Here is a 57,671-nt window from a genome sequence, read left to right as displayed (position 1 = left end):
ATTCCTTTAGCAGAGATCAAAGACTTAGTAACAAGACGAAAGGACTGTTCCTTATCATCCTTGGAATGCCTGATGATTGGAAATTTCGTGCGAGACAACTTTGTGTCTATTCTTCAGACGAAGAAAGTGCGGTTCTCTCTGGATTAAAAGAGTTAGCTCACTTCGGATACGCGGAACTCGTTCGGATCAGAAACCCGAAAACGGGGCATTTGTCACAGTATTGGTGCTTTTCTGAGGTTTCTAAAAAGCCGGAAGAGAAATCGCCGTTCGTCAGAAGTACGAAAAAGAAAAAGCAAGATACGAAAAATCTTTTACTTTTTGAAGATACAAAAGAGAACTCCGAACCCGCACAGGAAATTTTAAAAAACCTGGATTTTCCGGTCCCGGTGAATCCGGTTTCGGAAGATCCGAACTCGGTAAGCCGCAACCTACTAAATACTAAGAAAGAAATACTGAATCACGAAGTACTTTCAAACGAAGAAAAAAAGAAACAAATTCAAACTTCTAGAGAGAGTAGGGGAGACAATCCGCACAAAACGGATCTTCGCGATTCGGAAAAACAGCAAACAGAATGTTACCCTGAAACTTGGCTTGAGAACTTCAAAAAAATCTATTTCGAAAATCACAAGAGCATCCTCGGGGAATCCCCGATCGAGAAGAATAGTCTTGAGACTCTATTCCAAATGACAGAAGGATCTTGGGAATTGGTACAAGAAAAGATTGAAGTCCTGATCGAATATCGAAAGGGATATGAACTTTTTTGGAGAAGACAATGTGTGAGTCCCGAGACAGTCCTAAAATTTTGGTCTCGGTTGATAAAAGTTGAAGAAGTAAAATACGAAAAACCAAAAGCGAACTATCAAAAAAAGAAAAAGGAGTACGTAACGAAACCACCCCAAAAGCAAGAGTTCCAAAACAAAAAAAACGAAGTAAAAAATATAGAAGCAGTACCGAATTCACCTCATGAGTGTTTTCTCAAGTGGGCGATCGAATTGTTGCCATTCACCTCTTTCGAATATTACAGAGACAATAGAAATCCTTCCCTCTACGAAGAATCAAAACAACTGATGTACAACAAATATTTCGCAGAAGTTGCTCCACCGCAGTTTCGAACTGCTAAAGGAGTCAAAGCTTGCGAATTGTATGCCTACACAGCAAATGCAGAGGAAAAAACAGCATGAACCAGATCTCAGAAAAAGAAATCGAAGAATTAAGAAACAAAGTGACCAATTTAAGAAAGATATTGAATCGCTTTGTAGAACCGAAATTCTCAAAAGCTCCAAAGCCCTTTGACGGGAACTATTTTGTTCAAGATGCGGACGGAATGCTTTTGGAATTAAGCCACAGGGATGCGCTTCGAATCATGGACTTGCGAAGAAGCCAGAAGATTCTTTGCGGTGACGCAGCGTAACAAAGACGAGGACAATAGAATGTTGGATAAAGAAAGAATCGAGTTTCATATTTACAAGCACTTTAAACCAGAATCCGGCCAAAGAAGGCTTTGGGGTTCAACGGGTCAGTGCTTTATAGGAGAGGACGGCGACAAGGTAGCTATTTTGGAAGCTGAGAAACTTCAAAGGCTGGCGCCCCTTGGCATTGAGTATTCCGTTCAAAAATACGTTTACTCGATCACACGAAAGAACAGACCCTCTAAAACCAAAATTTGGAGAAATGGAATTCTCTTAAAAGTCGCATAGTGAACATCCCTGGATTCTATATGTGAAAATGTTAAAAGTCCAGGGATTCTTTTTTAACCGATTCGAAGAAGTTAAATACTCTTCACGGTATTGAATCAAAATTTCAAAAACGAAATTTCTTTAAACCCATCTTACAAACTTCGAACGGCAGTGCCGCCTGATACTTCAGTTAGGTATTCTGAAGGAATTCTTTCTTTCAAAGGGATAAAAGTTTCTGAATGAGCTGGCACTTTTCGCGGGTGCTGGAGGAGGCTTACTCGGCGGCGCGTTGCTCGGATGGAAAACCGTCTGTGCCGTGGAACTCAACTCATACTGTGCCAGACGACTACTCCAGCGACAAAATGAAGGACACCTGCCACCGTTCCCCGTTTGGGATAATGTTTGTACCTTTGATGGACGACCTTGGAAAGGACTTATTGATGTGGTGGCGGGAGGTTTTCCTTGCCAGGACATTTCAATTGCCGGAAAGGGAGGAGGAATTGACAGCGAACGTTCCGGTCTTTGGAAAGAAATGTTCCGAATCATTTGCGAAGTTCGACCACGCTACGCTTTCGTGGAAAATTCCCCATTGCTTACCAGGCGTGGAATCGATCGAGTTCTTGGAAACTTGGCCTCGATGGGGTTTGATGCAATCTGGGGAGTGTTGGGAGCTGATAACGTTGGGGCTCCGCATATCCGAAAACGAATCTGGATACTGGCGTACACCCGATACGGGCACCGGAGGAGCGTTGAATCAGGAACAACTGGATTTGATTGTCGAAAAAAAAGTAAGACCTTCGGGACACCGAAGACAATTACGGCTTCAAGATCAAGTAAGAGATCAAAGGTTGTGGCCCACGCCTACCGTATGCGGAAATTACAATCGAAAGGGAGTAAGCAAAACTTCAGGAGAAGGACTTGCAACCGCAGTGAAGAAATATCCCACTCCAACGACTTCGATGATAACGGAAGGAGATTTATTTCAAGCCAAGTTTCATTCGAGCAAGCGACCCGAATACAGCGAGGTGAATGGTGGGCAGTTGAACCCCCGGTGGGTCGAGTGGTTAATGGGATGGCCGCTCGGTTGGACCAGCTCCGAGCAATTGGAAACGGACAAGTACCGGCAGTGGTATGTCTTGCATGGAGAGCTCTATTGAAACTAAAATCGGAAAACCTTATGTGAATTGAATGTAACAAAAATTAAGGACCGCACAAAATTCCATCCCTTAACTTTTTCCTAATCACAAAGCCAAATTAAAGGACTCTCTCGGTAAAAATAAATATTCGTGAGATGTGTTTGAAACAAATTCCAGTAACGTAATAGAGTCAGTAACCAATCAAGACGAGATAAAACTCGAACGTGTAAAGGTTCTTTTGGAGAAGATTCAATTTCATCCAAAGAATGAAAAAATATTCCGTCCTAAAACGGAAGAGTTCATCCGGCGATTAGCGGAGAATATAAAACGAAACGGATTACACGAACCAATATCACTTCAAAAGATCCCCGATTCAGATCTGTATCTTTGTCTCTCCGGCGAGCATAGAATCAAAGCGGTCAAACTCCTAGGATGGGTGGCTATCGATGCGTATATCGTTTCCCCTGATGATCCAGTTTCCTATATTGCCGAAAAAAATTACGGAAAAGGTCAGTATCATTTTAAAGACAGGCTCTTAACGTATCGCGAGTTTTGTCCGGAGTTTTTTACCGGAACAAAAATTTTCCTAGAAAAACTCAATGAAATCAGTAAGAAAACGGGAATCCTTGTCTCTACACTGAAAGGCGATCTAAAGAAAATCAGAAAGGGTTCAAACAAAGAGGATTCGATTGAAATCCTGCACGAACTTTGGGCTAAGAAAAAGATTCGAAATCTTCGGATAAACTTAGCGGATCAAGGAAACGGAAAATTCCTTCTAAAAGTCCACGGTAAGAACTTGAATTATGAATGGCGCGGAGCGTTTAAAGAAGTGGTTTGCGAGTGCGCGAAGGCGGCCCGTTCCAAATACTTTGACAAAAACTTTAAATCCGAAAACGAAGAGACGGCCTCTCGAATAAAGGCGTTACGAAAAGAGGCGGGACTAACTCAGTTCCAGCTCGCTCAAGGACTCGGTTACTCGCAAAGCTATTTCGCGGAACTTGAAGGCGGGAAATGGGAGTGTTCGGAAGCACTGTTTGAACAGATCGCTCTTTTTTGTCAGGAGAGAATCGCTTGAGTTTTGAAATTATTTGCGGTTCCGCTGATACGGTTCTAAAGGACTACAGAGAAAAAAATCTGATCTATCCGAAGTTCGATTGCCTCGTGACCTCGCCGCCGTATTTCCAAAAACGAAAATACTTAGATGTAACTCATCCGTCAGTAGGACTTGAGATAGGGCGAGAGAGAAAAACAAAACAGTATTTTTCTCACCTCGCATTGGTATTCAGGGAGGCCGCGAAACACTTAAAAGATTCCGCGACGGTGTTCGTAAACATCGGTGATACCTTCCAACACGGACAAGCGATCCGAATCCCTTCCGGGTTCGTTGACTTTATGAAAGAAGAGGGATACCACTTTGTTCAGGAAATCGTCTGGGCGAAATCTATTTCAACGGACTCCGGTAACGTTGGATCGTGTAAGCCGGAATCGGCGAAGAGAAGATTCACAAACTCACACGAATACGTTTTGTTCTTTGTTCGTGATATGGATCTTTACTATTTTAACGCTGAAAGTGTTTCGGTTCCGATCTCTCAAATCCATCACGATCAAATTCACAGCTTTTTAAAAATAAAGGAAACCACAGCTTGCGAACATTTAAAAGAGGAAACATTCCCACTAAAAGAATATAAATCTTACTTGGCCGAAACTCCTACCTCCGTTCGTGACCGGATCTTAGAAAATAAAATCAAGTCAGGAAATTTCACCGCAAGACGACGATCGGTTTGGCAGATACCAACCCCGAATTCAAGAAATAGACACACGGCAGTCGGGCCGGAACGTCTTTTTGAGATTTGTGTACTCGCGGGTTGTCCGGAAGGAGGAACCGTTCTAGATCCGTTTGCTGGAGAGGGAACTGTCGGTAAAACTGCACTCAAAAACAAACGAAGATTTGTGGGTATCGATCTGGACGAAAGATCCTGTTCGGAAGCAAAAAGAAATTTGGATTCAGTTCTTCCAAAGGCGTCTTGAATTTTTCATTCACCTCTACTACGATACCGCGCTGGACTTTAAGATTCTCATCACTCGATGAAAAAGAAAACGAAACCTCCCCCAAAGAAGAAAACAAAGAGTAGTGGAGGGAGGAAAACACATTCCGTAAAGAAAGGCTACGATGTTCTTTCGGAGGAAATCAAAGAAGAGATTCGAGTCCATTATCTCCGGGGTGTTGGACGAGAGACAATTTGTAAGAAATTCAAAGTTTCGTATAAGAAGTTAGATAACCTTATCCAAGTAAATGACTGGAATGTCGAGCGTAAGGAAATTTCAGGAAATTTAAGGAAGGAATTGAGGGGTAAGATTGTAGCCGATTTAGCCCAAACACTCGCAAGACTGAATGAAGAAGCGGTTGAATTCATGGATTTTCTTAGATCACGCATCCTTGACGAAGAGGTTTCCAACCTTGACCTTTCATTTCTTTTTAAATCCCGCAACACTATTATCAAAGAACTTCTCCGATCTCTTGGACAACCGGATACTATCAGGCACGAATCCGGTAACTCGGAAGAAAGAAGCCAGGTAAACATTCAAATTGTAACGGGGGTCGGTGAACGTCCCGGAGCGGTTGAGAAGTTAATCGGCGGGAAACGGGTAGTTGTCGAAGAAATCTCTTCTAAAGATCGATCCGAAGAAAACTAACGCAACAAATGTCCAACGAAATCAAGTCTTCTCCGAAAAACAACCCCGCGCCTTAGACGAGGATTGGTCTGCGCCTTATGTGCAGGAAATCTGCTACGACGGCGGAGCGCGTAGCGGCAAAACTTATCTGATTATAAAGGCTATCATATCAAGGGCTTGGATTTCTCCGAACTCTCGTCACCTCATTGCACGCTACAGACTCAATCATCTTAAAATCTCCGTATGGAAACAGACTCTCATTCCTTGCCTCAAAGAAATGGGATTCGTCGAGGACCGTGATTTTACAATCAACGAATCACTCCACATTCTGACATTCACAAACGGTTCCGAGATATACGGCGCGGGTCTTGACGATGCCGATCGCGTGGAAAAGATCATGGGGACTGAGTTTTGTACGATCTTTATCAATGAAGCGACTCAAATCTCGTACGCGACTTACCAGAAAATCAAAACCCGTCTCTCTCTTGTTCGTGAAGAACTATTAAACAAACTGATCGTAGACTGTAACCCCAGAAACCGCTTCCATTGGATCTTTAAGTATTTTGTTTTAAGACAAGATCCCGAAACAGGAAACGCGTTATCCGCATCAAGACTTCAAAGGATGTCGAGACGTTCATGGACTCCTTTAGACAATCCTTTTCTTTCGAAAGAGTACGTCCAGATGCTTGAGGAGCTTACCGGTGCTGAACGCGAACGGCTCTTTCTTGGTCAGTGGATCGATGTAGAGGGACTTGTTTATCCCAAATTTGAAGAGGCGATTGTCGAACCTTTCACAATTCCTGAAACCTGGGACTGTGCTGGTGCTGTGGATTTTGGTTACACGAATCCATTTGTTTTTCTTTGGCTCTACTTCGACAAATCAAACGAAACCTGGTATTTGGCGGATGAACACTACGAACGCGAAAAAACAGTTCGCACACACTGTGAAGAGATAAAGAAAAACCGAAAACCAAACCTCTTTATAGTCGCCGATCACGATGCGGAAGACCGCGCGACAATGGCCGAGTGCGGACTTGCGACAATCGCCGCGGACAAAGACATTTCCACGGGTATTCAAGCCCTAATGAAACTCCTCGACGCGAAACAAGGCGTCAAGCTTCGAATCTTTAGAACCTGTGTTCACACGATCGAAGAATTTTCAATTTACTCTTGGGTTCCTGCAAAAGACGGAAAGAATGCAAAGGAAGTCCCCGGCAAGGACCACGATCATTCTATGGACTGTCTCAGATACTTCGCGCTAAAGATTGTCGGAAGAAAGAATTCGATTATTACTCGGGAAAAAGAAACCGTAAAAAAAGAAATTGAGGACCGACCTGTAAGGCTTTCCGACATTCAAAATCAAAGACTTGCAAGGCTTGGACTTCAACCCGGTTTTCAGCATTCAAGAAACTAACCTTCTCCGATTCTCTCAAATATTTCAAAGTGATTTCATAAACCTGGAAAGGATGAAATCTTGGAAGCAGAAATACAATCTCAAGAAACCGAAAACTTAACATTAGAAGATTCGCAAAACTCGAATCTGACCGCGCAAAGTGAAGAACAATCAAAAGAACAAGAAACGATAGAATTCTTAGATAAAGACGAAGAGAAAAACGACAACGAAACGGATACCTTTCTTTCGAATCTAATATTGAAACTTGAATCCGACAAAATTCAAAATCTATTCGACAGCCTAGTATCCTCGGTCGTAAACAAACAAGCCCGCGATACAGTTCTTCATTTACTTTTTACTAAAGGGATTCGCGTTCTTAGGGAATCGGGACTTCTCGAAGGATCTCCTGAAAAAGATACCAGTTTCGCGATTGCGATTGGAAAACTTCCTGAGAACGAAAGGCAGGTACTTTTTGATAGCGTATGTTCCTCGATCGAGAATCACAAAGGGCGCGAGACAGTTCTTCATATTCTTTTTTGGAAAGCCTCAAAGCTTGTTCGTGAATTCCAAAACCAAAAAAGAAAATAACCCCTCCTCGATATGCAGAGAGAATCAAGATTTTCAGAATATAGAGTCGTACGAGAACTAACTTACGCTTGGCTTTATTATTTTCTTTCTCTTCAATCCGCTCTTCTCGGGAATAATCGGGATCAAAAGCAATTTGAGATTCGAAAATCCGTTTGGTCGGATGCAATGGATTCGCTAAGAAAGAAATTCTATGGCGAACTTCTCATAAGACCAACGTTTTTCCCGAAAACGATTCAGGTAACTCCCGATCCTTCCAAAGACTATTCACCGCTTCGAAGACAAACTAAAATAGAATTCCCGGAAGGGGTTGTATACCGCGAAGACCTAAACGAGAAGGATCAGGAAATCTTCGATTTTCTTGCCCGCGACTGGAACGAAGTGTATTTAAAGGAAAGAGACAAAGCGACAATTCTAGGATACGTCGCCGAATACATGATAGGAGAGGGAGAAGACCCGGACGAATTAAAACGTCTGTCCTTACCCGAATTCTCAGAAAAAGCGATCGCGCACAATCTCCCCGGTCTTGAAGATATTGACGTCTTACGAGAAGAGGTAGGTCTCACAAAAGAACAAACATACGCGCTTCTTTACACTGAGTCAAAAGGAGCCGAGTGGCTTGCGATATATGACAACCGGGGAGAAAGAAAAGGGAAAGCGTTTGAACTCATAACGAACATGTATCGCCGCCAAATCGTCGAGGCATTGGCGAGGAATGCAACCGAGGAAGAAATCGAATCCTTGATGATCTCGCCGGATGATACGGAGATCAAAGATGCCCTTGGAATGTTTGAAGAGGGGATTTCCGAGGAAGAGAGATCCCTCCGGGAAAAAGAATACGAAGAACTTGTAACCGATCATCTGAATAGAGACATGGCTCGTTTCGCGTTTACCGAGTGCGCGATCAATTTCAATAACGGAAAACTTCTCATGCTCGCAAACGAAAGCGAGACCGCGACGTATGTTCGAATGTCCGGCGGGAATTACGGAAACCCGCACAGCCACACAAATCCGGTCCGGTGTAACGAGTGTAAGCGGTTTCGAAACGAAATTGCAAGAGTCTTCCCTTCCAAAGAAAGCCTTAAAGACAAACGATACATGAAAAGTCTTGGTCTTGTCTATCTCGGACAAGATCAGTTCTATGGAGACCCGAAAACTACAATAGCGGTCTGGCCCGGAAAATCAAACGCGGAAAGAAAATATGGTGAATACTGGTTCTGTTGTCCCATGCACCCGAATTGCAGTTGCGAATACGAAGTCGTCGAAGAAGAGAAAGAAGAAAGAGAAGAGAACGAGATTGACGAAATATTTCGAGAGGGTCGCATCCGTGACGCAAAAGAAAGGTTAAGGACCGACGCAAGATATGAAGAAGAGGTGAAGGCGAACGAGGAACGGATTCGATTAGAAAGAATTTTTGGACCGATTCGGAAGAGTGATGTATACCGAAGTGGGATCTGGGAGGAACCCATGTGCAGCCATGAAGAAGAATCGGAATGGCTCTCAGAATTTATCACTTGGAAACAAAATCAAAACTTTTAAGCGGAACAATCAGACGTTACATTCCTTGGAACCAATCCATCAATAAAGGCGGATACGGATTCATCGAAACAGAGAATCAAAGATGTTTTTTCTTCAATGCGAAGTATTCCAGTCTCAGAGAGGATGAAATCCAAAACGGAACACCCGTTGAATTCGAAACAAGACGCGGCTTTGACAAAGTAAAAGGTGTTTTCGAAACGCAAGCGACAAGGGTTCGTAGGATTTGAGGAAATCCGGCCAGGGCGGTCAAACGCCCTTTTCCATTCCTACAAAACCAAACGTTTTAACACCGCTCACAAACGAGGAGCTTCTTGATCGTAGAGGTGAATCGGCACTCTGGTACAGACTTACACCTTGTCCTTGCCCACAAGAGGAAAGACTTCCGGATTGTAAGTATTGTTTAGACGGGCTTATCCGAACCTTTCAAGAAACCCTTACCATCCAAGAAGAGTTTGCCTACAAAATCCAAGGAAGTAAGGTATATACGAGGTTTGCACCGATTACGGAAATCGTTAGCGCGGTTCTTCAATCCCAAGGCAAACAAACTCCCCTTACGGTAACACATACAAATGAGGATTCTTTTGAGGTTTTAGAAAATCTCAAATACTGGAACGCGGTTCTTTTAAAATACAATGTAAGCCTAATCGAAGAGAAATTCTTTGAGGTCATCGGGCGTAACGAATACGAACTTTTCCCGGAACTAAACAAAGAGGCGATCGTCGGAGTCGTAGAAGTTTTTAAGGTTCCGGAGGATGAAAACGAATCTCCCTTTGAAGTTGAAATCAGCGGTCATTCCCTAAACTCAATCGTTTTCCCGAAACGAGTAAGCGGACGATACCGGGTCAAGGTTCAAACCTTTAACCCGGTAAAAATTGCATACAAGACATTTAGAAACGATCCCGATTCAAGAAAACTATTCGAGAGAAGCCAGATCACGTTTCAAGAAGGCGAACTCATGGCTGTTATGGGTGGAGGTTACAAAATGGGGGAAGGAGATATTATAACCCTTCTTGTCACGACTCTAAGACACTCCGAATTCGTATCCTTCCAAAATTCAAAATACGACACTGTATCTTATTCCCCGATCGCATCTGTCGATCAGATCCTTTCTAAAGAACGAAACGGAATCAAAACGCACAAACGCGGCGAGGACTATATCGTTTACGGAGGATCAAAAATCCAGTGGTTGTCCGATAAACCGAAAAACGGTTACACCATAATCTACGATTATCATCCAACATTTCGAATAACGGGATTTGTAGAGGGTGGAAGTGGAGAAGACCGCGAAAAACCAAGGATCTTCAAAATGAAACCACTTTCAAACTTCAACGGAAGAGGATCGTTAAACTAACAATCAGGAAGACCAATGAGTTCAGCTTTAAATTTTTTTCTAAAAGGAATCGTTAAGGAATTCTTTTTTCCAAAACGATTCAGAGAAGCGTTTTTGCGTATCGAAAGAACAATCACCTACAAATACATTTATCATTATTCGGCTCTTTACAAAAATAGAATCAGGCTCATTCTAATTTTTGTTTCGTATCATCTTCAAATGCTTGCTCTTGCGTTCGCTACATGGAAGCTAAATTTCAGTTTTAGCGCGAAAGCTCCCGGTCAAATTATGGTTCTACACTACGACCCCCGAACCAATAAGAATCCCGAAGGTCTTGCAAGTAAGATGGCCCGTTACGTTGCAATTCCGTTCAAAACACTTTACAAATTTGAACCGATTATTCTCATCCTTCCAAACGATGAGATTTTACAAACCGGATCGATCCAAGGTATGTTAAGATCCCTAAACCGCGATCAGCTAAAAACTTTCTGGGAAGAATACTGTAAGTTCAGAGAAAAACAAAATTCAATAGAAATCGTAGGTTCATAAAACCCTTTGACCCTTCTTCAAAAAGAAGATATTACGTTCGAACTCGCAGAATCCATCCTCGACAAGATTCATCTTTCTATGACCAAACAAAACCCACTCTGGCAAGAGTGGGCAATGGACGAAGAGGGAGAGCCTTGGATGGAAGCGCAACTAAACGAGCTTTCCAGAAAAGCACTGCTCGCTGTTTTTAAGTCTTCTAATAAGGAGATTTCAAAAGAGGGATGTGTCTCTTTGTCCAAGGAATTCAAAACGCTGGGAGCCGAATTCCTGAGTGAGTTTTTAAAAGCGAAGGCTCTTTTTTGGGAAGAGGAAGGAGAAGAAGAGGAATTAAAAATACAGACAGAAAAGTCTGTCTGTATTGGGTTCGTTTCGAACGTTTTGAAATCAAATCCATCACCCGCACAGTTAAAAGCGGGGAATTACAAAAAGAATCATGTTCGAATCCAAGGATTCGATATTGCGATCGAGAACAAAAAAGGAACCTATCGTTCGGGTGAAGACAGAGACGGCAAGAAGTGGAAAATAAAGATTCGAAACGATTACGGGTATCTTAAAAGAACTTCCGGTGCCGACGGGGATCATGTTGACGTTTTCCTTGGTCCTGACACCGAATCCGAAATCGTATTCGTTATCAATCAAAAAAACAAAGACCATTCCTTTGATGAACACAAAGTTATGTTCGGTTTTCACGATCAAAAAGCCGCAAAACAAGCGTATCTTTCCAATTACGAAAAAGGTTGGAAGGGTTTTGGAAGTATTATTTCCTTAACAATAGATCAGTTTAAAGAGTGGCTTAAAACCGGTTCCACAAAGAAGGAATTAAAAAATCCAAAGATCGAATTTCTCAAATCAAAACTTTCTCTTCTAAAAAAACAGAATTCAGAACAGTCGGATTTTTTAGAAGATACTCCACTCTTCGAAGTTCGCAAAACAGCGATCTTTAATAACAAAATTCAAGATCCGAATCAAAGATTATCAAAAGAACAAAACCCGTATGAAATTTTAAATTCCTCGCTTACCCTTATCAAAGATTCGATCCCGCGTTTAGAAAAAATTCTGAAAGCGCAAATTGGTGTAGGAAGACCGCCGGCACCACTGAACTCGCCTTCGGTTTGGAGTGACGGGAAAACTCGAATTAAAACGGAAAAAGGTTGGAGACTTCGACCGAGCGGTCGCGAAAGAAAGGAGCGAAAACCGGAAACTGAAAAGAATGAAAAAAAAGAAGAAACTCCGAAAACAGGAAATCCAGTTCCGACAAAACTCCCTTTTAACAAACTTCGAGTCATAAAACAATACACAGCAAAAGAGAATTACGATCGAGATCAAATCGATTCACTGAAAGCCCTTATAAAACAAAACGGATATGATCCTCAGTATCCGATGGCGGTGGATCTAAAAGAAAACCAGTGGACTGTCGTCGCAGGACACCACCGCTACGAAGCAATCAAAGAACTCGTAGAAGAAGGAAAGCTTCCGAATAGTTTTGAGATTCACGTAGTTCCGAAATCTTTTCAATCCACGAACGAAAGACTCGTCGCTCAAGTTAGCGAAAATCACAGGCGATCAGTGAATCCAACCGACGAATCAAACGCATATTTCGAAATGGTAGAGAACGGATGGGATTCGAAAACGATCGCGGAAAAGTTAGGAAAAAAAGTCGGAGAAATCGAAAAGCGTCTAGCTTTAAAAAATCTTAGCCCGGATCTATTTGCTCTCATTTCAAAAAAGGATAAATCGTTACCTCTCGGTGTTGCCGAGGTGATCGGAATGTTTGGAAAAGACAAAAACGAGAAACCAAACCATACGATTCAGATTAGAGCGTTTAAATGGTATGTTGAGAACAAAGCAAAGTATCCGGGAAAAGGTCCGGCAGTAGTTCAAAACTATATCAAAGAACTCCAAAGCGGGGAATTCGATAATTTTGATTTTGATTCGGTAGCGACAAACATTCAAAAAGAAGCTCTGCGGTCCGTCGGTTCAATGGAGAAGGCCGCGACGAATAGAAAAATGCTGGATACAATGCTTGACGGAATCCAAAAAACATATAACCGAATTTTAGGGGATAATGTAAACGCACTTTCCCAAGAATTTTCAAAGGAGCTTGCGGCTTCGATCGCCATAGCCGCAGACAAAGGTGTCGGTTCTGCTTCCGTAATCGGAAGACTTGGGGCGATTATTCAGGATCTTAATATAATCAAGGATTCGATACAATCAAAACTGAAAGAAATCGAAGACGATTCAAGTATAGGAATGCTTTTTTCGAAATCATACATGTTCGAAATGGAAGAAGCGATTACAAAATTGAACGAACTAAAACAGGAATATTCAAACCCGATAGCCACATAGAATTTTAGAATGCGGAATGCAAAACAAACCATTCCGACATCACCCCGATGTTTTACGAATCCGTGCGCTTCTTACCGAGGGACTTTACTTTCAAGCTCTCACTCAAAAAGCATTTGATGATCTTTTTATCGCGATCGATTTTACGTTTGTAGAAAGAGACGCGCTCAAACTTGAAAGAGATGTTCTTTTAGAGTTTTTAAAAAAGCGCGATCTTTTAGGGGATTACGAAAGGGAACTTCAACACCCCGAACTTGGAGATTTGGAATAGAAAAGAAAAACAAAAGAGATTCCAAAGATTCCGAAAATCCAGGATACGTAGTGTCCGTTTTTCTCCCTTCCTTCATAGGTCAGGGAGAAGACTGGGAACGCCGTTACGGAAAGCCAAGGTGAGAAGTGGTTTCGTAATATGAGATTCCAGCCGGAACGGTTTATAAGAACCTTTGATGAAAGTCTCGGAAACGTGAGTGAAAAGAGAAGGGATTTCAGTTTCTTTTTTAGCTTCATAGGTTTTATTTCTTAAACTCTTCCGCTAATTTTTTTGCTTCGCTAAGGCTTAGAAAAATCTTTTCACTTACCATTTCTAAAAGGGAACTTACATCTTGATTGGTATAGAATGCGGTAAGTGCTTTTTGGGAAAGGCTGTGAAAGATATGTTCCTCACTATTTTCTTTAAATTCTTCATGCAGTTCTTTTGCTTTTTGAAGAAGGGCGCGGACAATCTTAGTCGCAACGCTATCTTTTAGTTTTAAGTTCGTTTCGATATTCGAAAACTGTTCGATTTGATTGAATATCAGTTCTTGATTCATAGTTTTTCCTCCACTACAACAACTCATATTAGGATTCTCTTTTCCATCGCCCTATCGGACAAGCCTCGGATTTTAGTTTTGTTTTGAGGCGAACAAAGCAGTAACAAACGCTGCATTGTTCTGAGAAAATTCGTTTTACGACGAATGGACAGGAGAGACAAACCTCAAGTCTGGATTCAGAAAAAGTTAAGGACTCTTCTTTCATGGATTAAGACCAGAATCTTCCGGGGATAGAATAGGTTGTGACGAGAGTCCATTGAAGAAATTCATATTTATAGACTCGGTATCTCGTATACCAATTCGGAATATGGCACGTATTGCAGTTGTTTATACAACAAGTCGTCGTGCAACACGGAACGAATACGGTGCCACCGGTCCAACAAAGCCCGACATTTATGGATCTTGAATAACCGCCCGGACACGGTAAGCAGTCAAACCACGGCCCTTTTTGAAAACATTCGTTTTGACCTCCACACTGTCCGCAGTCAGTAACGGGAACACCGTAATCAAGATGCGCGTCGACGACATGCCAAAAGTCCCCGATTGAATAGGAACCTTGAGGAAACACGTCGTAACGATTCGAACCGTAATTCCCCACCCAATGACCACCCGCTCCGGGAACCGGAGACGAAGGACCGCTCGGTGGGGTTATGCGAAAGGGTGCCAGCTACCCCCGTTGTCTATACTCCAAAAGGAAAGGTTTCCTTGTGTTCGTACCCTCCAGTTCGCGGAATTAAATCCGGGTGAGGGAGTCGTTCTTATAAATTCCTTTTCTTCGATGAAATCAAAAAGCCAGTTTATCGCAGACGCAAGCGAATCGTTATCTTCAATCCCAGGATTCAATTCCACATCGATTCCGATCAGTGCAGGATCATAGACAGGAAGTGTACGAACCAGATTTGTAATCGGTCCGGTAGGTGAACTTTTTTCATACGACAGGAGTGAAAATCTTCCGGGAGTAGAAGAGGGAAGGGGAGTCGTCGGACTCCACTGTTCAAAAAGATTTGTTTGAAACGTTTTTCGCGTCGGTCTTACCTGCGGTTGAAATCTTTCCGATTCAATATTCCAAACCTGAACCGCGGAGTTATCGGAAAGAAGAGAATCAAGTGAGAATTCGTAAATCCCGCAAAGCGCACCCAAGGAGGGTGTAAGCGTTATAGAAGGAAAAAGATGAACTGCATCGGGTCGAATTACAAGTCCGGGTCCGACAAGAATTGTATGATTTTCGGGTGAACTTACCTCGAATCCGATCGCGGTATCCGTTGTTCTTCCTATCGTTGCAAGTATTGAAGTAAGAATCGCGGGGATACTAGAGTTTTGCGGTTCCGCGCCGGAGAGACGGTTAAGATCTGTGGAAGAAAGTTTTTGAAATTGATTGTGATAATAAATTTTAACTTCGTTGTTTGTTAAAGGAATTTGAACCTCAGACATTGGTTTCTCCCGCGAACACCGCAGTTCCAGCGGCGAGAATCCTTGTCGCTTCTGTAAGTTGAAGATTTGTTAAACGACTCATATCATCTACGACGATATAACTTGCGCCGCGATCGGGGGTTATAATTCCTGAAACGGCTTTTGTTCCCGGACCGGGAATGTTAAGTCCTAGATCACTCGCGGAAATGTCGGTTGCAAATCCTAGCTCGTCACACCGAAGAACTACAAAATCGGGTGCAGGAAAGACCTCGCCGAGTTTTGGAATTGTAGGTTCATTAGAGAGAACATATCCGATAATGTATCCGACAAACTCCTCGTCTGACATTCCAACAGGTCTTTCGATTCCTAAAAACTCTGCCCAAAGTTTTAAAAAATATCCTTCCGCGTTAGAAAGCTCCGCCGAACGCGCGGCTAAGGCTTGGTATCTCAAATGCCACTCAACCGAATTAAAAAGCGCACCCTTGTTAATGTCGTTTATATTCGTAACCGGACTAAGCTCCGGTCTCTCCTCATTTCCGAAGAGTTCTCGAAACACAGGATCGGTTGCGTTTATCTGCGGAATCAATTCTAAGAGTTTGTTAAAAGACATTTAGGTTGGCTCCACTCGTTCAAGCGTTCCAGAGATGGAACCGCCGGAGGTTCCACCTGTGCGCGGTAGATACGTCGATGGAACCACGACATCAGAGTTTAGCGGGACTGGATTTGGAACAGGATCACTTGCAAGTTTTCCGTAGAATTCTTCGATAATGACCCGATAAAAGTCAGGGTGCGCTTTAAGGATAGTTCCCTCGACTTGTTTTAAAAGAACATCGTAACCAACAGGAAGCGTATTCAGGTAAACGGTGATTTGATTTTGCGCGATATTTAACGCGTCTTCATCTTTTAGCTGAGATTCTTTTTGGATTTGAAGCTTGAACTTTACCGTGATACCAAAGACCGGAATTCGGAAAACGGCAACTTGGGTACCTGCGGCGGAAAATCCGGGATAATTCTCTGGATCTTTTAGGTCTCCTTCGATCGTTTTTTGAACCAAATCCAAAAGACTTTGTGGAGGGTTTGAGGTTCCGTCGCTTACATACAAATTGATCCAACCGATTTCGAACGCACCCGAATATGGATTGCAGTTTGTTGTTAGTTGAACCCCTGCTATTCCGGGGATCGATGTGGCCGCAGTATAGATTCCAAGCTTTGTCGAACGACCTAATGAAATGATAAAGTTTCTGAATCTTTTTAACCTGTTTTCTTCGGATTCAAGATTTGTTCCACCAGCGAAGTCTGCCGGATTCCATATTCGAATGTTTGGCGGAAGTTCGATATTTACCGAACCAAGTCCTTCCAGTGTATTGATCGAAAGCCTACGGATATTGTAATCGACTCCTGGCTTTTTTGCCCGGATTTCAATCTCGCTAAAGGTTTGTCCAACCGGTATAGTAACGGATGCGATCGATTCATACTCAAGACCGAAAAGGTCGAGTTTGAAAACGGGAATTGTGATCGGTTCGGTATGACCTAAATGTTCGATACGAACGAGTCCAACGGATACAAGTCCGGGGAGTCTTTTAAAACCGAAGGCGTTGTATACGCCTTCTTTGATCGCGTAGTAAAAACCGTTAAGGGTTCGTAGATCCCCTTCTGCGAGGACTGTTGCGATCGCGGCAATCCATGTTGAGATTCTTGAACCTGGATTAAAATTTGAAAGACGTGAACCGGAAGCAAGAAGCGAGTTCTGTATCGCGGTAACATATTCTAAGAAAATTTTTGGAACATACGGAGCGGCCACAAAGAAGATCCGTATTCGAAAATTTGAAATCGGAAAACTCCGATTAAAAAGCCTCCCCTACTCTCTCTTTCGTGCTTTCCAGTGTCGTCAGTGGAGTAACGTCGGGATTTAATTCAGTTACGGGAGGAGCGTTTAGCGGGTCTCTTGCGCCGACTTATGAGCCTCAAAATGTTTTCTCGTTTGCTTTCTATGAAAAGAAATCAAACGGAACGTATTCTATTTTTCAAAATGAATCAGAATACTTTTTTGTAAACGGCCCTCTTAGCTACACTGAAAATTTTAAAAACAGAACTTCAGTCGAGAAAACCTTTGGAAGTTGTATCGTTGTCGATTACGGACAAGATAACAACGATATAAAACTCGAAGGGGAGTTTCACATCTATCATTTGGGTCTTCCTTCAAAACCTAAAATTTCCATACCAGGAGACTCAGGGAGTGGATTTGTTCAGTCCGCATTTTCCGCCGGGAAGTCGATCGTAAAAAACAAAGTTGGGAGTTACTACGACAAGATTCGAAGCAGTTACTTGAGTCTTGGGGGAGGGGAGTTTCGTTCCGGGCTTCAAGAGTTTCAAGACTTTATGTATTTTCTTCACTACGCAAGGAGTCTTGACGCGGTTGAGTATTCTTCAAACGATCCACAAGCACAAAAGATCACAAAACTATTTTCAGAGAATCGACTCACATGGAAAACGCATGCGTTTGTTTTTCGGGATTACGATCGAAATCGTACTGTCGAGGTTGTGATTCCGCAGAATGGATTTACGATTTCCCGGTCAGTCAGCGACACAAACACTTACAAGTATTCGCTAAACCTTGTCGTCGTAAAGGAACTGAATTCTAAAATCGCGAGCCAGCTTGTAAGGAGTAACTTCAACGCGTTTCGAACCATTTCCGGTCTTATGAACGAGCTCGAGAATCTTGTAAATGTACCCTTACAACTTTCCGGTGCATTACTTGGTGCCGCTCGCGGAGTACAAGTTTTTACAAGTTCCGCAAAAAGACTTCTTTCTTCTTGGGACCGGATGAAAGATCAGTTTACCGCGCAAGGAAAGCTCGCTCGCGTTACGTTTGAGTCCGCAAAATCCGATTTGGGAATATCTAAAAAAAGAAGAGGATTTCACGCAGAGGAATTATCAGACAAAATCGACGAAGCTTACAAAAAGTCGAGAGCGAACGAAGCTGAATTTAGACAAAACATTGACCAAACTCGACACAACTGCTCTGCGCTTTTTGCGCTGATAGGTCAGTTCGTGATCCCAGTGGATAACTCGGGATCGTATGAAGCCATGAGCCTACAACCCGGTGCGGATTTTACTGTATGGGTCGACAACGACGTTTACAGGTTCGCCTTATCCGCCGATGAGATACTACTTGAAACCCTTGCCGCGCTTAACGTAGCAAGTATTGACAACGAATTTTCCATACTTCATACTTCGGCAAATGATACTTGGGAGAATATCGCAGAAACAAAGCTCGGAGACGCAAGCCTTGGACAAGCCCTTGCATCTTTTAACGGTAAAAGAGATACAACCCTCGATCGACTTGCAATCAAGATCCCGTATGGAACAAGAACGAATATTTTCACAAGTCTTCCCGAGAATCCTTCTCCGAAAGATTTAGAGGTCGCACTCATCGGTTGCGATATAAAGCTCACGCCGAACAGAGGAATTGAAGTGTCTCCGACCGGCGATCTTGCACTTGTCGAGGGAGACGATGCACTATTTAACGAAACGTTAGATCACATTGACATTATTCAAGGATCAATTCCCGGTTCTCCTGAAATTGGAAATCCGATTCCTCCGGGAGAATTGCCCGACGAAATTCAAAGAAAAAAATATATCCCTCAATTCCTAAGACTGATTAAATCCAATCCACGTATTCTTGATGCGAAGTTCTTCGGAACTGTTCAAGACGCAGACACCCTTCACTTTCTATTTTATATCGAATCGTTGAGCGGAGGGAGCGCGATAATTTCCGTATGAGGTCTGGATTTTCAAACGACGCATTTGACTTTCAAGAACGACCTCAGTCCCCGGACTCAAGGTTTGCCTCCGCGCTACTTGCGACAGTTACCGAGGTTCTACCGCGGTTTCGCGTAAACGTGATAACAACCTTTGGAGAACCGTTTAAAAAGGTTCGAACCATCGGACCTTTTTTAAAACAAAATGGGAATGCACACGGACGAGCGTTTGGAATCAAAAAAGACCAGTTAGTCCTTTTGGAGTTTATCGCAGGTTCCTACCGCGCACCTGTAATCACACAAGTTTTTCCATTCGCTACAAAGGATTCTGATCTTTCCAATCTTCAAAGTTTTTGGTCTAAGTTTAGTTTTATCGATCCTGAAAAAGACATTATCGACTTTCACGAATCCGGTTACTGCATACGAAAAACCACACACAAAATCGAAATCTATAACGAAAATCAAGTTCTTGTATTCTCACTCGACTTCGAAAACAAAAAAGCAAAACTCAAAGTCGAAACTCTGGAAATTGAGGGTGAGACTACATTCAAAGGAAACACAAAATTCGAAGGGGATTTAACGATAGAAGGAGATACGGACCAGACCGGAAAAATCACGGTTAGCGAGGATGTAATCATCGACGGAATTCCTGCCAAAAACCACGGACATACGTATTCACCGGGTCCGTCACCACCTACAAAAACCGGACCGCCGATTTAGAAAAATAAGAAATAGTTTTGGAATGCCGTCTGCCGGTGATACGAAACAAAAAGAATTCAAATCGGTTCGTAACTCTTTCTTTTTACCCCCAAAGGGCTTCGCGCTAGAGATCCGTCTTCCTGGAAAAGATTCGAAACATTTCTTTCCGGTTGAATATGTTACGAGTATTAAGTCTCACCGCTCTATCTCCGCCGGAAAAGGTGGAATCTTTCTAACAATTCCCTATCAAGAAAAATACTTCGTTCAAACAAGCGGAGATACCGCGCTTCCGTTAGACCAAATTGAAGAAGGAGAGGAGATTCCATTTCGAGAGGTCTTTTCGATCAGGAGTATCGTTTTTCTTTACATCGATGTAGGGGAGGGGAAAGAAAAAAATCCAGTATTTCGAAAGCTCAATGTCGGGAAGGTGAAAAACGCTGCGCGAGAGTATTCGGCGGACGGAAAAAGTTTTGTAAACGTTACGATTTCACCGATCGAGACAATTCTTTCCGATACCGACTTTTTTATCGACTATCAAAAACAAGACGGCGAACCGGCGGCGCGTTCCGAAGATTCGTACGCCGGTGTTATCACGAAGGCCGCGCAGGTTTTTTTACAAGGCCAGCTTTCCGATTTGATACGGAACTTTTGGGACGAGTTCTTTTGTAAACTTATGAACGTTTCTCGGTACGCCGACAAAAACGTCCTTTCACCGACAACTTCCCAAAACACAGATGCGATACTTTCGATCCTACTACCGAAGAAGGCGTATACGGAGTTTTTTGCGTACGAATCGCAAGTCCTATCCTCCTTTACGATCGGTTCCTATGTAAATTTTTGGGAGATCCTTCGTTCGTATGTATCCGAACCGCTTTATGAATTGTTTGTCGATCCGTTAGAAACTTTCGACCTCGACGGTGTTTATGGAAAAGGTGTTTCCTTTGGCGAGGTCGGTTCTTCGGTCGTCGAAGAATACGAGGTAGGGAATACGGAAGCAAAAGTTATTTTTAGACCGACTCCGTTTTATATGTTTGGACCTGATGGAAGGTTCAGAGACTTAGAGAGTTTCGGAATCGATGCGTATTATCTTTTTGACCTGGACGATCTAAAAAATTACAGAATTGAGGACTCCGAAGAATCCGTAGTCGTCGGTGTTCACGTTATCCAAAACACATTTCAAAGTTTTGGAACCATTCTTTCCGAACCAAAGTATGATGACAAATTGCGCGCAGTCTTTGGGCCTAAACTTTTACATGTTAAAGTCGCTGGACTTGTTTTTAAAGAAGAGAACCTAACGGCTTCGAAAAAGGAAAACTACAAAGGTGAACTTTCGAGAATCCGGGATACTCTCTTTCAAATATTTTGCAACCGCGATGAATTAAAAGTTTCGTCAGGCACCTTTGAGACCGGTTTTGTTCCTCTGAGACCCGGCATGCCTTTTAAAATTTTTATCGATCCGTCAAAGACCTATCCAATTCCAATCGAAGACGTTTCCGAATTCGGATATATCACGGATGTAATCGACGATTTTATTCCCGGTCAAGCGAAGGCGTCTACGAATCTTAATTTCAAATGGAGTCCATCGAAAAGTGTTCACCGGGAAAAGTCTTAATTACATTTCTATGATTTCGGTTATTTCAAACTGCTCTGCCTTTTTATCACCTTTGTCAGGTCCGATTCCGATATACCATGCCCTTAAATTTATTTCTTGGAAGGGTGAATGGAAACCGTTTGTCGTTATCATAAAATGGATCGGGTAGGAAACTTTAAGGTCATACAGTTCTGACCTTTGAAGCGTTATTGAGAGCGATTCCGTTAATACTTTGCATTTTATCGGTTGTCCATTGTCCGCTTGGATTATCGCATCATTTGTTTCTTCACTCACTTCAAAATCTCCTTAACTAAAAAAATCGCATCACTGTAGATGAATTCTCATTTCTTTGTCAAGAAACTATAAATTGACTTTCCAGGAATTATTGACTTAACCAAAAAAAGCTCTGTACCTCCGATTATTCGATCCGCACTAAACTTTTTCAAAATGACTGAAATTCGAGAAGTTGTGCGCGATACTCTCCTGATTCTTAAAGGAAAAAAATATTACAACTTTGATATATCCACACACAAAGACTTATCTATTTGGAGAAAATTTCCAAACCTCAAACACCCTTGGAGACAAATCAAAGCCCCGCCAAAGCCCCCGTTTCACCGAGTAAAAAATGAGAATCAAAAACATACCGCGACTCATAACCCGCAAACTAACGAACATGTTTTGCAGGGGAAAGAGAACGGTGATTTCCGTTTAGAATCAGAACAGGTAAAATCGAAAAAAGAATCCGATCCGCGCCAACCGTCTCTTTTTACAAACCTTCCTCATCTAAAAAACCAATCGAAAGCAATTTTCAGACCAGTATATACTCCGGGGAAAATCCAAGATTTAGGATCCCTAATTACCGAGGTCAAAAACGCACTTCTCGATGCGGGGTTAGAATCTAGGGCAAAAGAATACTTGGATCTTGCTTACAAAGGAGAGAATGATCTAAATAAAATCCTCAATCTTTCATATCGATATATTCGAGTCACTTCCGAAAACGTAAATAAAATCTTACGGTCCTTAGTTTCCGAAAAAGTTAAAGATACGAAACGATCGCGTTCGGAAGCGATGCTTGGGAATGACAACGCATCGGGCGAACATGATGTTAAGGCGAGCGGACCGAAAACTCTTCAAAGTAACTTTTTACAAGATATTGTAAAAGAACTGAGTAACGAGGGTCTCTCTCTATCGGATAAAAATTACATTGAACGAGTGAAAACCTCCCTCGAAAGAAAACAGATACCTCTTGCGATTAAATCGAAGATAAACGAAGAGGTCTCGCGGCTTGAAATAAAAGAATCATCCATCGTCTTAAAAATATTAAGAACCTATGTAAGCGATTCTCTTCTTACATATAACGAAAAAAACAATCCTAAACCGATCGATGACGACTCACCCATAAAAAGATCAGTAATCTCTTCTAAATTTAGACTTCTCGCCGACAACATGGAAGAGGCAATTCAGCACAGAGAAAACCCTCCGATTTCTAAACAAAACCCGACGCGACGAAGGGCGGGAATCGCTTCCGCAATGAGAGACGACGCCGTAAAGATGAGAAACATTCAAGCTGCCCTCTATGGTCTCGCAAACGAGGTCGAAGACGCAAGACTTCCAGAGTATCTTAAAAGTATCAAAAGTAAAAAAGATATTGAGGGTATTTTATCGGCTTCAAAGTATCTGGACAGATATAGACAAATACCTGATTCGAATGAATTGAAAGCCTTAGATGAAAAAGTTTCTGTGAGTTTTCGTAAATTTTATAGGAATTCTTTTTTATCCGAATCATCGAATGATATAAAAATAGGATCAAAAGGCAGAGTATATAATCATAGTTTAGACTGGGCTTTGAAAAATAGACTCCTTTCGAAATCAGATTATGAAACAATTCTTAAATTCACTCTAAGAGATAGAAATTCGAATCATGAAACAATCCATATAAACAATCTTGAAAAAATAGAAGAGTTAAAACGGATCTTTGATTTAAAAGAAAATCTCGAAGAAAATCTGTATGTGAAACCCGCCGACAAAAAATCAAAGAATACGGTTCAAATTGGAGAAGTTAAATACGAAATCTTTATTAAGGGAAAACCAGATGTAAATCAATACAACACAGAAACATTAAGTATGCTCCGCCTCGGTCTTGATACGTATAAAAAGATCGAGGATGCGGGAAAACATTTACGCGGTCTTATTGAAAAGAATCAAGGTAGAGGACCGGATCCAAAATTACGGGAAATCCAAAAATTAGAAGAAAATCTCATTGGTGCCAAGATCCCAGGTTTCTTCCCGACCCCAAAACCGTTAGCACAAAGACTTGTAAATGAAGCTCAAATTACTCTCGGCATGGATGTACTGGAGCCCTCCGCAGGGAAAGGAGATCTTTCCGAAGAAATATTAAGCTCAACGGGTATCAAGCCCGATACGATCGAGTATTTCGGTTCCTTACGAGAAATTCTCCAAAAAAAAGAATTCAACTTAGTTGGTAGCGACTTCTTAGAGTTTAAAGACAAACTTTACGATCGAATTATAATGAATCCTCCGTTTGAAAAGGGTCAAGATATGGCTCACATTCAACACGCGTATTCGTTGTTGAAACCGGGCGGACGACTCGTAAGTATCATGTCCGAAGGTCCATTTTACCGAGAGGATTCGAAATCAAAAAATTTTAGAAGTTGGTTAGATGAGATCGGCGGCGAAGCGGAACAACTTCCTTCGGGATCATTTCAAGGTAACGACTCTTTTAGACAAACAGGGGTTAGTACAAGAATCGTAGTCATTGATAAACCTAAAGAGACATCTGCAAATAAAGAAAGTAATTTCGAAACCAAGGTTACGAATCTTCCTTTGGAAACTTCCGCTCTTTCCGAAGCGATGCGCGGTAACAAAAATGCAGAGGGTAAACACGACACACATGGAAATGAATGGATTGAACAAAACCAAGCCGCTCAAGTCTCAAACGATACCGATAGAGAGGAAATTAAAAAAGAGGAATCGGACGTAAATATCGACATTGAACATAATGTAGTTCAAAGCATACTTGATGTTAAAGAAAAAAACAAAGAATTCAAAGATTTTAATGATCGGGTGCCGGGATCTCGAAAAGAGATGGCCGCGATCGCAAAATTACTCAAGAATGCAGATTTAGAAAAACTGGATTCTGCAACAGCCGAAAGAGTCGTAAAAAAAGATCGAGTTCTTCCGCAGTTTGATTATACGGAGTACAAAAATAAAGGAGAGAATGGTGGTTTAGTTTTTCTCAAATCGAAGCTTTATGAAGCGATCGCTTCGAAACCTGCGGATTCTGATTATGCACGAAAGGAGTATGTTCAAAACTTAAAAGAAATCCTCGATCCGATCTTGAATGCGAAAACAATTTCCGAAATTACTGATTACGCGAATTCCTTTTCGAGAAGAACACTCCGAGATTTTATGAGTAAAATTCGCTCTGAGATTTCAGAATTCCAATCTGAATGTTCAAATTCGGACCAAACAAAAGATTCTATAAATGCAATTGCCGAAAAATACAAAAAGATCATCGGAAATACGGTTCCTGGTACAGAAACGATCATTGAAAAGTTAGTAAGCGGTGAAATAAATCAAACCTACGAAATAGATCGAGAACTTTATTCGTTATTGAACAAATATTATTATGTGAATGATTCTAAGCCTGGTCTACGACTCATTCCTTCGGTTATGGGGGATCGATTTGCAAACCTCTTATTCACAAAAACAGATCCCGCGATAATGGTTTGGAGGGATGCTTTAAGATACAATCCACTCAGCGAAGAAACAGCCTCCAAAAAATACAAAGATTATGTTGAGAAATTAGAATTAAACTCTGAACTTCAAAGAAATTCGTTTTTAAAAATGTATCCAAATGCAAAAGAATTACAAAGGAAAAATCCGCAGTTTAGCGAAGAGTATGCGAAAAAAATCTTCCTCGAAAGAACGAAAGAGAAAGATATTCCCACAAGAGAAGAATGGTCAAAATATCCCCTTAATAATGTTCGAGATTCAGATTGGTCTTGGGCTGAGAAAAAGAAGTCTACAAAACAATTAAATCCAAATCAAAAAAATCTTAAACGTTTACCATTAGGAGTGATATTAAGAAAAAACGGGCGAGCAATACAATCGAGTGAAATTTCTTCAAAAGCACTTTCCGAAGATTGGGGCTTTAGGTCCGTCCAGTTTGGAAATTACATGGATGATAAGTCATCCAAAGACCATATAACGCGATTTGTTGCTTCCATGAAGGATTTAGAAGACGCGTTAGAGATTGATTTAAAAAAAGTAAATATTCAAGGACGACTGAATATGGCTTTCGGTGCGCGGGGTAAACCGGGACAATCCGCGAGTTACAGTTCCAATTTTAGAATCATCAATGTAACGAAAACAAATGGGGACGGGTCAGTGGCGCACGAATTCGGACATTTCTTTGACCATTTCTGCACCGGAAAAGATTCTAAACGGGATCGAAGTCACTTTATTTCTATGAATCCCAAAGGTGAATTTGTAAAACCAATTCGAGAATTGATTTCTGCGATCTATAAAAATCCTGATGGCACAAATACGAAATTCTATAATAACGCGCTCGCAACGAGGAGCAAAGATCTCACTGAAAGAGTGGAGTTTTTCGCGCGCGGTTTTGAAGCATTTGTCGAGGACAAACTCGCAGAGAAAGGAATGCAAAATACTTATCTGGTTGCGCCGAATAGGGTAACGGAAGATATGCACCCGCTTCTAGCGTATCAAAATGAGATGAAATACCCTCAAGGAGAAGAAAGAAAACGAATAGTCAAAGCGTTCGACGAATTCATAAAGGTCTTTAAATCAGAATTTCAACTTGAAAAGCCGTTTGATAAAGCTGCACCGCGAATTTCCAGCCAAGAAGAAAATTATAAAACAATCAGCGATATTGTGAAAGAAAGTAAAAAAGAAAACCCGATTTCATTCTATAAGGAAGAAACTTGAAGATATGAATAATTATGAAATCTTCGAAGGAATTTTTCTTTATACACTTTTTTCAAGTCTACTCTTCTGGTTTGCTATCGGTTTTTTCTCTCGATTGATTTATGACACTGTACGATTTTTTCGATCGATGTTTTTTAATTCTGATCGATGTGAAAATCGTAACCAAGTTTCTAAAACCTAAATGCCGAGTTTCCTCGGTCCATATACGTTCGATGACTTCCTTGAGGATTCTTTATTGAAAAATTTATTCGTCGCCGAATCAGAGATCGATTTTTCAAGCCCTCTCGGGAGTTACAACCTGGGGGACGTCCTCGCGATCAATTCTTTAATCTCACATTTATTCGTAAAAGTCGTGATTCCGTTTGATGGGAATCCGACCCTTACGATCGGGGATTCGATAACCGTGGATAAGTGGTTTGATGCGAGCGGTTTGGATTTATCCGAATCCGGAATATATTCGGGAATCGTTTTGGAGAAAATTCAATCGACAACTCAGGCGAAAGTTTATTGGAATCCGAAAATTTGTTCGAAAGGGAAAGTAAAAATATTCTTTTATTCGAGCGCAGTCTAAGAAAATAGATCCCTTTTAAATATTTGAAAAATTACAACGTTCAACTGTTTTATAATGTACTCGCGCAATGGATTTGAAAGAGAAAAAAATTCACAAGATATTTTATATGGGTCTTCCTATGCGCGGATGGATTGGAGACGACGGGATTTGGGTTCTCGACGGTTTTTTTGCTAAATATTTGGAATATCTGAAAGTTTCGCAGGAAGGCTGGATGATAATCATATATGAATGCAGTTATTTCCGCGTCCTTTTTCGATTTTTAAGAGGCGATTATGTTGTTAAAAAAGAAGTAGAAAAGGCTGTGGAATCCGAGAACAAGTTTCTATTTTTGTTTAATTTTGATTTTCAACTTCAAACCGAACTTATCAGTATTTTATTTTTGATTCACACATTTCTGAACTAACCAGTTCACCGATTCCATAATATAGAATAGGCGTAGTCTCCATGAATGAGACTACGTTTTTACATCCATTTCAGATTTTAAAAGCCAGTCCTGAAGACAGGACCGGTGCGATCAAAATCTTAGTCAGAGCTTCTTCCGAACGCGAAGATAAACAAGGCGAGGTTATTCTTAAATCTGCGTATGCAGATAAAGAAATGCGAAGCGAATTCACTTCGCAAGGATATTTCGACTACAACCATCTTACAGACCTAATCGATAAAGAGATTCGTGACCTTAAATCCGAAGGTAAACTTACAGGAACGACCCTTGTCTCTCTTCAAGACGCGAAGACAAAAGCAATCATCGGCGCACCGGAACAGATCGGAACGAAAGACGATTTTCCTACCAGTCTTGGAATCAAAAACGACGGACTCTATATCCAAGGACGTCTTTTTCCCGGTAACAGTTTTGCCGAAGAAATCAAAAAAGGGTTACAAGCTGGATTCAACGGCTGGGGAGCATCGGTCAGCGGATACGCAAAACCGCAAGACTATCAAGGAAAAACGATACGCAAGATCCAACTTAAAAAATGTGCCTTAGCTCCGCTTCAAGAGGTTATCAATCCAGATACAAGCGTTCAGCTTATTAAAGGAGCCGTATTTCTTAGAGACATTGAAAAGTCGGAATTAGGTGTCGCTTCTTTACCCAGTACATCTTCTATCCAAGAAAACATTGAAATCGATAGGCTTTCTCGCATTGAACGAAAGCTTGCATTCCTTACAAAACTTTTTCAATCGGACCCGGTCGCGCAAGACCGCTTCGTCGATTTAATTTTCACCGATATTGACGACCGCATAGTAAATCAGGGGATGGAGTGTCGCTCATCCTTGATTCGTTCCATTTTATCTTTGGAATACAGCATTGAAGGAGAAGACTTAGAAAATCTCACCGACGCTCTTTTTCTAAAATTAAACGGAGAAAGAATATGCTAGTCGATGCGATTGATAGGCTTCGTTCGCGCCTAACTTCGAAACCAATACGGAAGTCCGAAAATCCGGGTTCACCGGATCTTCAGTCCTTAGCTTCCAAAGTCACTACCCTTCTCGATTCGGGAAGTGTTCTTCCAGAAACGGACAAAGTAAAAGAGTGGGCGGTCGCTCAAGGAGTCTCCGATTCCGACGCTGGATCTTTTGCTGAGGATGTAATCAGCGCGTATTTCGACGATTCCGAGGATGAGGATTCGGAGGTGAATAAATCCGAATTAGGATCGGAGGTTGAAAGAGAAAACGAAGATGAGGAGGAAGGCGAGGGCGAGAAAAAAAAGAATAAAGAAAAGGAAAAGAAGAAAGAGGAAGCAGAAAAAGAGAAAGAAATCGAAAAAGCAAAACTCGCTTTCTTTCAAGAGTTTAAAAGTACTTTAGAGATTCTTAAATCCGGTCAAGAGACACTTGCGGCCGCAATCGAACTTTTACTCGATCGCGCGGAAGAAACCGAAGAACTATCAGCAACGGTTCAAAAGCTTAAATCCGAAATTGGATCAATTTCCGAAAAACCGAATTCAGAAAAAAATCCCGTTACCAGATCACAAAATGGAAAAAACGGCGTTATAGCTGGCGTGATCGCCGGTCCTGACCGCGAAAGAGTTAGTAATCATATCATTAAAGGCGTTGAACTTGGGAAATGCCAACTCGAAGACGTAGCGTACTTCGAGTCTACATGGAGACTGTCAGATCGCGCTCAAGCATTTCTTAACGAGTATAAGGAAGTGCTAAAATAGTGGGACCACACACATTTGAACAACTTGTAGAAATTAAAAAAGCTTTTGAAGCAAACACCGCACAAAACGGAGCCTCACCTTTCATCGACTTCAATTCGTCGGGTGCGGTTCTCTCGATGCAATCGCTTGACAAGGTGTTTGTCGCAACCGTTTCCACGGACAAAGACTTTAAGTTTTTGAAAGAAACTCCTCGCCGAAATATCAATCAGGTCATCGCTGAATACAACAGAAACAAATCGCATGGCGGCGGTTGGTACAACTCTTCGTATATTGGTCAGTCAGACGAACCAACCTACAGAGACGCAGTATTCGAACGTCTTTACAACGAAGTGAACTATATCGCTGAGGGTTTTAGTTATAACAAAGTTGTAGATACGGTTAATAACTCGCAAGATCCAGAACTCGCACAATCAAACGCTGCACTCAAGCGGGGAATGGAATCCCAAATGAGACGGATTTGGTTTGGGAAAAAGGATCTAAACAAACTCGAACAAGACGGTTTCGAAACTCAAATCAAAGCGTTAGGAAGTGATTTCTATACCGATTGTCGCGGATCTCTTCCGGCGGTCGATCAGATGAAGTTTTATTCTTCGCAAATCCGAACCAGACACTTCGGACTTACGAATTACGCGAAGATGCACCCGGCGACCAAGGCTCTGTATGACCAGACTTATGATCGTTCCGGCAATGGAATTGTTATCCAAAATAACAATCAGTCTCCTGGTTCAACAACAATGTCTAACGTTGTCAGCGGAGTTGCGGATTCTAACGCAAAAGATGGCGTAATCGTTTTTGACGACGATATTTGGATGGATCGTCACGAGTGGGGAGTTCCACTTCGAAGAGATCAAAACGGACATTGGGTAGAAGGACCGACCTCCGATACACATTCTCCGGCGATGCCTTCCTTTACCGTTTCCACTTTGAATTCCGTACCGGGATCTTTGTTTACGGGTTCGTATGTCGGGGACTACAAATACCGTGTTTGTGCCGGTGATCTAAAGAACTGGTCTAAGGCTTCCTCCGCTCAAACCATTTCGGTTCCACTAAACGGTGCCTCCGAACTCACGATTACTCCGGGAACGGGTGGTGTACCTGAGACACGTTACGCGATCTTTAGAGAAACAGGACCAAATTCGAATCTTATCCGCTATATGCGGGAGGTGAGAAAAAACACCGCCGGACCTACGACGATCGTTCAAGATCTTAACGAAGATTTGCCTGGAACAACCATTATGGTCATGGGAGATTTTAACAGTAAATCTTCTTCGGATGATACAAGAACTCTGATTCTTTCCGAACTTCTCGGATATACAAAAACGCTATTTCCTTACGGAGCCGGGGGAGTGGTTCGTTCAAGACTTGGAATCGTTGAGAACTATAGCGTTCTACAGATTTTAGCGGAAGAAAAATTCAGAGTCTTTACGAACGTTCCGGTTCGAATCTAAACTAAATTTCAAATTCTTATAAAGGTTAAGGGGTGAGGAATCGCCCCTTTTTTTATGAACTTCGAACAGCTTTATAATAAAGGGAAATTCCCGGATACCGAAAGAGTCCTTCACCAAATCGCAACGGCGGCCAGAGATTCCTTAATCGCAAGCACACTTTCCGCAAAACCGAGTTGGTGGGGACGGATGGCGATGTCGAACAAAGCCGGAGGCGGGGGAGGGATCTTACTTAGAAAGATTCCGGGTGGGTTTCAAGTATATCATCCGAACAAAGGAAAATACAATTATCTTGCGGTTCTTGAGAAGGGGAGGGGACGTTACGACATGAGACCGGCACTCCTCGGAGGAAGCCGCGCGCGTCAGGGAGAGAATGGACCGTATGTGATTGTACCGATTAAGAAAAACGAAAATGGTACACCTGTAAGTCCGAAACACAATTCAATCAATTCTGCGATTATAAAGATAGGAACCTTTAAGGAAGAGAACGCACACGGTCAAATGGTGACAAGGAACAAGTATAAATACCGCGTAGATCCTGGAATGAGCGGTAAGGGAAATGCGTTTGTCGCGGAACAAAAATACAAAAACGGCAATGTGAAACGTTCCTATTTAAAGTTTGTTGTCGTGAATGAAAAAAGTAGAAACTTTTTTCAACCGGCGATTCCCGCTCAAAAAATATTCGCAGGTGTAAGAGAGGACGTGAGCAAAGCGTTAAAATCCAAAATTCTAAAACAAGCTGTCGCATCGGATACGAAAAGTCTGATCCTCGAACTTTTAAAAAAAAGAAAAAAACCGATTTGAATATTTGAGTGTTATCTTCACTTTTTAAATGGACCAAAGTCTTAGAGAAGAAAGCATTCGCCGCGAGGACGGAAGAGACAAAGGATCGATTCTTATAACGTATCCCGCTCCCCCGGAGGATGCGGTCGTGAATTTTTTTCGCGAATGTCTTCCTTTGACCGGGATTTCAAAAAGAAATCTGGATGTTCCGGTTGTTCATGGTCATCCGCTCTATCAAGAAGGTATCTCCGTAACGGGTCCGAATTCAAAATTTCCAAAAATCGGAATCGAATGCGCTTCCGAGCGTCATACTCAATTTTTAGGACTAAACGATCTTCACTTTCAAAACTCAGAACAGTTTTTGAGATATTTAGAAGAGATTTCGCAGTTACCCGAAAGTCAAAGACTTGCTACAAAAGCTTTTATCGATGAATTTTCCAGAAACAAAAATTTCCAACAGATTCAGTTAAGCGTTGAGTCCGATGTCTATATAACCGGATTTTCTACAGGAAACGCAGGAAGAAACACAAACAAATTTTTGTATGACGCATCACTCGCCGTAACTCTACTTCTTGCAAATGATCTTCCAATTCTTTTTCCGGGACTAACCGTCTTCCTACCCGAGGACACAGAACCAAACTTAACTACTACAGATTTTTCAGAACCTTTCTGGGGATTTGAAATCAAAGTAAAACTTGTTCAAACAAAATCGATTTTTCGAATAAAACCGTCTTGGTTATTTCCCGATACGAAGTCGTTCGATGTATTCCTAAAGAAAAGCCGAACTCGTTTTGAAGGCTTTGATTTAGGTGATACGAAACATTGAAAGACGAAGAACTTCAGTTTCAAAAATTAAAAGCGGATCCAAAAAATAATTCTAAACCGACGGTAATTCAAACCGCAAACGAGTTTCTTTTACAAAAAGAAAAGGAACTCGGGAAAGCAATTACTCCCCGCTTCCGGGAGAGATTCAAATCGGAACTAAAAGCAATCGCTAACAGACCTTTTGAAGAGGTCTGGAGGGGGTTGTTTGGGAACAAGAGACGTTGAATTTCTTGGTAGAGGATTTATTCAACCGGGCGCAAGAGGCGCATTTCGTACAAAATCACAAAGCGCGGGAATTTCTCCCGATCTTAATACTCTCGTTTTAATCGGACCGGCTGACAACGGTTTCGATGTAAACGATTCAAGTCTAGAAACTTCTAAACGAATTCTTGAATTTAGCGGAGCCGACGAAGCGCGCTCGGTTCTCTACTCCGGAGATTTGGCAGATGCGGTTATTGCCGCTTTTTCGCCCTCCAAAGATTCTAGATTTTCTTCGGGTCCGCAAACGATTAAGGCGATCAATATTTCGCCTAACGTTCGCGCGTCATTCACCGCAAACACCACACTCGCGGGGACTACTGCCGTAGTACAAGGGATCATTCCGGGTCCGAGAGGAAATCAAATTCGATTTCGTATTACGAGCGGTGGAACGATTCTACAGGTCGGGGACGCGGTAGGAATTCAGACCTCGACTCCTCTTGAGGCAAACGAACTTAGAATTCGTTACACAGGAGATGCTGGAAACGCTGCACTTTCCTTTGATGGGAACGAGTTAAGAATTACTCTTTCGGGTTCCGCTCCAACTGACGGATCTAGCGATTTAGTCGTTCCTGTTAAAGACTACGAAACTTTACAAGAAGTTGTAGGTTTTGTTTCGAGTAGAACCGGATACGAAATCACTCTTCTTTCATCGCCGGACAAGAAGACTCAAACACTCGATCACCTTCTAGTTTCAGAGAACGTAGATGTAAAATCATCTCCTTTTGTTCTAAAGTCACTTCTTTACGGACAGGAACAATTCTTTTTAGGTAACGGTCTTGCCGAGATTCAATCCGGTCCTGTAAGAAAACCTCTCGCGGATATGGCCGCTTTTGCCTATCTTTCGGGCGGAAATACAGGAGTCGTAACACCGCAAGCCTATCTCGACGCGATAGATACCGTTTTCGATACCGAGCTATGTAAAGGCTTTTACATCAACGTCTGTACATCACTTCCAAGCGTTGTATTGTATCTTGCAGACAAACTTGCAAACGCGAACTCACCCGAGGGAGCGGATGAAAGGTTCGGAGGTGCTGGTCTTGACCTAACACGATCCATCGATCAAAGAATCGATGATATAAAAGGGACTAACTCAGAATATTTAGTATTAGGATTTTCACCCGTTACGCGTTACGCATCCGATCGCATAAATCTTAAAACGTATCCGGGTTGGATGACTGCGGTTCTTCACAACGCAATCAAAGCTAGCGCGAACGTCCGCGAAACAGTCACATACAAAGACTTAAACCTTGTCGATGCCCCGGAGAAGCTAACAAAAACGCATATAAAAAAAGTTTTGCGCGCCGGTGGACTTGTGATTACTCGAAAACCGAACGGTGGTCCTTACAAAATTGAATTCGCTGTCACCTCGTATCAAAATCAAAACTTAATCAAGAATCAAGCCTCGACGATCTGCACGGCACTCGCTCTTGTAAAAGATTTCAGAGAGTGGCTTGATTCCACTTTTATCGGTGAGGTTCCAACAGACCCTTCCGCTCTTGGCTCGAACCTTACCGACGCAGATATACGTACCGCGGTCATCCAGCGTTTTCGAAACGTATACGTTGGTCAATACGGCTGGCTTACAAGAAACATTTACACGGGTGAACCCGCCTTTCGAGAAGACTTCGATATTCGGCGCGACGGCGATGTTATCTACTTCGTCTTCCCTGATGGCACGATCGTAACTCCGATCAATTATATGTTTTTCCTAATCAACCTCGATGTCGTGCGCGGCACGAGTAACGGAGGTTGATCGTGGCAAAATCAGCTAGACCAAATCCAGCAGTTCTTACAGGAAATGACGCGGTAGTAAAAATAAATGGGCAAGCGGTGGGATTTATGAAGTCCCTCCGCGTGAATATAAACAATCACCAAGAGAGAATTCAAGCAATCGGAACGAGAAAACCCAAAGGACTTAAATCGTTAGATTGGCAGGGGACAGCATCCGGCGAGTTTCATATTCTTAAAACCGCTCTCGAAGGAGTCGTTCAAATCGATACGTATCACGATGAACACGCGGACGATCTCTACGACATTTTGGTAATCGACAAGATTTCTGGAAAGCGTGTCGGTCTTCTTACGGGTGCAGTCAATACGGAAGGATTCGGAATTTCAAATAACGAACTCTCTGGCCGCGAAATCGAATTCGAACTTGTCGATTGGGAACCAATGGAAGCGTTTAACTAACCTTTCTTTTCTCCGATTCTCGTGTGTTCGGATTAATCTTTTCTTATGAGAATTTTAGATCCGAATACACGAGTAACTTTGTCCGCTAAATACGAAGGAGAATCGTATCAGTTTGAAGCGGAAATTGCTGATCCTTCCTTAGAGATAGACATAGACATTGCGATCGCAAAACGTCTAAACGGAGCATACCTCGAATCGATTCGAAACTATACTTACGGATATATCCGGGCAACGACAACCCTAAATCACGTTATCAAAGAAATCCCGGAGAACTTCCCGATCGAGGAATTAGATAACTTCGAGAAGATACGGGACAAAGAGTTTGTGATTCATCTTTTCAAAGAATACGAAAAGAAAGAGAGCTGGTTTAGATCAGAGTTAAAAAAAAATCGGGACGCTCGACGCAATTTCAAACGAGGAGAATCTTTACGACCTTCTTCTAATGACGAAGTTTCAAATCTTCCCCAGGAGAGTGAATCACCTCGGAAATCTCTTCCCGGAACAGAAACGATTCCTGATCGAAGCGATTTCGAGAGTGGACACTCAGAAAATACTCAAACGGATCAATCTTCTTTCCCAAAGACGTCAGGTGAAGAAAACCGAACCAGAGCAATTCCTAACGGATTTGTCGCCGACAATCAAAACTATCCTGGAAACGGAAGCCGGGTATTCAAAAGAGATGCTTACGCGGGAAGCGGAAATTAAGAAAAAAGAAATTCTAAATCGAATCGATTCCGAGCTAAAAAATGTCTAGTGGCGAACATATTGACATTTCGGTTCACGCAACACCCGATTTCAAAGATGTTGAAAAGGAACTCGAAAGGGTTGCGCGAAAAGCAAAGAGAGGTGTTAGGTTTCCGAAATCTCCCGGAGGTGGGGGAGGAGGAAACAGCGGAAAAGATGAATCCTGGTATCCTAAGAATTACAAAAAACGATTCAAAGAATCTGCTTCCAAATACGGAAACGGAAGTGTAACCGCGAACAAGATTGGAGCAGACGGTTCAGATCTTGACGAAACCGGTCACGGTGGATTCTACTATACCTTAGACAAAAAAATCTCAGCCGCGAAGGATCTTCTTTCAAAGAAGAAAAAAAAGAATTCTTCCGGTGAAGAAGATGGTACGGGTGAAAGTCCATCTCAAGGACTTTCGAATCCTAACGGCGCAAAACAATTCTCTATCCAGAAAGCTGAGTTAAAAATTCAATCCGCGAATTTTGACAAGGGTGGTTTAGGAAATCTTCCCGGAGCCGGTGGGGGAGGGGGTGGATCGGACGGAGGATCAGTTAAGGGTCAGACATTATCCTCTGCGGCCGGATCACTTCCTTTTGTCGGTGCTGCATTTGCGATCGCGGGAGGAGTTTTAAAAACAATTTCAGCGATTGGCGAACAGTATCACGCCGCTATGCAGTCGCAAGCCACGACGATCGGAGCGACCGGCGGTTATCTCGGCGGGGGAGGCGGTTATTTCTCAAACGCGGAACTCGCACAAGCGAACGTTATGCGCGGTCGAGTGACCGGCGATTCCGTTTATGGAAAAGGAAATCAAATCGATTCCGAAACAATTCAGTTTGCATCCTCTCAAGGAAAAAGTCTTTCAGAGGTTGTCCGCGAGCTCGAGACGATTCGAAAAGAATCAAAGAATGCTAGTTTAGGATATTTGAGAGGTGGGGCTAACGCCTCCGGATTTGGAGAGCTACGCCAATCAGAGTATATTTCAAAACTTGCAAGTATCTCTGAAAATCTTCGATCGAAAGGCTACTCCGGAGATATTTCAGACTACGCCAAATTCTCCGCCGGTATCGTTCGCGGAGACGGATCCAAAATGGACCCGACCCGGAAAATGGCTCTCGCAGAACAGCTTACCGATCAAGGAAGAAGTGGAGCCTTTGGTGGCGGCGTTTTTGGTTCTCTTTCTATGGCGGAATCTTTGAAAGCAAACAGCGGGGATGTTTTCAAAGCGATCCGCGATTCGGAAAAAAATCCCGGAAAATTTATGACTTCCGCGTTATCCGGTCTCGATGGAAACACACGCGGGATCATTCAAAAAATGTCCGGTGGAAGTTTTACGGAAATGTCGGATCTAAAATTCGGCTACAAGGATTTCGGTTCGGATAATTCTGCAATCAAAGCCGGTTACAACAAAGGTCTTGAGCTGGATAACCTGAAAAAAGAGACGTTTGCGTCTGATGTTGGCGCGGACGCGGCTCAGGTCGGATACGAGTTAAACAAAGCGATGCTCGATCTTTTCAAGGAAAATCAGGGGGCTATGAAGGCACTTATTCAGGTGGTAGGTGGGATAGAGAAGGCTCTTCTTCCCGTAGTATCGACAGGGATTTCCGCGATTGTAAGCGATCTTCAAACGATTTCGGGGAGTTTTATGAAAATGGCGGCGATGTTTTCGAATCCAAATGGGCTATTGATTCGGTCAAAATAGCAAAAAAGATACTTTAATACTTATTTTTATAATAGACAATTTTGTCAATTTTGAAATTTTCATTGCAAATTTTATAAGTAATTTTAAAAAACGCAAAAATTTGAACCGGCCAATTCGATAATAAAAGTAGCTGATTATTATATCTTAGGAAACTTGTAATTGTGGAGCCTATAAAATTACAATTAATATTAAACGGTGCTTGGAATCCAAAGATTTTCACTCCTCCCTGGGTCCAACAATTTTTGTTTGAGTCGCAAGATTCATTTGATGTATTGTTTAGCGTAAAAGATATTGAATTTGGTTATTCCCTTAATAATATTTCTATTTATCCGTCCGCTTCAACAATTAAGATTGTATGTAACGACATTAAAAAAGATACATTAGTTAATGCTAAAATTATTGCCGATAAAATTTTAGGAAATCTACAGCATACCCCTGTTTCTTCGGCAGTCATCGAATTGACTTTTTCTATTGATTCGGAAAAATCAGAGAAAAATGCAATCGAAATATTAAATAAAATGAATGTTGCGGGCTATCAACTTTCGGCTTTTAAATTTATAAAAACCGAACCTGGAATTTTAAACAAAGAGATGCTCGTTTCATTGGTTAACAATAAACTTCAAGTACAATTTTTAAACCGCTTTAATAGAGAAACATTTATTAAAGTTTCTGTTAAAGAGACAATAAATAAAAACATAGAGGAGGTAAACAGATGGGCGTCGAAATAGAAGATTTATTAAACTTTCCAGCGACACAAGAGAAATCAATGTCTTCTGCTAAAAAGGTAACAATAGATAACTTAAATACGTATAACAGAATTATAAAATTCGAATTTAGACATAGCGAATTTGAAGCTATGCTGTCTAAATTTCGCGAGAGGCTTGGAGATATTTCTGATTTAGATAAATTTAAAACGTTAGCAATTCGAAATTTGTTAAAAAAGAATAATTTCTTAAAATTATTAAATGATTTAGAAAGTGAATCCATTTCCGAAGAAGAGTTTGAATCCGAAATCAACAATAATGGGAACAAATATGTAATTTCATTAGACTCAAAAATAACCGAAAGAGATTTAAGGCTTATAGCTAAGATTGTTAAAGATATTGAAATGGAATTAGATACTGACCAAGTAGAAGAAATGTTTTCGATAACACCTGAAAACTATGGTGAACTTCTTAAAAATTTATAGGTAAGAATTTTGTCTGAATACATTACACAGTACGTTTCGATGGAATGCGATTCGGCAGATATTACATCTAGAAAATGGAATATCTCATCAGTGGTTGAAATTCCTAAAAAAGGGAAATGTTTAAAATATAAAACAGATAGGAATAGTTGGGCAAAAAATAAAAAAGAACTGAATCCGAAGAAAGCAATTATTTGCGTTCACTCAAAATTAAATCTTGGTGAAACTTTAAGCGGTGACAGTTTCCAAGTATTTGTTGAAGGCATGAAAAAATTAAAATTCAATATTGTCAGTAATTCAGGTACGCACAATGCTAAATCAACAAATACAAAAAGATTTACATTTGTTCAAATTATAGTCCCTTTTGCCAGTATAGAAAAAAAACTTACCCAACAACCCAATGAAATTAAATTTACGCTTATTGATAAAACAGAATTATTTAGGTTAAAACAAATAGAAAATAGAAAATTGGCATTTGTAAAGAAATCTTACCGGCGAATATTCAAATACAATTTTCGTACAACTGTTCCTTACACGAGTCTTAATATAAAAAATAAATATTTATAATGCTAAATTAAACTTCTGCATATCTATGAAATTAAATGTGCTATCTAAAATTTCGATCGCCGTTTTTAATTCTGTTTTTTTAGGCTCACGGCAATTGTGAATTGCTTTGAAAAATGGAGTAGAAGATTTAGATAACGTCCTAAATATTTCTCAGATTTAAGAAAGAATGAGAAGGCTCTCCTTGCCGATTGAGTTTGTAACGATCAAATTCAAAAAAAGGAGAACCCCCAATGAAGGCAGAAGAAGAAAAAACGCACTTGAAAGTAATCAAAGTGGATGAGACCCAGCTCAAGAAAGACTTAAGCGAACTCGTAAGAGGATCGATTATACCCGGTGACTTCTACGAATTCATCGAGAATCAGACTTTTTTCTTTCTTGAAAGCCCAACGGTCTCTCTCCTTGAAGATCTTCGTGACCATGTGTCTCTCCTGTAGATTCAGTTTCATAATGCACCTCAACCATCTAACGAAAGAATGCACTATATTGATTCTTCTAAGATTTGGAGTAGATTATTATGTGATGCAACAGGCAACTTCCGATAATGCCATTTTCTACTCATTTATTAAAGGACATAATTCTATGTGACATAATGTACATTATCGGTAGTCATATAGTAAGCATACACTTGTTGTGCTTTTGCTCCGCCTCGAGATTTCCCTGTTGACAATCACGTCCGTACCACTATATTGTTACAATGCGAAAAGTAAAAAAACCTGAATATTTAGTTTATCAAGGTCCGGTGTTTCAAATCGAATGGTTCTTTGATAAAAATTCTAAATCTGTCTCTTTAGAATTCTTTGAAGGTCTTTCAATAGATGAGCAAGATGACTTTCTTGTACTCGTGAAAAAGATGGCTGATACAGGAAAAATATTCAATGAACAAAAGTTCCGGAATGAAGGTGATAAAATTTTCGCCTTTAAACCTAAACCAAACAGGTTTCTTTGTTTTTTCACCGTGGGGAAAAAGATAATAATCACGAATGGATTTCCAAAGAGGCAAGACAAGTTACCAGCTAACGAAAAAGCTAGAGCAGTAGCATTTCGGAAAGATTATTTAGAAAGGACAGAGGCAGGGGCATATTATGAAAAGTAAATCCACTTTCGATAGAATTATGCAAAACCCTCAAAGGCGAAAATCCTTTGAAAAAAAGTATAACGAGTTTTATCTTTCTGAAATGATAAGCGAACTTATGGAACAAGAGCATATATCCGTGCGAGAGCTTGCGGAAAAGACCAATCTATCCCCAACCGTAATTCAAGATATTAAGTCAGGAAAAAGAGACAACCCTACTTTCAATAGCTTAATAAGTGTAATCGAAGCACTCGGGGCCGAAATAGTATTCAAGAAAGGCAATAAAGAACTCTACCATGTTCCGAAAGTCCATGCGTAGCCCTAACTTCCTTGAATGTATGTTCTGTCACATCAGGATTATGTCTCATTTGATCAGGACAATTTTCTAAGAATTATATTAATCCGGATGCAAAGTGAAGAGTGAAATTCTGAGTTAACCGCCGTATTCAGCTCTGTAAGGAACCTTGGAGTCGTGAATTATATTATGATCAAGGTCGTACTGCTTGCAAAATATTGTAAGCGCCTAAACAACCGCACCTTTTTCTAATCGTATAAATGTTGTAAACTGTCTTTGATGAAAAAAACGAAAATAGATTGGCCCAAAGAGTTTGATGACTTTTCAAAGAGTGGACTTTCCCAGCCTCAGTATTGTAAAGAAAGACACCTCAAATACACGACGTTTCGATATCATTGGGAGAGACGTTCTAAGCATTCAGAGAAGAACGACTTTGTAGAAATTCCTCCTTCCTCGACAAATTCTCAGTCATTGGTAGAAGCCGAATTTTTGACCCTAAAGATAGATACGTCGGGGAAGGCATCGCTCCAAGTAAACGTTCAGTTTAGTTTAGGACGATGGAGTTAAATCCCGGAAACAGAAAAGTGTATCTTCGACCTGGGGCGACGGATTTAAGGAAATCGATCAATACGCTCTCTGTAATCGTAGAAGGAAAGATGAAAAAAGATCCGTATTCGGCGAGCGTCTTTCTCTTCTGCAATCGCAAGAAAGATAAACTGAAGATGCTCTACTGGGATAAGAGCGGGTTTTGCCTTTGGCAGAAGAGACTGGAAGAGAGTAAATTCCCGTGGCCGAACTCAGAGGAGGAAGTGCATAAAATACCCGTTGAAAGGTTTCATTGGCTATTGAATGGGATCGATTTTTTCAAAGAGCACAAGAAACTAAAATACAAGAATGTCAGTTGAAAATGTTTGACTCAAGAAAAGAAAGTATTAAGACTGAATCCGAATGTCTTTGGATCTAAACTCTCTTCCTGATGATGTAGAAGAACTAAAAAGAATCATTATATTAGAGAATAATAAATATCAGGAAGAATTACGACTCCAAAAACAGAAAGAATCCGAACATTTGGATCAGATCGAGAGATTGAAGATCCAGCTTTTCGGGAGAAAGACTGAGAAATGGAGTCAGATCGAAAAAGATCAAGGATTTCTTTTTAACGAAATAGAAAGCTCCTTGCAAGAAGATTCTCCTGAACCCGAAGAAGAAAGTCTTTTTAGTCCTGTTAAAAGCCATACAAGAAAGAAGACGGGAAGAAAACCTTTCCCGGACTACTTTCCAAGAATCGAAATCCTACATGATATTCCTGAAATTGATAAAACCTGTTCTTGTGGTCACGAGCTTACTCGTATCGGAGAAGACAAGTCCGAGAAGTTAGATATTATCCCGGCTAAAATACAAGTCGAAGTTCATATTCGCCCTAAGTATGCGTGTAAGCATTGTGAAGGAACTTCTGATGAAACTCTACCTGTCGTAAGAATCGCGCCGGTTCCCCATCAGATCGCTGAGAAGAGTATGCTTTCTTCCGGATTCTTAGCTCACACGCTTACTCAAAAGTTTGCGGATGCTCTTCCGTTTTACAGACAAGCCGGGATTCTCCAGAGATCGGGAGTGGATATTTCAAGGAGCACCCTTTCCAATACCGCAATTCAAGTTTTTGAAAAACTTTCTCCGATGATCGAGGATGTGAGAAGGGAACTTTTCAAATCGAAGTATTTGCAGATCGATGAGACGATTCTTCAAGTGTTAAACGAAGAAGGAAAGTTGAATACATCCAAATCGTATATGTGGGTGATCCGAGGGTTCATCAGAGAAAAGCCCGTTGTTCTCTATCATTATGAGCCGAGTCGGAGCGCTAAGTTTTTAGAAGAATGGATCCAGGGATTTGAAGGAATCATCCAAACGGACGGTTTTGAATCTTACGATTCTTTGTTGAAAGTTAAATCTAAGATTCTTCACGCGGGATGTTGGAATCATGCGAGGAGGAGATTTTTCGAAATTCTAAAAATCGATTCTAAGAATGTGCAAGCAGAATGGATCGTAAAGAAAATCGGTAAGCTTTATACAATCGAGTCAAAAGCTAAGGTAGAAAGTTTAAGTTCTGAAGAACATCTGAAACTCAGGCAATCCGAATCTAAGCCTATCGTTGATGAGATTCGTTCTTGGATGAACAAACGGATCGTCGAAGTTGCTCCCAAATCTTCTATGGGAAAAGCGCTCTCTTATCTTTCTGGCCAGTGGGAAAAACTGCTTCTCTTTTTGGATCATCCGGAATTGCAATTAGATACGAATCTCGTTGAGAACGACATTCGTCCTTTTGTGATCGGTAGAAAAAACTGGCTCTTCTCCGGTTGTCCACAAGGGGCAACTGCGAGCGCGGGATTCTATTCGTTAATTCAAAATGCAAAGATCTCAGGTATCGATCCTTACGCTTATTTACGAGATCTTTTTAAGTCTTGGGAAACGATACCGAGAAGTCTTTCTTGCGAGGATCTGCCAAAAAACGGTGGGCTTGTGGTTCGTTAGGCGGTTACAAAATATTTCCATTGCTACTTTATTTATTTTCGCACCGCGGGCAAGTATCAATTCCTTAATCAGATTTGCTGGTGTTACTTTTTCGTTTGCCAGATCACAAATGATATAGGGTATCATAGTCTCATTTTGGAATCGGAATTGGACCTTTTTAGGTTCTCTGACGTCGACAGATTTTATGAATCGTAATTCATTCTCATCTACGAAATGCTCATTTTTAAAAAAAGAACATAAATGAGTTGCCATTGCAATTGTTAAGCTACCGATTTGACGAACATCTACATTAGTCAGACCCTGGGTCGTCTGAACATGATCTAGATAGCATTTAAATAATTTTTCAAATGCTTTTGCTTGAGCGTCATTATCATAGATTACTTGATACGGTATGAATGAAGCCGGGAGCTCTCCTTCTCTTTCAGCAAGGCCGAGCTGGTAAATATCAAAACCAATAGATACCCCTTGATTTGATCGTGCATATCGAGACCAATGAACGAGGTTATCTCGATTCAACGTTAATGAAAAAGTGAAAATACGAAAATTTCTGCCCATGTTATCGATCTCTTTCTCAAATGAATCAGCAACCTTATTTGAAAAGTCAGATAGATCCATACTCGTCTTTACAATAGAAAATACTTTCTTTGCTCTTTCTAAACCGTAGCTGAACTCAGTTGTATCATTTTGAAACGATATATCGGTGAACCATACTTCCCGATTTTTTAGAATTTCAATAAGAGTAGAAAGTTTCGTATAATGATAGTAGGTCTGAGAATATATTTTAGGACCTGGTATATATTCACTTAGAAATTGATTAACTTTTTCTGAATATTTCATAATTACAAATTTTTGCACTAACGAAGTCCTTCGACGTTACATCCTCTATCAATTATGTGCGAAAGAGTTGAATGAGGCATAGAAAAAGTCTCGTAAGCGCAATTTTTCGACGTGCTAAATTAATTGATGGAAAGCTGATAATTAACATCGCTTTCATGACATTGAAAAATTCGAACATCGAAGCCATTCTCTACGTAATTTTTAGTAATAATATCTCGGATTATTTTTTTATCAGTCTCCGACATTCTTAATCCAAAAATAATCTCTTTAAGTATTTTTTTCTTAAAACGAACTGGATTTCTTTTTATCCAATCATTTACCAAAAATAAACGTGATTCATATTCATATTTCCAGTCTTCATTTTTCCTTAGTAAGAACCGAAATATCTCAGAAGGAGATTCCTTGAGTAAATTTAATGGCGGCGGCATTACATTATTATAGTTGACATCGAGTATTGACAGATAACCTTTCGGATAATTGGGATTTGGAAGTTCGAAATCGTCTTCTTCAAGTTCCAATCCTCTACTTTTTTTCAATTCAGTAACTTCAAATCCCAGACAAATACCTCTATGCTGATCTGCATAGTGAGCCCACATTAGAATATTATCCCGAACCTGTGAAAGACATAATATTCTGTTTTCGTCATCCGAGGCCTGCCTATCCCCCAACATTGAATCATCAATTACCTTCCCTTCCCATTCTTCAGCTTTTTGCTTTGACTCATCATGATTCATTCCATTCCTACGAAATAAAGTATACCATTCATTAAATGTTCCGTGGTAAATGGTCTTTGTCCTAGAATCAAAAGGATCATTAAATTCAGATGGCTTTGCGAAATAAAGTTCGTTGTCCAATATCAGTTTAAAAGTAAATTCATTTATTGATCTGTATTTATAGAGCATCATAATAGTATTCCAGAATATCTTTTAGCATGCCATTTAATGAAAGAGCCCTCTCGACTTTACGCTCACAAGCGTTTTTGCACTAACAAAGCGAGGAGACGAAACTTTACGATGTAACATGAAATCAATCGAACCATTCTTTTTCACATTGTTCAATAGAAAGTATTCTTAAATTCAAGTTGTGGTATTTTATAATTGCATTTGCTCGCGAATAAAATCCGAAATCTTTAGTAATAAAATAGTCGCAGTTCAAAGCAAATAAAAGATGATTTGTATCCCATATCTCAACCCAGTATCCTCCATCCCGTTCTTTCCTTTTCTTCTTTTTAGTATCTGGATAATAGCCAAAAGAATCAAGTAAACTAAAATGTAACTGAATCTTACCAAATAATGTAGTAATCGGGGGATCCACTGCATAATATAGAAATTCCAAGAAATCTTTAAAATTTTTAATTTGAACACCATCGGATTTTTTTTGTTCTTTGAGTTTCCGTTTTGTATCGGCTACCTGCATTCGAAAGACGTTTAATTGTGAATCTATCTCAGCTAATTTAGGAGCTATAATTTCCCTTGATAATGCAATATCAAGGTCGAATAATTTTGAGTATTGCTCAGTTGATGATATTAAATCATCTTTGATTTTTATAAGTTCGGCTACAGTTGACTTCTCTTGTTTTTCAATCAGATCTATACTTTGCGCTTGCCTTTCTTTCACGAACTTATCCATGTCAAAATTCGCATAAGGACCTCCGGCTACATTTGCGGTTCCATTTGAAAGTAATTTATCAAACAAATCCGTTAAAACAGGAAAAATTTCTTCTTCGGAAATATTGTTAAGTCTTTGTGGTCCAAATCCTAATGTATTTAAGTAAGGCCTCAGATCAAATGGCGGAGCTGCTATTGACAAACTTTCAGTCATTATAAGTTTATCACTTTCAAGTGAATTTTCATGCAAAGTTCGATGAAGCTCTTGAGGATCTCTTTCAACTATCTGATATTTCTCGTTTAGATAGTTATTTTTGCATAAGGTTCGCATTAAAGCTATAACTTTCCCATCCTTGGGAGCCTCCGAAATATTGGCTAAAGAATACAAAACGCGAGCATTGCCTCCATTACTTAGGCTAAGCAGGTCTGCCCATAATTTTTTAGCGTTAACTTCTTCTCTAAGCACAGCATCATAAACATTGTTATCTAGATATATTGTTTTCATTTTCTAAAAGAATAGCATTATGATATTTTGATTAAATTCTCATTTCCGACTTTATATAAATACATGACTTATTCCATATATTCGTATATCAATTAGTTCTAACTAACTTAAAATAATGCGTCCCATTGGTTCAAGAGTAATTTCATTTATTTATTAAGAAAAAATACAATTGCGTATTTTACTTTTCTTTAACAATCAAGGACTTTGTGGTCCCACCTACTTCCGATAATATGTAATTCTGTCGCCCTTTTTCCCCTACCCTTTTGTATGTTCTGGCACATCGGTAACACTCTAGACCGGAGACATGGGTTATACTTATTCGTTGTAGTTGTACACAGGTGTTTCGTATTTCAATACTTTTCCTGTAAATAAATCTAACGTACTCACTACTGCGTTGGTAAAATATAACTTACACAAACGCCTTGAGAATTCATCAAACCCGACCCGCTCGCCAATCAAATAAGAGCCAAATGATATTATACGCTGAATTGCAAATTGTTAGAAATTGATACCTAAACCGACTTTTGCGGAATATTCTTGTAACGACCAAACATGCCTATTTTTTTCGTTTAGTATATTTTTTAAAGTCCCGTTAGTCACCCTATACGCATCATAGTTATTACCGACAACTTCGCAGAGTAAGTAAAGTCTATTATTCATAAAATAACGTGTTCCGATTATAAGGCTACTTTGATATATTTTCGAATCAGTGACGCCTTCTTTTCCATAGCCGAAAGCTATTCTAATGTACGGATCGAAATTGGATTCCTTTAAGAAGTGATATGAGAAGTTTATATTCGCAGTTCTTATTTTTAAAAACTCGTTGTCATGGTGAGTCTGATATGGAAGCAAAATCTCGTAACCGATAAGCTGGTCAACGGAAAAGCCGGCAAATCCTGGCGTTGCATTCTTAATAAGACCTAAATCGAATAACGAATCGAACTTTGGATAGCTAAGGTGAGAAGCTTGAAAATTTGAACTATTTAGACTAAGCCCGATTCCAAAAGTAGATTTCATAACATATTCAAAGAGAAGGCTTGTAGTTTGTCCAAATAACTTTGGCTTTGGAGAATGGTCAAAGACATATACGCTAGCAACCTTTTCTGCAGTGGTTCCGTAATTGTAAGTATAATATCCAATTACATCAGGTTGCGTATATAAATTATTTTCCTTATCCATTACGCTATCATCAATTCTATTTAATTTCGCCTTCGGGTATTTAAACCCTTCCGAATAAGTAGCCTCAATAAATAAATTCCCCCTCTTAGAATCTGATTCAGCAGAAATTGTATTTGAGGTTACTATAAGTGTGTAAAATATCAAAAAAGCCTTCTTCATTATAATCCTTGTTGTTAATTATCTTTTGTAAATTTGCGCATAACGAAAGAGCCTCCTTGACATTGCGGTCGCAAGCGCACATGCGCGATGCGGCTTTACTCCAGAGTTAGGGTCGCATTAACGATCCCCAACGAAGCGAGGAACTCTACTTAGTCACCTTCTTCAGTTCTTTCTTCTCTTCTTCCGTAACTTTCCACTGCGGCTCCGTCCGGTCCACACGATCAATGTATATCAATTGATAAAAACAGTTACCAAAAAAGAAAGATAACAAAAGTAACAGTATCAGATTTCTAAGTTTCATTTTCATAACTCCGCGCATTAAGATTTCTCGTTAATAAGAGTGATAATTTCCGGGACAGACTTCTTTACAAAGTCTTCGAGGGATCTTTTAAGTGATTTCTTATAAAAATGATCTATCCAGAGAATTGTCCTCGATTCCCCTATCCCTTTGAATCTCCTTTTATATACCTTCCCATTCGTCTTCATTATAATATCTGCATCGATGATCGTTACAATATCGCCTGCGAATATTCCGACTTCTACCTCCATAAATAAATGGAGTAATTCTAATTCCAATTGAGGTGCTTTAGCTGAATCTGAGCTTTCTACTACATCGATTCCAGAGTTCTTTAACTCCATTGTTAAAATCTCTTTCAACATCTGCGGCCCTTTCGGATCGGTGAACATGTGCGCGGTCTCGAATCCTAAACTATTCTTACGAATTCCTTCCCTGTTGAATCCGTCTACGATCGAAACAGGTGAATCATCCGATTTTTGAAAAATCAAAGTGACGTTCTTTTTGGTTTTTTCGTTTAGAATTGGATTTGGATAGTCAGCTCTAATCGTTCCTTCCGAAAACGCGCAATTGGAAGAAACCAGCAAGATCGAAAACAACATCCCTGCCACACATACGATTCTTTTCATTATTCCCCTTTAAAAGAATTAAAGATTTTGTATATAGCATGACGTCGATGCCGGAGCGTCCGCAAGTTTTTTTTGATTCTCTGAAACAAGTTTTGATACTAAACTTATTTTGATTCTATACGATTATAATTCAGTTATCTACCTACGATCCCTATTTTGCTGGATTATCGAAGTTCGTATGTTCTATGTTTACCGTAAACCAGAGTCGAATCGGTTTTACGTTGCGATCCGGTTCGGAAACTTGATAAATCGTAGGAGTAAATCCACGACTCTTACCCAATTCTATGGAGGTCATATCCCCGGAATCATTAGGGTCGATTAGATCAAAGAGTTTAAGGAACAAAGGCACTCCAATAATCCACGGAGCGATTTCAGTCTTGAAATATTCCAATCCCTTTGAGGGATTTTTTAAATTTTTCACGAACCCGTCCATTCCGTTTGTAAATTCGATCAGCGTCTCTTTTTCGCTTCGAGAGAACCCGTCCTCATCATATACACGCATTGAACATTTAATTGTGGAAATCTCTTTGCTTACGTTAATCGTGTTCAAGGCAAAGTCTTTCTTTTTCACGGTTAAATCTATAACTTCACTTTCATACCGGATTGAATTGCTTCCATCTATCGAAGCAGTACAACCATATACAAGTTTCAGTTCGTCTGGTCCTATTGCATCTAATGAACCAGTAACTTCAACGTGACCTTCGATTACAACGGAAACGTTCTCGTTTTTTCCTAATGCTTCTAACACATTTGTCTCGATTTCAAATGCCCGGCTTTCGAACGAATTGTCCGGAGATCTAACTTGAAAAGTAATTCGATTGTTTAGAATATTCCTTGCGTCAATATTAGCGATTGTCTCTTTCCATCCTCGGCAGAGCGTTCCAAATCGATTTACGGGGAAGCCCTCTTTTCTGAATCCATTATTTACCTGTTCTTTTACTTCATCGCAATATTTTTTCAGGACTTCAGACTTAACCCCTTCGATCGAATGAATATATGTATATATTTGGTAATTGGAATCCATTGCTGCGAGAACGGAATTGAATTTGGTTTTATTCGCTCGTAGCCACGCCAAAAATTCCTTCTCTTTGATTTCCGGTTTTGAGATAGAAAGCCCGGTACTCATTGGATACTTTAATTCTGCCAGCTCCTTTGAAAGCTCGGCGTTATGATCGAATCCTTGGCTATGGGCATAACCTGAAGAACTTCCTGTTTTGTACACAGTCGCACACGCAAGCATCCCAAAACAAAGATGGTATACGAACAATCTTTTCAGAATTTTCATTTCATTTCTCCAATCCAAATTTCCAACCCATTTCAAGATCGAAAGGAAAGTCTTTCATTTCTGGAACTATCTCACGTGCCTAAAATTGGTAGAATTAACCGAATACCGGCTTTTGAGATTAAAGAGAGTAAAGTATATTATTAAGTATTCAATTAAAATACTGGAATATTCATTTAGGAAATAATAATTTATTGATTAAATGCGACGTTTTGCCGAAATGCAGTCTTTAATCAACCAAATCCATGCTTTTAACCCCCTCCCGTTTTCGGGAAGGGTGATTTTTTCAAAAAAGCTCCTGCTGGCTAAGTTCTTCGTATGCTACTTTTTTTAGGATGTCTTCGTCGTAGTTGTCACCTGGACGGAATTTCCGGATTGTATAGAAATCTAAGTTTTCTTCTGGATATATCTTGAGAAGAGGTTCAATATCCTTTCGACTTTTCATTGCCGAATCGATCCAAATCTCTTCTTTTTCTCGCGGAAGAATCAAAGGCATTCGTGTATGAATTTGCGAGAATTTCCGATTCGGCGGAGTTGTGAGCATAGAATACGTTTTTTTTATTTCGCCAGTCTCCGGATTTTCCCATTCTTCCCAGATCCCCGCCAAAGAAAAGATCTCTTCATGTTTTAAAAAAACTCGATAGGGATACGTTTTTTGGTGAACCTCTTGGCTGTCGTAAAATCCAGTCGAAGGAATCAGGCATCTTCTATATAGAATTGCTTCGCGAAAGGAAGGTAGTTCAAAAATCGTTTCTGATTTTGCGTTCAATGTTCGATTTTGCGACAGTTTCGCTTCTTCAACACTTTTCACCCATTTGGGGATCAGTCCCCAGCCTGCCCCTAAAAATCGATTTTCATCTTCACGAATTACAAGAGGGCGCGGTTTATGTTCGTAACCATGTTCGTGAAAGATCGGTTTAAAATCCGCTGGTTCGATCAGTCCTGCGCTAAATCGCGCAGACAACTTCTGCGAAGAAGCGGTAAGCGAGTTATGATAGCACAAGCGGAATGTCCTCCCATCTTGTTGTATATCGCGGAGAAAGGTTTTCTTGGCGGAGCGACCACGCGTTCTGCTTGCTTGCGACCGCGAGTTTGATTTTATCTTTTCCGAACTTTCCGTTTATCCGATCCATCGCGCTCGAAATTTGCTCATCACGACTTCGATCAAAGTCGCTAAAGAGGTCGTCTTGCTGATCGCCCTTCGTTCGGATTTGGTCCAGGATCACGCCCGCTTTTTTGTATTGAAGTCCCGGTCTGTAGATCCGCCGTAGGCCAAGCAGCGCATAGCGGACGATTTTCATTGTATCTTGCATTTGTACGGGCAACGGAATCGGGATGTTTGTCGCGTATTGATCCAGATCCGGTCTGTGAGCGTTCGTATGTATAAAGACGCGGACTAAATTCGCGTAACCGTCTTGTTTTCGAAGATTAAATGCTGCGCGCGTCGCAAACGTTGCGACTGCACCCTCCAAAGACTCCAGCGAGTCACGCATTGAGCTGAACGACCGGGCGATCGCGATCGTCTTTTTTGCAGGGTCAATCGTTACGAGTGTAGAACATTCAATCGCGTTTAGCTCATACGCGATTCTCGCACCGACGACCGTTAAATGTTTTCTGATCCAATGCTTGTTCGCGTTCGCAAATTCCCAAGCGTTCATAATCCCGACCGCTTCGAGTTTGCGCGAGAATGCGGGACCGATTCCCCAAATGTCTGCGACGGAAACTTGTTTGAGCGCTGTTTCTCGCGCGGCTTCGGAATCGATTATAAAAACGCCGCCGTATTCTTCTCTCTTCTTCGCGAGGTGGTTCGCGATCTTCGAAAGAGTTTTCGTTGGTCCGATGCCGACGCTTACCGGAATTCCGGTGTTTCGCGGGATTCTTTGAAAAATGTTATTCGCGATCGCGGGTAACGTAATTTTTGGGAAACCGCTAAGTCCTAAAAACGCTTCGTCGATCGAGTAGACCTCAATTTCCGGAGAAAAGTCGCGCAATTGGTTCATCACGCGTCGCGAGAGGTCGCCATACAACGCGTAGTTCGAAGAAAAAACGTGAATGTTATTCGCGGCAAAGAATTCTCTTCGCATAAACGCAGGTTCACCCATTTTAACTCCGATCGCTTTCGCTTCGGAACTTCGCGAAATTACGCAACCATCGTTGTTTGAAAGCACGATGACCGGACGGTCTCGAAGTTCCGGACGGAAAAGACGCTCGCACGAACAGTAAAACGAATTACAATCAACGAGGGCGTACACCCCACCCTCCAAGTAAATCGTGACAACTGCACCTAACTACTCCCCAAAGTTGGAATTCGTTTTCGTTCGTGATTGGAATCGGGGGATAGAGCGGATTTCCGGAAACGAGTGTTCGTCTTTTTCCTTCGATTTGGAGGATTTTCGTAAGAAACGCTCCTTCGTATGTGCCGACCACGACGTGTCCGTTACGCGGTTCTATCGATCTGTCTACGATGATAAGGTCGCCATTTCGAACGAAAACATCCTCCATTGAATTTCCAAGAACCTTGCCGAAAAAAGAGGAATCCGGATTCGGTACGAGAAGATCGATAGGGTTAAGCTCGCTTTCGATATATTCCGCTGCGGGCGATGGGAACCCCGCGCGGACTGGATTTATAAAAGGGTATACTCGATCGGATAATATCTTAGATCGGAATGGCTGATTCTCGTCGAATTTCACTCCTACACATTAGTTTAGGTATCGAGCATTGTCAATTCGGGAATCAAATTAGTCCGGCAAACTATCGATTTTTTTAGCGGTTAGGAGAACATAACATGGAAAACGTCGGCGTCAGCGCCTTACATAAACCAAATATTCGAAATTCCTTAAATACCCGCAAAACCCTTTAAGAAAAAATATAGAAAGGATTTACCAAAAGCTTGAATTATGAAAATAATGTGACATATTTATATTATGTCACATATTAAACTCAAAGAACCACAAACAACGAAACATCAAAACCCCGAAAAGCAAGCAACCCTCTTTCTAATGTGCAATTACGAAACGAACGCACGATTAGTTGAGAAGGCACGAACATTCGTACAAGACCAGTATTCAAAGCTCGGTTATGTAGGCTATGATGCCGATTTTGATCGAAGATTTGATTTAAACGGCCTGAGCCAGTATTTCATTGGAATTGACGATGAACAAAATATAGTAGCAACGTCACGCGTCTTAGTGCGAGGTCCAGAAGGACTTCCAATCGAATATGCAATAAGAAAAGATTCTGAAGAAAAAGTAGATTTGGGCAACGGAAATATTTCTGAAATGAATTCGTTTGCTGCTTCAAACATGACCGCAGGATTAAGAGTTTTGGTTATGAGCGCTGAATATACAGTCCAACAAAACTTTGACGCGACATTTGGTCTTTATGATATTGAAAGGCCGTCCGTAGGTAGGCTCTACAATCGTTTCGGAACGGTCGAATCAAAGGATCATCCATATACAATTTACTACCCAAACTATGGCAAATTGGAAGCGGGAGAAATTCGACCGACCGAATGGGCAATACAAGTGTCGGATTATGCGAAAATTATTGCAAAAATACGTCAGAGTTAAGTTAATGTTTTCCAGGGAAAAACCTTGGAAACATCTGCAATTTTATTTAGCACTTCAGTATTTAATTTTTCTTTGGGGTTATACATCCTCTTTGCGGTCCGCCAAAGACGCGAGTTCAGCGATTTTGGCGCGCTTTGCGTCTTAATAGGTGTTTGGGATACGTTATTCGCGATTCCATTTGTTTTCCCCGGCAATACTTTACTTTGGGCACGGGCTATGACTTTGCCGATGATCGCATGCCCCTTACTCCTCGTTCGATTCATCTACCCCTATGTGTTTGATAAAGAACTCTCAAAAGTATGCAATTATTTGATTCTTTTAGGATATATCCTCCCGCTTGTAACATTTAGTTTTTCCGATTACTATATAAAAAACGCGAAAATCTCCGAATCAAAATTATTTTTTGAATCCGGGTTCCTCTACGATTATTTCGTAATTGGTGGAGTCTTGAGTCTCTTATATTCAGTTTTTGTGTTATGTTTAGGATTTAAAAGAAGAAGAGGACTGGATCGAGTTCGTATTGTTTATATTTCCGTCGGAGTTTTCCTGTGGCTTTGCTTTATTGGAGTTTTTTCAGTTTTGTTAAAATTCTACGGCCTTCCAGAGTATAATTTCATTGCACCGATCGGATGCACAATCGCTACTGCAATATGGTCTATAGGGATCACACGAATCAATCTTTTTGAAACCTCAGGCTTCGAGAACTTAATTCAAACAAATTCAATTGTTGCAAAAACGAATATTTTCATTTACAGAAAAGTTGATTCCGTTAGCTACCAAAGAGCCCTTTTTCGGTTGAGAAAAAATGTTGTCGCGAGAATTATTCAAAACTTCACTCACTTACAAATAAACTCCGAACTAACAACAGATGAGATTTATTGCTATCTTGCAAACAGCGAGAAGTCCTTTATTCCTCTAGGATTCTATCTACGAAAGCAATAACAGCTTTTCTCCCTACTTCATCCAGATTATAAATTTTCCAAAATAACTCCAAAGCATCCGGTGAGTTTTTCAAAAAACGAAGGAACTGCGAGACATCCTCAACCAATCGCTCACCAATAACATCAAATTTTACGGTATCTTCCTCGAAATCTCGAACGAAGATAATCGGATCGACTCTTTTATTCTTATATAAATTTATAATAAAATCCAAGGCCGGAAGAGCGCCTTGCATATATCGACTAATCGACGACTGGTTTACTCCTCCAATTTTCGCGAGTTCTTCCTGTGTCCAACCTCTGATTTTCATCAATTTTCGGAGCTGAATTGAAATGTCAAAATTATGCATCTGCGGATATTTTTTTGTTGATTTATGCGTTAACGCATATTATGCTTTTATAAACATAAGAGTCGTTTCTTAAATTCAGGGTAAGTAAATTTTAAAAGTATAATTATGCAATCTAAAAGTCTTAACCTTCGAATCCCAATTCGGATCATAAAACGCATTCAAAACGGAATTCCCGTCTTTTTCGAACGAAATGCTTATGTGGAAAATAACAAAAACATGGAAACAAACTCGAATTTGGCGAGCGACAAACCCTTGCATGGCCAGGAACTTATAGATGCGATACGCGCCATTGGAATAAAAAAACCAATCGCTCATGTTCATAAGGCTTTAGAGAAAAAAGGACTTTGTATCTGCTACACTTCTGTTTATCTCGCGTTTCACGGAGACATTTTTAACCCACCGACATTCGAATATCTTTCTAGTCTCGGAATTAAACACAATCGTTCAGCAAAGAAAAAAGGAAGGCCTTCTGAAAGAGATAGTAAGCAATATAAGCGAAGTTAAATGAATTGGTAAATGTGCCTTATTAGCATTTTTCAAAGGAGAATTAGTAGAATTGGGCTTCTTATTCCTATTTACTTTTTTACAATCTTATCTTTAAGACCTGTGGAGGATTTTTTGTCTTCAAACTTTAAAAACATGACGCCGCCCGAACTTACTGACGAAGAAATTCGGGAAGTGGAAAAGAAACTTAAAAGATTTTTCACACCCTCGGAAATTCATGCAATTAAGAATTCAACAGGACTTCGAAATGCTGTAGAATTCATAAAGAAACGCCATAAAGGGACTACAATATCCGTCTACAATCTCTTGGGGCCGTCCGAGTAAATGGGGTTATCCAAAATAAAAAAAGAATTCTATATTCGATTTGACTTATAATATACGGGCGCTTCGCACTTCTCTTTAATATCGATCACACAATAATAACGACATTTCGACTGTCTTAAATCACTTCTATTTGGATAGGAACGCAAACATTCAGATTTACATTCGTCTAACTTTTTAAAACATAGCTTAGATTCTTCACTTATTTCATAATTCGTAAAACGGTAATCTCACGAATATCTAAACTAAAAAGAGGTGGCTGGTATAAATAAAATCGCAACCGCTCCAAATGCAAAATTAAACTTTAGAATGGAATACCTTAAATACATCATTTGAAAATTCAAGGGACCAAATTCTTATTTTTTAATTCAGTGACGACTTCATAAACGGCCGCCTTTTTCATATTCGCAATGTTTATCCTTTCCCGTGCTATCGCTGGAGGTAATTCGATTAAAAAAGCTAAATTAAAAAGAATTGGATTGATTAGCCCGTATTTATCATACTTTTCAGAATGAATTATCTCCTTACCTTCCTCATCCTCTATGCGAATATTCACGCTCCGTGTCCCTCCAACTTTAGTTGAAGCCCTCGTCTGAGAAAATCCGAAGAAATTTACTTCCCTATAACCTCCTTCAGCATTTTCATAATATCGCGCCTCGATCTTAAAATCGTAATCCTTTGTTGACGGATCAGATCCAATTACGACGAAATATCCGGTATCCTCTATTAATTCTTTAATTTCCTTAAAGAAATTTGAATTGTGCATTTTTGAAAAGAGATTTGCATATTTACCTAACTCGCCATTCCTATAAATATCATAGTTCACAACTAATACTACTTTTTTCTTTTCTTCTAATCCTAAGCAAACAGGATGAATCGTAATTTCTGAAAACTTATAAGTATTATAAGTCCAGCAGTTTATAAAACAGAAACTAAAGATGAGTAAATACTTTTTCACAAACTACCATTTACATTTTTCGAAGTAAAAGAGCCATAATCATATACTTCTGAAATTTTAAGCGCATTCGGAACTCCTGATGCTAAGTTCGATCCCATCGCTAAGAGAAAAAACTGGGGCGTTGCCGCTGAACGCGGCACAGGCTCTCCGCTTCGGTCAAGTTATTAGAGTTTTTTTAAACTCATTGCTCTTTAGTCGAAGCAATAACTTGACCACGCATCGATCCTTAACGCGGAAGCTGAATCTTATTTTAAATCCTTTGATTCTGGGGAAAAAAGCTTAAGGAAAAAGTCACCCTCACATCTTCGCTCCTTTTCAAGCGATTTCTCATTTAATAAATAGTAATATGCGAAATTCAATGACTTGTTTGCTGCATATTACTCTTCACTTACCTTGTCCTTTCCTGCCTCCGATAGCAACAAGGTTAAGATCATATCCCTTTCAAAAGTAATACTATCTAAATCCTCTCGACAATTTACCCTCTCTGAGTCAGCAATGCAAGAAACCAAAAGCAAAAGAATCAAAGGTAATATTTTTAATTTCATGGGATCATTTTTCCCTAACTATCCTTTCAGCAATTGCGTCCGACGTAGGATTAGAATTGATTCCGTAAATAGCAGGCATGTATTTATATTCTTCCTTCTCACACTCTTGAAGTTTTTCATAGTATTGATAGCAACTTAGCATCAGTGCAGAAAGCACATTCGAATTGGTAGCCTCTTGCGATGGGACAAAAGCCGATATTGTCAACAATTCGCAATCCGCCGCACCTGAGGATTCCTTTAAATTATATCTGCAGGCATCTCGCCTTGAACCTATAAAACAGCTCATAAACAAAGCCATAAATATGCAAAGTATGTAATATGAAGATCTCAGTGCTTTTTCAGAGCCAATCATTCTTTACTATATATTGCGGGAAGATATTTCTTCTCCACTTTATTGCACTCTTGAAGTTTTTCGTAATATTGATAACAGTTGAGCATGGATGTCGTCAATAACGCATTTTTTCGTGCATCAAAACTTTCGGGAATCGTTGAGCCTTCGGCAGTCAATGGACTTACAACGACAACAAACTCACAACTGTCATCACTTGGCTCGAACAAGCTTCTTTTTTTCAAATTATTCTTACATGCATCTCTAGCGGATCCAATAGAACAATTTGAAAAAACCAAGTAAATTAAACTTATTACTATCAATTTTACGAAATATACTCTCATATCCATTTCTTTGGTTTCCAAAAATTATTGTAACGAGCCATTGTGGAGAAAGTGTTATCACACTAGAAAAATCTTAACGCTTTAACTCAAAAGCAACGAGATCGAGACTTTCTATTCTTTGCTATACAAAGCAGGTACGTATTGATTCCCTTCCTTTTCGCACTCCTTTACCTTAACATGGTATAATAAGCATCCAATAATAAGATTATTTATTCCATCAGTGTTCGTTCCATCACTGCTCCTTGCAAGTGGTGCTATGTTTAATATTTCACAAAAACTAGCCGAATAATCTCTTTTTAAATCTGATTTGCAAGCATCTACACGCGTTCCGATCTGGCAATCAATGCTCAGCAAACTCAGTAAAAGCAATGTCAAGATTTTCAGTTTCATAATTCCCACACTCCTTTCATAATCTCCATTTCTTTGGTTTCCAAAAATTGTTGTAACGAGCCATTGTGGAGAAAGGGTTATCACACTAGAAAAATCTTAACGCTTTAACTCAAAAGCAACGAGATCGAGACTTTCTATTCTTTGCTATAGATT

General features: G+C 40.5%; 58 protein-coding genes and 2 pseudogenes (1 of these 60 running past the window's edge). 41 read left to right on the top strand and 19 right to left on the bottom strand.

Annotation, left to right across the window (positions count from 1 at the left end):
- From DLM76_RS20660 to DLM76_RS20590, 14 genes and pseudogenes are all read left to right on the top strand, one after another.
- Positions 1-1,181: the 3' portion of a hypothetical protein gene (locus DLM76_RS20660; RefSeq protein WP_147455814.1), read on the top strand. 58 nt of this gene lie to the left of the window's left edge; only the last 1,181 of its 1,239 coding nucleotides appear in the window; its start codon lies beyond the left edge, outside the window; its stop codon occupies positions 1,179-1,181.
- Positions 1,178-1,411 carry a hypothetical protein gene (locus tag DLM76_RS20655; protein ID WP_118966437.1) on the top strand — a complete coding sequence of 78 codons (234 nt, stop codon included), beginning with the start codon at positions 1,178-1,180 and terminating at the stop codon, positions 1,409-1,411. Before DLM76_RS20660 ends, DLM76_RS20655 begins: the two co-directional genes overlap by 4 nt.
- 19 nt (positions 1,412-1,430) lie before the next feature.
- On the top strand, positions 1,431-1,697 hold the full coding sequence (locus DLM76_RS20650; RefSeq protein ID WP_174714653.1) for a hypothetical protein: 267 nt from the start codon (positions 1,431-1,433) through the stop codon (positions 1,695-1,697).
- Positions 1,698-1,965: 268 nt separating this feature from the next.
- Positions 1,966-2,859 carry a DNA cytosine methyltransferase gene (locus DLM76_RS20645; RefSeq protein ID WP_241548324.1) on the top strand — a complete coding sequence of 298 codons (894 nt, stop codon included), beginning with the start codon at positions 1,966-1,968 and terminating at the stop codon, positions 2,857-2,859.
- Between the two features lie 137 nt (positions 2,860-2,996).
- Entirely contained in the window at positions 2,997-3,887 is an 891-nt protein-coding gene (locus DLM76_RS20640; RefSeq protein WP_118966456.1) for a ParB N-terminal domain-containing protein, read from the top strand.
- A complete protein-coding gene (locus DLM76_RS20635; RefSeq protein ID WP_118966435.1) occupies positions 3,884-4,840 on the top strand; it encodes a DNA-methyltransferase in 957 nt (318 codons plus the stop codon). Before DLM76_RS20640 ends, DLM76_RS20635 begins: the two co-directional genes overlap by 4 nt.
- A 57-nt stretch (positions 4,841-4,897) precedes the next feature.
- Complete coding sequence (locus tag DLM76_RS20630) at positions 4,898-5,506, top strand: hypothetical protein (RefSeq protein ID WP_118966434.1); 609 nt, start codon at positions 4,898-4,900, stop codon at positions 5,504-5,506.
- Complete coding sequence (locus tag DLM76_RS20625; RefSeq protein ID WP_118966433.1) at positions 5,463-6,899, top strand: PBSX family phage terminase large subunit; 1,437 nt, start codon at positions 5,463-5,465, stop codon at positions 6,897-6,899. The genes DLM76_RS20630 and DLM76_RS20625 overlap by 44 nt, the downstream gene beginning before the upstream one ends.
- A gap of 579 nt (positions 6,900-7,478) precedes the next feature.
- A pseudogene (locus tag DLM76_RS22025) lies at positions 7,479-8,450 on the top strand (hypothetical protein); the annotation flags it as partial.
- Positions 8,433-9,002 (top strand): hypothetical protein, encoded by a 570-nt coding sequence (locus DLM76_RS22020; RefSeq protein WP_241548325.1) that lies wholly within the window; start codon positions 8,433-8,435, stop codon positions 9,000-9,002. The pseudogene DLM76_RS22025 and the gene DLM76_RS22020, both read left to right, overlap by 18 nt.
- Before the next feature lie 223 nt (positions 9,003-9,225).
- Positions 9,226-10,353, top strand: a complete 1,128-nt coding sequence (locus DLM76_RS20605; protein WP_118966429.1) for a hypothetical protein — start codon at positions 9,226-9,228, stop codon at positions 10,351-10,353.
- A gap of 15 nt (positions 10,354-10,368) precedes the next feature.
- A complete protein-coding gene (locus DLM76_RS20600) occupies positions 10,369-10,881 on the top strand; it encodes a hypothetical protein (protein WP_118966428.1) in 513 nt (170 codons plus the stop codon).
- A gap of 6 nt (positions 10,882-10,887) precedes the next feature.
- Positions 10,888-13,227 carry a pyrophosphatase-like OB fold-containing protein gene (locus DLM76_RS20595; RefSeq protein ID WP_118966427.1) on the top strand — a complete coding sequence of 780 codons (2,340 nt, stop codon included), beginning with the start codon at positions 10,888-10,890 and terminating at the stop codon, positions 13,225-13,227.
- A 16-nt stretch (positions 13,228-13,243) separates the two neighbouring features.
- Positions 13,244-13,495, top strand: coding sequence for a hypothetical protein (locus DLM76_RS20590; protein WP_118966426.1), 252 nt, complete (start codon positions 13,244-13,246; stop codon positions 13,493-13,495).
- Between the two features lie 241 nt (positions 13,496-13,736).
- Here the strand turns inward: DLM76_RS20590 and DLM76_RS20580 are convergent, their stop codons facing one another.
- The 4 genes from DLM76_RS20580 to DLM76_RS20560 form a co-directional block, all read right to left on the bottom strand.
- On the bottom strand, positions 13,737-14,033 hold the full coding sequence (locus DLM76_RS20580) for a hypothetical protein (protein WP_118966424.1): 297 nt from the start codon (positions 14,031-14,033) through the stop codon (positions 13,737-13,739).
- Positions 14,034-14,681: 648 nt separating this feature from the next.
- A complete protein-coding gene (locus DLM76_RS22005) occupies positions 14,682-15,464 on the bottom strand; it encodes a hypothetical protein (RefSeq protein WP_118966422.1) in 783 nt (260 codons plus the stop codon).
- Entirely contained in the window at positions 15,457-16,053 is a 597-nt protein-coding gene (locus tag DLM76_RS20565; RefSeq protein WP_118966421.1) for a hypothetical protein, read from the bottom strand. Before DLM76_RS20565 ends, DLM76_RS22005 begins: the two co-directional genes overlap by 8 nt.
- Positions 16,054-17,244, bottom strand: a complete 1,191-nt coding sequence (locus tag DLM76_RS20560; protein ID WP_118966420.1) for a baseplate J/gp47 family protein — start codon at positions 17,242-17,244, stop codon at positions 16,054-16,056.
- Positions 17,245-17,315: 71 nt separating this feature from the next.
- On the opposite strand from DLM76_RS20560, the gene DLM76_RS20555 reads away from it, so the two are divergent.
- Genes DLM76_RS20555 through DLM76_RS20545 form a run of 3 tightly spaced genes read left to right on the top strand, consistent with a single transcriptional unit; the run spans position 17,316 to position 21,515 of the window.
- Positions 17,316-19,226, top strand: coding sequence for a hypothetical protein (locus DLM76_RS20555; protein WP_118966419.1), 1,911 nt, complete (start codon positions 17,316-17,318; stop codon positions 19,224-19,226).
- Positions 19,223-19,924, top strand: coding sequence for a bactofilin family protein (locus DLM76_RS20550; protein WP_118966418.1), 702 nt, complete (start codon positions 19,223-19,225; stop codon positions 19,922-19,924). Before DLM76_RS20555 ends, DLM76_RS20550 begins: the two co-directional genes overlap by 4 nt.
- A gap of 22 nt (positions 19,925-19,946) precedes the next feature.
- Complete coding sequence (locus tag DLM76_RS20545) at positions 19,947-21,515, top strand: hypothetical protein (RefSeq protein ID WP_118966417.1); 1,569 nt, start codon at positions 19,947-19,949, stop codon at positions 21,513-21,515.
- Here DLM76_RS20545 and DLM76_RS20540 read toward each other — a convergent pair whose 3' ends face one another.
- Positions 21,516-21,788, bottom strand: coding sequence for a hypothetical protein (locus DLM76_RS20540; protein ID WP_118966416.1), 273 nt, complete (start codon positions 21,786-21,788; stop codon positions 21,516-21,518).
- Positions 21,789-21,941: 153 nt separating this feature from the next.
- Between DLM76_RS20540 and DLM76_RS20535 the strand changes: the two genes are divergently transcribed.
- The 21 genes from DLM76_RS20535 to tnpC all read left to right on the top strand — a co-directional run bounded on the left by DLM76_RS20535 (position 21,942) and on the right by tnpC (position 42,777).
- On the top strand, positions 21,942-26,465 hold the full coding sequence (locus DLM76_RS20535) for an LPD1 domain-containing protein (RefSeq protein ID WP_118966415.1): 4,524 nt from the start codon (positions 21,942-21,944) through the stop codon (positions 26,463-26,465).
- 235 nt (positions 26,466-26,700) lie between these two features.
- Positions 26,701-27,036 carry a hypothetical protein gene (locus DLM76_RS20530; RefSeq protein ID WP_241548321.1) on the top strand — a complete coding sequence of 112 codons (336 nt, stop codon included), beginning with the start codon at positions 26,701-26,703 and terminating at the stop codon, positions 27,034-27,036.
- A gap of 444 nt (positions 27,037-27,480) precedes the next feature.
- Positions 27,481-28,410 (top strand): hypothetical protein, encoded by a 930-nt coding sequence (locus tag DLM76_RS20520; protein ID WP_118966412.1) that lies wholly within the window; start codon positions 27,481-27,483, stop codon positions 28,408-28,410.
- Complete coding sequence (locus DLM76_RS20515) at positions 28,404-29,195, top strand: hypothetical protein (RefSeq protein ID WP_118966411.1); 792 nt, start codon at positions 28,404-28,406, stop codon at positions 29,193-29,195. Before DLM76_RS20520 ends, DLM76_RS20515 begins: the two co-directional genes overlap by 7 nt.
- Complete coding sequence (locus DLM76_RS20510) at positions 29,192-30,643, top strand: capsid protein (RefSeq protein ID WP_118966410.1); 1,452 nt, start codon at positions 29,192-29,194, stop codon at positions 30,641-30,643. Before DLM76_RS20515 ends, DLM76_RS20510 begins: the two co-directional genes overlap by 4 nt.
- 54 nt (positions 30,644-30,697) lie before the next feature.
- Complete coding sequence (locus DLM76_RS20505) at positions 30,698-31,444, top strand: hypothetical protein (protein WP_118966409.1); 747 nt, start codon at positions 30,698-30,700, stop codon at positions 31,442-31,444.
- 28 nt (positions 31,445-31,472) lie between these two features.
- Entirely contained in the window at positions 31,473-32,249 is a 777-nt protein-coding gene (locus DLM76_RS20500; RefSeq protein ID WP_118966408.1) for a hypothetical protein, read from the top strand.
- Positions 32,246-32,473, top strand: a complete 228-nt coding sequence (locus DLM76_RS20495) for a hypothetical protein (protein WP_118966407.1) — start codon at positions 32,246-32,248, stop codon at positions 32,471-32,473. Before DLM76_RS20500 ends, DLM76_RS20495 begins: the two co-directional genes overlap by 4 nt.
- Complete coding sequence (locus DLM76_RS20490) at positions 32,454-34,262, top strand: hypothetical protein (protein ID WP_118966406.1); 1,809 nt, start codon at positions 32,454-32,456, stop codon at positions 34,260-34,262. The genes DLM76_RS20495 and DLM76_RS20490 overlap by 20 nt, the downstream gene beginning before the upstream one ends.
- A gap of 2 nt (positions 34,263-34,264) precedes the next feature.
- A complete protein-coding gene (locus DLM76_RS20485; RefSeq protein ID WP_118966455.1) occupies positions 34,265-34,696 on the top strand; it encodes a hypothetical protein in 432 nt (143 codons plus the stop codon).
- Positions 34,697-34,741: 45 nt separating this feature from the next.
- Complete coding sequence (locus tag DLM76_RS22000) at positions 34,742-35,401, top strand: hypothetical protein (protein ID WP_118966405.1); 660 nt, start codon at positions 34,742-34,744, stop codon at positions 35,399-35,401.
- 41 nt (positions 35,402-35,442) lie between these two features.
- A complete protein-coding gene (locus tag DLM76_RS20475) occupies positions 35,443-37,131 on the top strand; it encodes a hypothetical protein (RefSeq protein WP_118966404.1) in 1,689 nt (562 codons plus the stop codon).
- 161 nt (positions 37,132-37,292) lie between these two features.
- Positions 37,293-37,859 (top strand): hypothetical protein, encoded by a 567-nt coding sequence (locus DLM76_RS20470; protein ID WP_118966403.1) that lies wholly within the window; start codon positions 37,293-37,295, stop codon positions 37,857-37,859.
- Positions 37,844-38,320 (top strand): hypothetical protein, encoded by a 477-nt coding sequence (locus tag DLM76_RS20465; protein WP_118966402.1) that lies wholly within the window; start codon positions 37,844-37,846, stop codon positions 38,318-38,320. The genes DLM76_RS20470 and DLM76_RS20465 overlap by 16 nt, the downstream gene beginning before the upstream one ends.
- Before the next feature lie 9 nt (positions 38,321-38,329).
- The gene (locus tag DLM76_RS20460) at positions 38,330-38,884 is read left to right on the top strand and encodes a hypothetical protein (protein ID WP_147455812.1); all 555 of its coding nucleotides are present in this window, start codon (positions 38,330-38,332) and stop codon (positions 38,882-38,884) included.
- A 230-nt stretch (positions 38,885-39,114) separates the two neighbouring features.
- Positions 39,115-39,318 carry a hypothetical protein gene (locus DLM76_RS20455; RefSeq protein WP_118966400.1) on the top strand — a complete coding sequence of 68 codons (204 nt, stop codon included), beginning with the start codon at positions 39,115-39,117 and terminating at the stop codon, positions 39,316-39,318.
- Positions 39,319-39,578: 260 nt separating this feature from the next.
- Positions 39,579-39,977, top strand: a complete 399-nt coding sequence (locus tag DLM76_RS20450; protein WP_118966399.1) for a type II toxin-antitoxin system RelE/ParE family toxin — start codon at positions 39,579-39,581, stop codon at positions 39,975-39,977.
- The gene (locus DLM76_RS20445) at positions 39,967-40,275 is read left to right on the top strand and encodes a helix-turn-helix domain-containing protein (protein ID WP_118966398.1); all 309 of its coding nucleotides are present in this window, start codon (positions 39,967-39,969) and stop codon (positions 40,273-40,275) included. Before DLM76_RS20450 ends, DLM76_RS20445 begins: the two co-directional genes overlap by 11 nt.
- 255 nt (positions 40,276-40,530) lie before the next feature.
- Entirely contained in the window at positions 40,531-40,818 is a 288-nt protein-coding gene (gene tnpA, locus DLM76_RS21995) for an IS66 family insertion sequence element accessory protein TnpA (protein ID WP_118966454.1), read from the top strand.
- Positions 40,809-41,156 (top strand): IS66 family insertion sequence element accessory protein TnpB, encoded by a 348-nt coding sequence (tnpB, locus tag DLM76_RS20435; RefSeq protein WP_118966397.1) that lies wholly within the window; start codon positions 40,809-40,811, stop codon positions 41,154-41,156. Before tnpA ends, tnpB begins: the two co-directional genes overlap by 10 nt.
- A 43-nt stretch (positions 41,157-41,199) precedes the next feature.
- Positions 41,200-42,777, top strand: coding sequence for an IS66 family transposase (gene tnpC / locus DLM76_RS20430; protein WP_118966396.1), 1,578 nt, complete (start codon positions 41,200-41,202; stop codon positions 42,775-42,777).
- On the opposite strand, the gene DLM76_RS20425 is transcribed toward tnpC, so the two are convergent.
- The 10 genes and pseudogenes from DLM76_RS20425 to DLM76_RS22195 form a co-directional block, all read right to left on the bottom strand.
- The gene (locus DLM76_RS20425) at positions 42,688-43,614 is read right to left on the bottom strand and encodes a DUF2971 domain-containing protein (protein WP_118966395.1); all 927 of its coding nucleotides are present in this window, start codon (positions 43,612-43,614) and stop codon (positions 42,688-42,690) included. The two genes, tnpC and DLM76_RS20425, sit on opposite strands and share 90 nt — an antisense overlap.
- Positions 43,615-43,733: 119 nt before the next feature.
- Entirely contained in the window at positions 43,734-44,519 is a 786-nt protein-coding gene (locus tag DLM76_RS20420; RefSeq protein WP_118966394.1) for a DUF2971 domain-containing protein, read from the bottom strand.
- 121 nt (positions 44,520-44,640) lie between these two features.
- Positions 44,641-45,726 carry a hypothetical protein gene (locus DLM76_RS20415; RefSeq protein ID WP_118966393.1) on the bottom strand — a complete coding sequence of 362 codons (1,086 nt, stop codon included), beginning with the start codon at positions 45,724-45,726 and terminating at the stop codon, positions 44,641-44,643.
- 315 nt (positions 45,727-46,041) lie between these two features.
- Positions 46,042-46,203 (bottom strand): annotated as a pseudogene (locus DLM76_RS22200) (IS481 family transposase); the annotation flags it as partial.
- 21 nt (positions 46,204-46,224) lie between these two features.
- Positions 46,225-47,064 carry a hypothetical protein gene (locus DLM76_RS20410; protein WP_241548320.1) on the bottom strand — a complete coding sequence of 280 codons (840 nt, stop codon included), beginning with the start codon at positions 47,062-47,064 and terminating at the stop codon, positions 46,225-46,227.
- A 318-nt stretch (positions 47,065-47,382) separates the two neighbouring features.
- The gene (locus DLM76_RS20405) at positions 47,383-47,988 is read right to left on the bottom strand and encodes a YajG family lipoprotein (protein WP_118966392.1); all 606 of its coding nucleotides are present in this window, start codon (positions 47,986-47,988) and stop codon (positions 47,383-47,385) included.
- A gap of 151 nt (positions 47,989-48,139) precedes the next feature.
- On the bottom strand, positions 48,140-49,273 hold the full coding sequence (locus DLM76_RS20400) for a hypothetical protein (protein ID WP_118966391.1): 1,134 nt from the start codon (positions 49,271-49,273) through the stop codon (positions 48,140-48,142).
- Positions 49,274-49,556: 283 nt separating this feature from the next.
- Positions 49,557-50,234, bottom strand: coding sequence for an SOS response-associated peptidase (locus DLM76_RS20395; RefSeq protein ID WP_158586408.1), 678 nt, complete (start codon positions 50,232-50,234; stop codon positions 49,557-49,559).
- Between the two features lie 25 nt (positions 50,235-50,259).
- Positions 50,260-51,522, bottom strand: coding sequence for a Y-family DNA polymerase (locus tag DLM76_RS20390; RefSeq protein ID WP_118966389.1), 1,263 nt, complete (start codon positions 51,520-51,522; stop codon positions 50,260-50,262).
- Positions 51,506-51,961: a LexA family protein gene (locus DLM76_RS22195; RefSeq protein ID WP_118966388.1), complete on the bottom strand. Its 456-nt coding sequence runs from the start codon at positions 51,959-51,961 to the stop codon at positions 51,506-51,508. Before DLM76_RS22195 ends, DLM76_RS20390 begins: the two co-directional genes overlap by 17 nt.
- A 234-nt stretch (positions 51,962-52,195) precedes the next feature.
- Between DLM76_RS22195 and DLM76_RS20380 the strand changes: the two genes are divergently transcribed.
- Complete coding sequence (locus tag DLM76_RS20380) at positions 52,196-52,840, top strand: LBL_2463 family protein (protein ID WP_241548319.1); 645 nt, start codon at positions 52,196-52,198, stop codon at positions 52,838-52,840.
- A 24-nt stretch (positions 52,841-52,864) separates the two neighbouring features.
- Entirely contained in the window at positions 52,865-53,782 is a 918-nt protein-coding gene (locus DLM76_RS20375; protein ID WP_118966387.1) for a hypothetical protein, read from the top strand.
- Here DLM76_RS20375 and DLM76_RS20370 read toward each other — a convergent pair.
- Positions 53,748-54,089 carry a helix-turn-helix domain-containing protein gene (locus tag DLM76_RS20370; RefSeq protein WP_118966386.1) on the bottom strand — a complete coding sequence of 114 codons (342 nt, stop codon included), beginning with the start codon at positions 54,087-54,089 and terminating at the stop codon, positions 53,748-53,750. The two genes, DLM76_RS20375 and DLM76_RS20370, sit on opposite strands and share 35 nt — an antisense overlap.
- Positions 54,090-54,326: 237 nt before the next feature.
- Here DLM76_RS20370 and DLM76_RS20365 point away from each other — a divergent pair, with 237 nt between their 5' ends.
- Positions 54,327-54,632, top strand: coding sequence for a hypothetical protein (locus DLM76_RS20365; RefSeq protein ID WP_147455811.1), 306 nt, complete (start codon positions 54,327-54,329; stop codon positions 54,630-54,632).
- Positions 54,633-55,293: 661 nt separating this feature from the next.
- Here the strand turns inward: DLM76_RS20365 and DLM76_RS20355 are convergent.
- The 3 genes from DLM76_RS20355 to DLM76_RS20335 form a co-directional block, all read right to left on the bottom strand.
- Positions 55,294-55,911, bottom strand: coding sequence for a hypothetical protein (locus DLM76_RS20355; protein WP_118966383.1), 618 nt, complete (start codon positions 55,909-55,911; stop codon positions 55,294-55,296).
- 893 nt (positions 55,912-56,804) lie between these two features.
- Complete coding sequence (locus DLM76_RS20340; protein ID WP_118966451.1) at positions 56,805-57,128, bottom strand: hypothetical protein; 324 nt, start codon at positions 57,126-57,128, stop codon at positions 56,805-56,807.
- A gap of 111 nt (positions 57,129-57,239) precedes the next feature.
- On the bottom strand, positions 57,240-57,518 hold the full coding sequence (locus DLM76_RS20335; protein ID WP_118966381.1) for a hypothetical protein: 279 nt from the start codon (positions 57,516-57,518) through the stop codon (positions 57,240-57,242).
- Between the last annotated feature and the right edge of the window lie 153 nt (positions 57,519-57,671).

The sequence above is a fragment of the Leptospira yasudae genome, assembly GCF_003545925.1.
Taxonomy (GTDB): Bacteria; Spirochaetota; Leptospiria; order Leptospirales; family Leptospiraceae; genus Leptospira; species Leptospira yasudae.
This window is presented reverse-complemented; position numbering and strand designations above follow the sequence as displayed.

What these genes read in the sequence shown, in the direction of transcription:
- tnpC (WP_118966396.1), top strand. Translation starts at nt 41,200, where the DNA reads ATGTCTTTGGATCTAAACTCTCTTCCTGATGATGTAGAAGAACTAAAA.
- DLM76_RS20415 (WP_118966393.1), bottom strand. Translation starts at nt 45,726, where the DNA reads ATGAAAACAATATATCTAGATAACAATGTTTATGATGCTGTGCTTAGA.
- DLM76_RS20630 (WP_118966434.1), top strand. Translation starts at nt 4,898, where the DNA reads ATGAAAAAGAAAACGAAACCTCCCCCAAAGAAGAAAACAAAGAGTAGT.
- DLM76_RS20500 (WP_118966408.1), top strand. Translation starts at nt 31,473, where the DNA reads ATGGACCAAAGTCTTAGAGAAGAAAGCATTCGCCGCGAGGACGGAAGA.
- DLM76_RS20475 (WP_118966404.1), top strand. Translation starts at nt 35,443, where the DNA reads ATGTCTAGTGGCGAACATATTGACATTTCGGTTCACGCAACACCCGAT.
- DLM76_RS20520 (WP_118966412.1), top strand. Translation starts at nt 27,481, where the DNA reads ATGAATGAGACTACGTTTTTACATCCATTTCAGATTTTAAAAGCCAGT.
- DLM76_RS20655 (WP_118966437.1), top strand. Translation starts at nt 1,178, where the DNA reads ATGAACCAGATCTCAGAAAAAGAAATCGAAGAATTAAGAAACAAAGTG.
- DLM76_RS20370 (WP_118966386.1), bottom strand. Translation starts at nt 54,089, where the DNA reads ATGAAAATCAGAGGTTGGACACAGGAAGAACTCGCGAAAATTGGAGGA.
- DLM76_RS20380 (WP_241548319.1), top strand. Translation starts at nt 52,196, where the DNA reads ATGTCACATATTAAACTCAAAGAACCACAAACAACGAAACATCAAAAC.
- DLM76_RS20405 (WP_118966392.1), bottom strand. Translation starts at nt 47,988, where the DNA reads ATGAAAAGAATCGTATGTGTGGCAGGGATGTTGTTTTCGATCTTGCTG.
- DLM76_RS22020 (WP_241548325.1), top strand. Translation starts at nt 8,433, where the DNA reads ATGTCCGGCGGGAATTACGGAAACCCGCACAGCCACACAAATCCGGTC.
- DLM76_RS20590 (WP_118966426.1), top strand. Translation starts at nt 13,244, where the DNA reads ATGCAAAACAAACCATTCCGACATCACCCCGATGTTTTACGAATCCGT.
- DLM76_RS20550 (WP_118966418.1), top strand. Translation starts at nt 19,223, where the DNA reads ATGAGGTCTGGATTTTCAAACGACGCATTTGACTTTCAAGAACGACCT.
- DLM76_RS20505 (WP_118966409.1), top strand. Translation starts at nt 30,698, where the DNA reads ATGAACTTCGAACAGCTTTATAATAAAGGGAAATTCCCGGATACCGAA.
- DLM76_RS20445 (WP_118966398.1), top strand. Translation starts at nt 39,967, where the DNA reads ATGAAAAGTAAATCCACTTTCGATAGAATTATGCAAAACCCTCAAAGG.
- DLM76_RS20455 (WP_118966400.1), top strand. Translation starts at nt 39,115, where the DNA reads ATGAAGGCAGAAGAAGAAAAAACGCACTTGAAAGTAATCAAAGTGGAT.
- DLM76_RS20580 (WP_118966424.1), bottom strand. Translation starts at nt 14,033, where the DNA reads ATGAATCAAGAACTGATATTCAATCAAATCGAACAGTTTTCGAATATC.
- DLM76_RS20420 (WP_118966394.1), bottom strand. Translation starts at nt 44,519, where the DNA reads ATGATGCTCTATAAATACAGATCAATAAATGAATTTACTTTTAAACTG.
- DLM76_RS20545 (WP_118966417.1), top strand. Translation starts at nt 19,947, where the DNA reads ATGCCGTCTGCCGGTGATACGAAACAAAAAGAATTCAAATCGGTTCGT.
- DLM76_RS20535 (WP_118966415.1), top strand. Translation starts at nt 21,942, where the DNA reads ATGACTGAAATTCGAGAAGTTGTGCGCGATACTCTCCTGATTCTTAAA.
- DLM76_RS20340 (WP_118966451.1), bottom strand. Translation starts at nt 57,128, where the DNA reads ATGAGAGTATATTTCGTAAAATTGATAGTAATAAGTTTAATTTACTTG.
- DLM76_RS20425 (WP_118966395.1), bottom strand. Translation starts at nt 43,614, where the DNA reads ATGAAATATTCAGAAAAAGTTAATCAATTTCTAAGTGAATATATACCA.
- DLM76_RS20450 (WP_118966399.1), top strand. Translation starts at nt 39,579, where the DNA reads ATGCGAAAAGTAAAAAAACCTGAATATTTAGTTTATCAAGGTCCGGTG.
- DLM76_RS20565 (WP_118966421.1), bottom strand. Translation starts at nt 16,053, where the DNA reads ATGTCTTTTAACAAACTCTTAGAATTGATTCCGCAGATAAACGCAACC.
- DLM76_RS20600 (WP_118966428.1), top strand. Translation starts at nt 10,369, where the DNA reads ATGAGTTCAGCTTTAAATTTTTTTCTAAAAGGAATCGTTAAGGAATTC.
- tnpA (WP_118966454.1), top strand. Translation starts at nt 40,531, where the DNA reads ATGAAAAAAACGAAAATAGATTGGCCCAAAGAGTTTGATGACTTTTCA.
- DLM76_RS22000 (WP_118966405.1), top strand. Translation starts at nt 34,742, where the DNA reads ATGAGAATTTTAGATCCGAATACACGAGTAACTTTGTCCGCTAAATAC.
- DLM76_RS20515 (WP_118966411.1), top strand. Translation starts at nt 28,404, where the DNA reads ATGCTAGTCGATGCGATTGATAGGCTTCGTTCGCGCCTAACTTCGAAA.
- DLM76_RS20650 (WP_174714653.1), top strand. Translation starts at nt 1,431, where the DNA reads ATGTTGGATAAAGAAAGAATCGAGTTTCATATTTACAAGCACTTTAAA.
- tnpB (WP_118966397.1), top strand. Translation starts at nt 40,809, where the DNA reads ATGGAGTTAAATCCCGGAAACAGAAAAGTGTATCTTCGACCTGGGGCG.
- DLM76_RS22005 (WP_118966422.1), bottom strand. Translation starts at nt 15,464, where the DNA reads ATGTCTGAGGTTCAAATTCCTTTAACAAACAACGAAGTTAAAATTTAT.
- DLM76_RS20465 (WP_118966402.1), top strand. Translation starts at nt 37,844, where the DNA reads ATGGGCGTCGAAATAGAAGATTTATTAAACTTTCCAGCGACACAAGAG.
- DLM76_RS20400 (WP_118966391.1), bottom strand. Translation starts at nt 49,273, where the DNA reads ATGAAAATTCTGAAAAGATTGTTCGTATACCATCTTTGTTTTGGGATG.
- DLM76_RS20335 (WP_118966381.1), bottom strand. Translation starts at nt 57,518, where the DNA reads ATGAAACTGAAAATCTTGACATTGCTTTTACTGAGTTTGCTGAGCATT.
- DLM76_RS20410 (WP_241548320.1), bottom strand. Translation starts at nt 47,064, where the DNA reads ATGAAGAAGGCTTTTTTGATATTTTACACACTTATAGTAACCTCAAAT.